This is a genomic window from Pseudomonas sp. TSRC2-2 (genome assembly GCF_049897785.1).
In the GTDB taxonomy this organism is placed as follows: Bacteria; Pseudomonadota; Gammaproteobacteria; order Pseudomonadales; family Pseudomonadaceae; genus Aquipseudomonas.
This window is the reverse complement of sequence record NZ_JAFCWZ010000003.1, coordinates 395,812-453,482: the sequence shown is the minus strand read 5'-3', so window position 1 is coordinate 453,482 and position 57,671 is coordinate 395,812. Positions and strand designations below refer to the sequence as shown.

The 57,671-nt window shown below is 61.0% G+C and carries 49 protein-coding genes (2 of these 49 only partly in view); 19 read left to right on the top strand and 30 right to left on the bottom strand.

Going from position 1 to position 57,671, the window contains the following annotated elements:
- Positions 1–279: the final stretch of a LysR family transcriptional regulator gene (locus ACP7D9_RS08070; protein ID WP_101160935.1), read on the top strand. Its footprint begins 636 nt before the window's first position; 279 of the gene's 915 nt are visible here — the last part of the coding sequence; its start codon lies off the left edge, out of view; its stop codon occupies positions 277–279.
- A gap of 228 nt (positions 280–507) precedes the next feature.
- Here the strand turns inward: ACP7D9_RS08070 and ACP7D9_RS08065 are convergent, their stop codons facing one another.
- The 10 genes from ACP7D9_RS08065 to bioB form a co-directional block, all read right to left on the bottom strand.
- Complete coding sequence (locus ACP7D9_RS08065; RefSeq protein WP_281879457.1) at positions 508–2,286, bottom strand: acyl-CoA dehydrogenase C-terminal domain-containing protein; 1,779 nt, start codon at positions 2,284–2,286, stop codon at positions 508–510.
- Positions 2,287–2,441: 155 nt separating this feature from the next.
- Complete coding sequence (locus ACP7D9_RS08060; protein WP_426156594.1) at positions 2,442–4,238, bottom strand: acyl-CoA dehydrogenase C-terminal domain-containing protein; 1,797 nt, start codon at positions 4,236–4,238, stop codon at positions 2,442–2,444.
- A 90-nt stretch (positions 4,239–4,328) separates the two neighbouring features.
- Complete coding sequence (locus tag ACP7D9_RS08055; protein WP_041476719.1) at positions 4,329–5,618, bottom strand: GGDEF domain-containing protein; 1,290 nt, start codon at positions 5,616–5,618, stop codon at positions 4,329–4,331.
- A 190-nt stretch (positions 5,619–5,808) separates the two neighbouring features.
- Positions 5,809–7,614, bottom strand: a complete 1,806-nt coding sequence (locus ACP7D9_RS08050; protein ID WP_101160943.1) for a phenylacyl-CoA dehydrogenase — start codon at positions 7,612–7,614, stop codon at positions 5,809–5,811.
- A gap of 274 nt (positions 7,615–7,888) precedes the next feature.
- Positions 7,889–8,185 (bottom strand): pyrroloquinoline quinone biosynthesis protein PqqE, encoded by a 297-nt coding sequence (locus ACP7D9_RS08045; protein ID WP_071173831.1) that lies wholly within the window; start codon positions 8,183–8,185, stop codon positions 7,889–7,891.
- A gap of 108 nt (positions 8,186–8,293) precedes the next feature.
- Complete coding sequence (bioD, locus tag ACP7D9_RS08040) at positions 8,294–8,974, bottom strand: dethiobiotin synthase (RefSeq protein WP_101160946.1); 681 nt, start codon at positions 8,972–8,974, stop codon at positions 8,294–8,296.
- On the bottom strand, positions 8,971–9,780 hold the full coding sequence (bioC, locus tag ACP7D9_RS08035; RefSeq protein WP_101161782.1) for a malonyl-ACP O-methyltransferase BioC: 810 nt from the start codon (positions 9,778–9,780) through the stop codon (positions 8,971–8,973). Before bioC ends, bioD begins: the two co-directional genes overlap by 4 nt.
- A complete protein-coding gene (locus ACP7D9_RS08030; protein ID WP_101160949.1) occupies positions 9,773–10,504 on the bottom strand; it encodes an alpha/beta fold hydrolase in 732 nt (243 codons plus the stop codon). The genes bioC and ACP7D9_RS08030 overlap by 8 nt, the downstream gene beginning before the upstream one ends.
- Positions 10,497–11,675, bottom strand: coding sequence for an 8-amino-7-oxononanoate synthase (gene bioF, locus ACP7D9_RS08025; protein WP_101160952.1), 1,179 nt, complete (start codon positions 11,673–11,675; stop codon positions 10,497–10,499). The genes ACP7D9_RS08030 and bioF overlap by 8 nt, the downstream gene beginning before the upstream one ends.
- A gap of 158 nt (positions 11,676–11,833) precedes the next feature.
- Entirely contained in the window at positions 11,834–12,889 is a 1,056-nt protein-coding gene (gene bioB / locus ACP7D9_RS08020; RefSeq protein WP_016772860.1) for a biotin synthase BioB, read from the bottom strand.
- Between the two features lie 90 nt (positions 12,890–12,979).
- On the opposite strand from bioB, the gene ACP7D9_RS08015 reads away from it, so the two are divergent.
- From ACP7D9_RS08015 to rarD, 5 genes are all read left to right on the top strand, one after another.
- A complete protein-coding gene (locus tag ACP7D9_RS08015; RefSeq protein WP_426156590.1) occupies positions 12,980–13,714 on the top strand; it encodes a ComF family protein in 735 nt (244 codons plus the stop codon).
- 173 nt (positions 13,715–13,887) lie between these two features.
- Entirely contained in the window at positions 13,888–14,652 is a 765-nt protein-coding gene (locus tag ACP7D9_RS08010; RefSeq protein ID WP_313005062.1) for a TOBE domain-containing protein, read from the top strand.
- Positions 14,653–14,722: 70 nt separating this feature from the next.
- On the top strand, positions 14,723–16,624 hold the full coding sequence (locus ACP7D9_RS08005; protein ID WP_426156588.1) for a PhoX family protein: 1,902 nt from the start codon (positions 14,723–14,725) through the stop codon (positions 16,622–16,624).
- Positions 16,625–16,831: 207 nt separating this feature from the next.
- Entirely contained in the window at positions 16,832–17,806 is a 975-nt protein-coding gene (locus ACP7D9_RS08000; protein WP_426156586.1) for a serine/threonine protein kinase, read from the top strand.
- A 160-nt stretch (positions 17,807–17,966) separates the two neighbouring features.
- On the top strand, positions 17,967–18,854 hold the full coding sequence (gene rarD / locus ACP7D9_RS07995) for an EamA family transporter RarD (RefSeq protein WP_426156584.1): 888 nt from the start codon (positions 17,967–17,969) through the stop codon (positions 18,852–18,854).
- 221 nt (positions 18,855–19,075) lie between these two features.
- Here the strand turns inward: rarD and ACP7D9_RS07990 are convergent, their stop codons facing one another.
- The gene (locus ACP7D9_RS07990) at positions 19,076–19,594 is read right to left on the bottom strand and encodes a glycine cleavage system protein R (RefSeq protein ID WP_426156582.1); all 519 of its coding nucleotides are present in this window, start codon (positions 19,592–19,594) and stop codon (positions 19,076–19,078) included.
- Between the two features lie 546 nt (positions 19,595–20,140).
- Here ACP7D9_RS07990 and ACP7D9_RS07985 point away from each other — a divergent pair.
- A complete protein-coding gene (locus tag ACP7D9_RS07985) occupies positions 20,141–22,318 on the top strand; it encodes a malate synthase G (protein WP_397504568.1) in 2,178 nt (725 codons plus the stop codon).
- 212 nt (positions 22,319–22,530) lie between these two features.
- Here the strand turns inward: ACP7D9_RS07985 and ACP7D9_RS07980 are convergent, their stop codons facing one another.
- Positions 22,531–22,977, bottom strand: a complete 447-nt coding sequence (locus ACP7D9_RS07980; RefSeq protein ID WP_101160970.1) for a response regulator — start codon at positions 22,975–22,977, stop codon at positions 22,531–22,533.
- 255 nt (positions 22,978–23,232) lie between these two features.
- Here ACP7D9_RS07980 and ACP7D9_RS07975 point away from each other — a divergent pair, with 255 nt between their 5' ends.
- The 8 genes from ACP7D9_RS07975 to ACP7D9_RS07940 all read left to right on the top strand — a co-directional run bounded on the left by ACP7D9_RS07975 (position 23,233) and on the right by ACP7D9_RS07940 (position 32,354).
- The gene (locus tag ACP7D9_RS07975; RefSeq protein WP_305881937.1) at positions 23,233–25,167 is read left to right on the top strand and encodes a putative nucleotidyltransferase substrate binding domain-containing protein; all 1,935 of its coding nucleotides are present in this window, start codon (positions 23,233–23,235) and stop codon (positions 25,165–25,167) included.
- Positions 25,164–25,871 (top strand): 3'-5' exonuclease, encoded by a 708-nt coding sequence (locus tag ACP7D9_RS07970; protein WP_426156579.1) that lies wholly within the window; start codon positions 25,164–25,166, stop codon positions 25,869–25,871. Before ACP7D9_RS07975 ends, ACP7D9_RS07970 begins: the two co-directional genes overlap by 4 nt.
- 242 nt (positions 25,872–26,113) lie before the next feature.
- The gene (locus ACP7D9_RS07965) at positions 26,114–26,590 is read left to right on the top strand and encodes an RNA polymerase sigma factor (protein WP_426156725.1); all 477 of its coding nucleotides are present in this window, start codon (positions 26,114–26,116) and stop codon (positions 26,588–26,590) included.
- Positions 26,587–27,561: a FecR domain-containing protein gene (locus ACP7D9_RS07960; protein WP_426156577.1), complete on the top strand. Its 975-nt coding sequence runs from the start codon at positions 26,587–26,589 to the stop codon at positions 27,559–27,561. Before ACP7D9_RS07965 ends, ACP7D9_RS07960 begins: the two co-directional genes overlap by 4 nt.
- 235 nt (positions 27,562–27,796) lie before the next feature.
- A complete protein-coding gene (locus ACP7D9_RS07955) occupies positions 27,797–30,220 on the top strand; it encodes a TonB-dependent siderophore receptor (RefSeq protein WP_426156575.1) in 2,424 nt (807 codons plus the stop codon).
- A gap of 74 nt (positions 30,221–30,294) precedes the next feature.
- Positions 30,295–31,425, top strand: a complete 1,131-nt coding sequence (locus ACP7D9_RS07950; RefSeq protein ID WP_426156573.1) for a PepSY-associated TM helix domain-containing protein — start codon at positions 30,295–30,297, stop codon at positions 31,423–31,425.
- Positions 31,422–31,601 (top strand): hypothetical protein, encoded by a 180-nt coding sequence (locus ACP7D9_RS07945; protein ID WP_101160989.1) that lies wholly within the window; start codon positions 31,422–31,424, stop codon positions 31,599–31,601. Before ACP7D9_RS07950 ends, ACP7D9_RS07945 begins: the two co-directional genes overlap by 4 nt.
- Before the next feature lie 123 nt (positions 31,602–31,724).
- On the top strand, positions 31,725–32,354 hold the full coding sequence (locus ACP7D9_RS07940; protein ID WP_101160993.1) for a glutathione S-transferase: 630 nt from the start codon (positions 31,725–31,727) through the stop codon (positions 32,352–32,354).
- Between the two features lie 208 nt (positions 32,355–32,562).
- Here the strand turns inward: ACP7D9_RS07940 and creD are convergent, their stop codons facing one another.
- From creD to ACP7D9_RS07920, 4 genes are all read right to left on the bottom strand, one after another.
- A complete protein-coding gene (gene creD, locus ACP7D9_RS07935) occupies positions 32,563–33,930 on the bottom strand; it encodes a cell envelope integrity protein CreD (RefSeq protein ID WP_101160998.1) in 1,368 nt (455 codons plus the stop codon).
- A 171-nt stretch (positions 33,931–34,101) separates the two neighbouring features.
- On the bottom strand, positions 34,102–35,520 hold the full coding sequence (creC, locus tag ACP7D9_RS07930; RefSeq protein WP_426156570.1) for a two-component system sensor histidine kinase CreC: 1,419 nt from the start codon (positions 35,518–35,520) through the stop codon (positions 34,102–34,104).
- Positions 35,520–36,200, bottom strand: a complete 681-nt coding sequence (gene creB / locus ACP7D9_RS07925; RefSeq protein ID WP_426156568.1) for a two-component system response regulator CreB — start codon at positions 36,198–36,200, stop codon at positions 35,520–35,522. Before creB ends, creC begins: the two co-directional genes overlap by 1 nt.
- A 69-nt stretch (positions 36,201–36,269) precedes the next feature.
- Positions 36,270–36,776, bottom strand: coding sequence for an ATP-dependent zinc protease family protein (locus tag ACP7D9_RS07920; protein ID WP_101161008.1), 507 nt, complete (start codon positions 36,774–36,776; stop codon positions 36,270–36,272).
- Between the two features lie 258 nt (positions 36,777–37,034).
- Between ACP7D9_RS07920 and ACP7D9_RS07915 the strand changes: the two genes are divergently transcribed.
- Entirely contained in the window at positions 37,035–37,922 is an 888-nt protein-coding gene (locus tag ACP7D9_RS07915) for an acyltransferase (RefSeq protein ID WP_426156566.1), read from the top strand.
- A 1-nt stretch (position 37,923) separates the two neighbouring features.
- Here the strand turns inward: ACP7D9_RS07915 and ACP7D9_RS07910 are convergent, their stop codons facing one another.
- The 9 genes from ACP7D9_RS07910 to ACP7D9_RS07870 all read right to left on the bottom strand — a co-directional run bounded on the left by ACP7D9_RS07910 (position 37,924) and on the right by ACP7D9_RS07870 (position 48,657).
- Complete coding sequence (locus tag ACP7D9_RS07910; RefSeq protein WP_426156564.1) at positions 37,924–38,487, bottom strand: DUF2780 domain-containing protein; 564 nt, start codon at positions 38,485–38,487, stop codon at positions 37,924–37,926.
- A 187-nt stretch (positions 38,488–38,674) separates the two neighbouring features.
- Positions 38,675–39,874 carry a formaldehyde dehydrogenase, glutathione-independent gene (gene fdhA / locus ACP7D9_RS07905; protein WP_101161018.1) on the bottom strand — a complete coding sequence of 400 codons (1,200 nt, stop codon included), beginning with the start codon at positions 39,872–39,874 and terminating at the stop codon, positions 38,675–38,677.
- 154 nt (positions 39,875–40,028) lie between these two features.
- A complete protein-coding gene (gene purU, locus ACP7D9_RS07900) occupies positions 40,029–40,886 on the bottom strand; it encodes a formyltetrahydrofolate deformylase (protein WP_039757644.1) in 858 nt (285 codons plus the stop codon).
- A 139-nt stretch (positions 40,887–41,025) separates the two neighbouring features.
- Positions 41,026–41,658, bottom strand: coding sequence for a sarcosine oxidase subunit gamma (locus ACP7D9_RS07895; protein WP_426156562.1), 633 nt, complete (start codon positions 41,656–41,658; stop codon positions 41,026–41,028).
- Positions 41,659–41,807: 149 nt separating this feature from the next.
- Positions 41,808–44,825, bottom strand: a complete 3,018-nt coding sequence (locus ACP7D9_RS07890) for a sarcosine oxidase subunit alpha (RefSeq protein ID WP_426156561.1) — start codon at positions 44,823–44,825, stop codon at positions 41,808–41,810.
- Complete coding sequence (locus tag ACP7D9_RS07885; RefSeq protein WP_041476749.1) at positions 44,822–45,151, bottom strand: sarcosine oxidase subunit delta; 330 nt, start codon at positions 45,149–45,151, stop codon at positions 44,822–44,824. The genes ACP7D9_RS07890 and ACP7D9_RS07885 overlap by 4 nt, the downstream gene beginning before the upstream one ends.
- Positions 45,152–45,165: 14 nt before the next feature.
- Positions 45,166–46,416 (bottom strand): sarcosine oxidase subunit beta, encoded by a 1,251-nt coding sequence (locus ACP7D9_RS07880; RefSeq protein ID WP_003177603.1) that lies wholly within the window; start codon positions 46,414–46,416, stop codon positions 45,166–45,168.
- 21 nt (positions 46,417–46,437) lie between these two features.
- Positions 46,438–47,691 (bottom strand): serine hydroxymethyltransferase, encoded by a 1,254-nt coding sequence (gene glyA / locus ACP7D9_RS07875; RefSeq protein ID WP_024014589.1) that lies wholly within the window; start codon positions 47,689–47,691, stop codon positions 46,438–46,440.
- A 255-nt stretch (positions 47,692–47,946) separates the two neighbouring features.
- Complete coding sequence (locus tag ACP7D9_RS07870; protein ID WP_426156558.1) at positions 47,947–48,657, bottom strand: TraX family protein; 711 nt, start codon at positions 48,655–48,657, stop codon at positions 47,947–47,949.
- Between the two features lie 126 nt (positions 48,658–48,783).
- Here ACP7D9_RS07870 and ACP7D9_RS07865 point away from each other — a divergent pair, with 126 nt between their 5' ends.
- Together ACP7D9_RS07865 and ACP7D9_RS07860 are read left to right on the top strand one after the other, a co-directional pair.
- Positions 48,784–49,824 carry a low specificity L-threonine aldolase gene (locus ACP7D9_RS07865; protein WP_090286977.1) on the top strand — a complete coding sequence of 347 codons (1,041 nt, stop codon included), beginning with the start codon at positions 48,784–48,786 and terminating at the stop codon, positions 49,822–49,824.
- A 311-nt stretch (positions 49,825–50,135) separates the two neighbouring features.
- On the top strand, positions 50,136–50,669 hold the full coding sequence (locus tag ACP7D9_RS07860) for an REP-associated tyrosine transposase (protein ID WP_426156556.1): 534 nt from the start codon (positions 50,136–50,138) through the stop codon (positions 50,667–50,669).
- 76 nt (positions 50,670–50,745) lie between these two features.
- On the opposite strand, the gene gbcB is transcribed toward ACP7D9_RS07860, so the two are convergent.
- On the bottom strand, positions 50,746–51,846 hold the full coding sequence (gene gbcB / locus ACP7D9_RS07855; RefSeq protein WP_426156554.1) for a glycine-betaine demethylase subunit GbcB: 1,101 nt from the start codon (positions 51,844–51,846) through the stop codon (positions 50,746–50,748).
- A gap of 296 nt (positions 51,847–52,142) precedes the next feature.
- Between gbcB and gbcA the strand changes: the two genes are divergently transcribed.
- Positions 52,143–53,438: a glycine-betaine demethylase subunit GbcA gene (gene gbcA, locus ACP7D9_RS07850; RefSeq protein ID WP_039757637.1), complete on the top strand. Its 1,296-nt coding sequence runs from the start codon at positions 52,143–52,145 to the stop codon at positions 53,436–53,438.
- Positions 53,439–54,191: 753 nt separating this feature from the next.
- On the opposite strand, the gene ACP7D9_RS07845 is transcribed toward gbcA, so the two are convergent.
- The 4 genes from ACP7D9_RS07845 to dgcB all read right to left on the bottom strand — a co-directional run.
- Entirely contained in the window at positions 54,192–54,758 is a 567-nt protein-coding gene (locus ACP7D9_RS07845; RefSeq protein ID WP_426156552.1) for a GNAT family N-acetyltransferase, read from the bottom strand.
- A 220-nt stretch (positions 54,759–54,978) separates the two neighbouring features.
- Entirely contained in the window at positions 54,979–55,749 is a 771-nt protein-coding gene (locus tag ACP7D9_RS07840; RefSeq protein ID WP_426156550.1) for an electron transfer flavoprotein subunit beta, read from the bottom strand.
- A 9-nt stretch (positions 55,750–55,758) separates the two neighbouring features.
- Positions 55,759–56,979, bottom strand: coding sequence for an electron transfer flavoprotein subunit alpha/FixB family protein (locus ACP7D9_RS07835; RefSeq protein ID WP_426156548.1), 1,221 nt, complete (start codon positions 56,977–56,979; stop codon positions 55,759–55,761).
- On the bottom strand, positions 56,979–57,671 hold the 3' end of the coding sequence (gene dgcB / locus ACP7D9_RS07830) for a dimethylglycine demethylation protein DgcB (RefSeq protein ID WP_426156546.1). Its footprint extends 1,257 nt past the window's final position; only the last 693 of its 1,950 coding nucleotides appear in the window; its start codon lies beyond the right edge, outside the window — the gene reads right to left on this strand; its stop codon occupies positions 56,979–56,981. The genes ACP7D9_RS07835 and dgcB overlap by 1 nt, the downstream gene beginning before the upstream one ends.

Sequence of the window (57,671 nt, the reverse complement as noted above, 5' to 3'; positions counted from 1 at the left end):
CGCCGTCCGCAGGTGCAGGCCGAGCTGAACAATATGCTGGGGATTCTCGACAGCCTGCCGCACACCAGGCTGGCGACGGTGCTACCGGGACGTTCGCAAAAGGAATACGACGATGTTGATTTGCTGTGGAAACCGCTCAGCGAGCCTCGCGTGCCACTTAAAGTCGGCCTGGTGTGCCGCGATGTGCAACGCCAGCAGGCCTCGTTGGCACTGCTGCAGACATTGCTTGAGGAGGTGATCGACCGCGAAGCAAAGGCACCGCTCGATCCTATCGCCTGATATTTTTCTTCAGGCAAAAGAAAACCCCGCCGAAGCGGGGCTTTGCAGACTGTTTCCCTGACATCCATTTCACTCCGCCACCCTGGCAGAATCCTACGTGTCCGTGTTGTTTACTTTGCGCTTCCTGCGCGACGTCCATGAAACGTAGATTAGCCGTGGATCCAATATATGCATATGGGAGAACAGCAGCGCGTCATGTAAGCGAATGCTTACAGAACGAGCACAGGATCAGAACTGCGCTGCATCCAGCAGAAACAGCGACTCACTGCCGGCCTTTACCGACGCGCTCAACGAGTGGATGCGCGGCAGCAGACGGGCGAAATAGAAGCGTGCGGTACCCAGCTTGCTCGCATAGAAGTCGTCTTGCGCTTCCTTGCCGAGCGAGGCTTTGGCCATCAACGCCCACATGTAGGCGTAAGCGGTGTAACCGAATGCTTGCAAATATTCGACCGAGGCTGCGCCGATTTCGTTCGGATTGTTTTTCGCCCGATCCAGCAACCACGCAGTCAGTTCGTCGAGAGTGTCGACGGCATCGTTCAACGGCTTGGTGAACTCGCCCAGGTCGGCGCTGGCGGTTGCGGTGAAATGACGGATCTCGTCAGCGAATAGCTGGTAAAACGCGCCGCCGCTGCCGACGATCTTGCGCCCGACCAGATCCAGCGCCTGAATGCCGTTGGTGCCCTCGTAGATCTGCGTGATGCGTACATCGCGCACCAGTTGCTCTTGGCCCCATTCGCGGATGTAGCCGTGGCCGCCGAAAATCTGCTGGCCGTGGACGGTGGTTTCCAGACCCAGGTCGGTCAGAAAGGCTTTCGCTACCGGCGTCAGCAATGCCACCAGATCTTCCGCGCGCTTGCGGGTGGTCGCATCTTCGCTGAACTTGGCGGTGTCCAATTGCATCGCGACGTAAGTGGAAAATGCCCGGCCGCCTTCGTTCGAGGCTTTCATGGTCAGCAACATGCGTCGCACGTCCGGGTGAACGATGATCGGATCAGCGACTTTGTCCTTGTTCTGCGCGCCGGTTGGCGAACGGCTCTGCAGGCGATCGCGCGCGTATTCAACAGCGTTCTGATAGGAGCGCTCGCCCGTGGCCAGGCCCTGAATTCCGACGCCCAGACGCTCGTAGTTCATCATGGTGAACATCGCGGCCAGGCCTTTGTTCGGCTCGCCAACCAGATAGCCGACCGCTTCGTCGAAGTTCATCACGCAGGTTGCCGAGGCCTGGATGCCCATTTTGTGTTCGATCGAACCGCAGTTGGCCGGGTTGCGTGCGCCGAGGCTGCCGTCCGCATTGACCATGAACTTCGGCACCAGGAACAGCGAAATGCCTTTCGGACCTGCTGGAGCATCCGGCAGCTTGGCCAGCACCAGGTGAATGATGTTTTCGGTGAGGTCGTGCTCACCACCGGTAATGAAAATCTTGGTGCCGCTGATCTTGTAGGAGCCGTCAGCCTGAGGTTCGGCTTTGGTCCGAATGATCCCCAGGTCGGTCCCGGCGTGCGGCTCGGTCAGACACATGGAACCGGCCCAGATCCCGGCGTACATGTTCGGCAGGTACGCAGCTTTCAATTCTTCGCTGGCGTGAGCGTTGATCGACAGGCAGGCGCCGGCAGTCAGCATCGGGTACAGACCGAAAGCCAGGCTGGCGGAGTTGACCATTTCTTCGACTTGCGCCGACACGGCTTTGGGCATGCCCATGCCGCCATAGGCCGGATCGCCGCCAACGCCGACCCAGCCGCCTTCGGCATAAGTCTGATAAGCCTGTGGGAAACCCGCCGGCGTGGTGACGGCACCGTCCGCCCAATGGCAACCTTCTTCGTCAGCGGCACGGCTCAGTGGCGCGATACTTTTGCTGGTGACCTTGCCGGCCTCTTCGAGAATCGCTTCAACGGTTTCGGCGTCGACGGTCTCGGCCAGCGCAGGCAGCTCGGCCCAGAGTTTGGCGACCTCGAACACTTCATTGAGGACGAAGCGCATATCGCGCAGCGGCGCTTTGTAGTCAGCCATGGCAAACCTCGCAAGATCTAAACAGGTGGTTCGTGGAATGATATTTTCTGAGCCCGAGTGTACCTCAACAACTTTTGCGACACATAGGGTCAACCGGTGACTGGTTTGTTATTTTTGGTCACTGGAAAAATATCGCAGTGATCTTTCTATCTGCCCTACAAAGCAAACGCCTGCGCCGACAGATTCATCAAACAATCACTCCCTGCTTCGATCGCCGCCCGATGCGCCGCTGTGCGCGGCAACAAGCGCTTGAAGTAAAACTCGCACGTTGCCAATTTGCCCTTCAGGAAATCAGCCTCGCCCTCGCCTGCGTCCAGTTGTGCCTGAGCAACCAACGCCATGCGCAGCCACAGGTAGCCAAGGATGATGTAACCGCTGTACATCAGGTAATCGACAGACGCCGCGCCGACTTCGTCCGGATTCTTCATCGCGGCCATGCCGACCTTCATGGTCAGATCGCCCCACTGTTGATTGAGCCCGTTGAGTTGCTCGACGAAGTTGCCCAACTGCGCGTGTCCGGCGTGCGCTGCGCAGAATTTGTGGACGATTTTGGTGAAGCCGCGCAGCAGCTTGCCCTGACTGCCCAGCACCTTGCGCCCGAGCAGGTCGAGCGCCTGAATGCCGTTGGTGCCCTCGTAAATCGGCGCAATCCGGCAGTCGCGCACCAGTTGCTCCATGCCCCACTCACGGATGAAGCCATGGCCGCCGAACACCTGCATCCCGTGGTTGGTCACTTCCAGCCCGGTGTCGGTCATGAACGCCTTGCAGATCGGCGTAAGGAATGCCAACAGGTCTTCGGCTTCCTGACGCGCCTGGGCATCGCTGTTCAGGTGCGCGACATCAAGCATCTGCGCGGTGAAATAGGTCAGCGCGCGATTGCCTTCATTGAAGGCTTTCATGGTCAGCAGCATGCGTCGCACGTCCGGGTGGACGATGATCGGGTCGGCAGGTTTTTCAGGGGCCTTGGCACCTGTCAGCGCGCGCATCTGCAGGCGGTCGTTGGCGTACTTGATCGCCCCCTGAAAACTCGCCTCGCCCAGACACAGCCCCTGCATGCCGGTGCCGAGCCGCGCGTGGTTCATCATGGTGAACATGCAGTTGAGGCCCTTGTTCGGCTCGCCGATCAGGTAACCGGTGGCGGCATCGAAGTTCAGCACACAGGTGGCCGAAGCCTTGATGCCCATCTTGTGCTCGATCGAGCCGCAGGAAACGCCGTTGCGCTCACCCGCTTCGCCTGCTGTATCGGCAAGAAATTTCGGCACGATAAACAGGGAAATGCCCTTGGTTCCAGCCGGTGCGTCCGGCAACTTGGCCAGTACCAGATGGATGATGTTGTCGCTCAGGTCATGCTCGCCGGCGGAAATGAAAATCTTGCTGCCGGTGATCGCGTAGCTGCCGTCGGCCCGAGGCACCGCGCGGGTCTTGATGATCCCCAGATCGGTACCGCAGTGGGCTTCGGTCAGGCACATGGTGCCGGTCCACTGGCCAGCGGTGAGTTTGCTCAGGTAGGTGTCTTTCTGTTCGGCGGTGCCGTGGGCGTGGATCGCCGACATCGCGCCGTGGGTCAGGCCCGGGTACATGCCCCAGGACGTGTTACTGGAGCCGACCATCTCGCTGATCACCAGCCCCAGCGAACTCGGTAGCCCCTGGCCACCGTAAGCTGGATCGGCCGCCAACCCGTGCCAGCCACCCTCGACGTATTGTGCGAAAGCCTGCTTGAAGCCTGTAGGCGTTGTCACCACACCATTGTCGAAATGGCAGCCCTCTTCGTCGCCGCTGCGATTGAGCGGTGCCAGAACGTTCTCGCAGAACTTTGCGCCCTCTTCGAGGATCGCGTTGATCATGTCCGGGCTGGCGTCATGCGCGCCGAGACTGGCGTAACTGGTGTGGAAGTCGAAGACGTGATCAATCAGAAAGCGCATGTCGCGCAGGGGAGCTTTGTACTCGGGCATGGTGGCTTCTCCGTCAGCAGATTTCACCAACCTACTGGCGGCCATCCCGCCCGACAATCATTGTGCGGGCGCTGAATGCGCCGTCATCACTCAACCCGCAGCAGTATCCATACGCACCGCGCCGCGACGGTTCTGCCCGAATGCCATGACGCAGTTACGCCCGGCACCCTTGGCGCTGTACAACGCCTGGTCGGCGGACTTGAGCACTTCTTCCGGAGTACGCTGTTCGACGCGTTCGGCGACACCGATACTCACCGTCACCGACACCGCCGACGCCCCGGAACCGCTACGGCGCTGGCGACCTTGCTGATCATCCTGCGGGCGGTTTTCCTGGTTGCGTAACTGAATGCTGTAGGACGCGATCGATTCACGGATCACTTCCAGGTGCGGCATGCATTCCTCAAGAGTTTTGCCTGCAAACACCAAGGCAAATTCCTCACCGCCGTAGCGATACGCCCTACCGCCACCGCTGATTTTCGACAGTTTGCTGGCGACCAGGCGCAGGACCTGATCACCGACATCGTGGCCGTGGGTGTCGTTGAATTTCTTGAAGTGATCGACGTCGCTCATCGCCAGCACATAGTTGCGCCCCAGGCGCTGCATCCGTTCGTTGAGCGCGCGACGACCGGGCAGGCCGGTGAGTTCGTCGCGAAAGGCCATTTGATAGGCTTCATGCGCAACTGCGGCTGCGATCATCAGCATCACCTGGCTGCACATGATGTTGAGGGTGAACGGCAGAATGAAGGTTTTCGGCAACATCCAGAACACACCGAGCAAGCCGACCAGTTGCGCCGCGTGCAACGGACGCGGGTTACGCCAGTATTGCCAGGCCAGTAAAAGGAAGGCCGAAATGAACACCGGGTAGGACAACTGGATCAGGCTCATCCACGCGCCGTGCAGCGCCGGCCAGCGGATTTCCGACAGCCACAACAGCAGCGCCTGCGGATAACTTTGCTCCAGCCCCAGCGCCACGCTGCCGAATGCCAGCAATACGGCGAACCGGGCGACCATGTCCTGAAACAGATGGGTGCGTTCCTGCCATGCGGCGAACAGCCCGAATAACAACGGTAGCAGCAGGCAAACCAGATGGAACACCACCGCAGCGTCTTCGCGAACCTTGCCGTTGTCACGGTAAAAGTCGGTCTGGGTATCGAGCAGGAAATAGGCGATGTACACCGTGAGCATCAGAAACAGTTCGCGCTGACGTCGGTACACCGCGCAATACGCCCCGCCGAGCAGCAGAACCAGGGTCGGCAAGACGTTGAACAGGGACGTGAAAAACACGCTGAGATCTTTGACATACGCAGCCGCCAGCCCCGCAAGCAATAACAGCAGTGAAGGCAGGAAATGACTGAAACGTACAGCGGAAGAACGCGGCAAGGGTAAGCTCCGACCCGTCATAGCAAAGAGATGGCATTGTGCCTGCAAAGTGCGGCCAAGCCCACACAATGTGATCCAGATCACACACGTTCTCTGTAACGGCCGAAAGCCCGACTATCTGAGCGATCCGCAAACAAAAAAACCGCTGCTCCCGAACGGGAGCAGCGGTTTCGTCAGACTGCGCTAAGGCTTAGTAGCCCAGTGCGAAGTCTTCTTCTTTCATGTCCATCAGGTTGCCAGCGCCCGACAGCATAGTGGCCACGTGTGTGCGAGTACGTGGCAGGATGCGCTGGAAGTAGAAGCGCGCGGTTTGCAGCTTGGCGGTGTAGAACGCCTCGTCGCTGGTGCCGGCAGCCAGTTTTTCCGCAGCCAGACGTGCCATGTCAGCCCAGAAGTAGGCCAGGCAGGCATAACCGGAGTACATCAGGTAGTCCACGGAGGCAGCGCCAACTTCTTCGCGATCCTTCATGGCCGCCATACCGACCTTCATGGTCAGCTCGCCCCACTCTTTATTCAGTGCAGCCAGCGGTGCGACGAATTCCTGAACGGCTTCGTTGCCTTCGTTAGTCTGACAGAACTTGTGGACGATCTTGGTGAAGCCCTTCAAAGCTTCGCCTTGAGTCATCAGCACTTTACGGCCGAGCAAGTCGAGGGCCTGGATACCGGTGGTGCCTTCGTACAGCATCGAAATGCGGCTGTCGCGAACGTTCTGCTCCATGCCCCACTCGGCGATGAAACCATGGCCGCCGTAGATCTGCACGCCGTGGTTGGCGGCTTCGAAACCGACTTCGGTCATGAACGCTTTGGCGATCGGAGTCATGAACGCCAGCAGTGCATCGGCCTTCTTCTTCTCTTCTTCATCGACACCATATTTGACGATGTCGACTTGTTTGGCGGTGAAGTAGACCATCGCGCGGTTGCCTTCGGCGAACGCCTTCATGGTCAACAGCATGCGGCGCACGTCTGGGTGAACGATGATCGGGTCAGCGGCTTTGTCCGGCGCTTTCGGGCCAGTCAGCGAGCGCATTTGCAGGCGATCGCGAGCGTACTTCAGGCCGCCCTGGAAGCCGATTTCAGCGTGAGCCAGACCTTGCAGTGCGGTGCCGAGACGAGCGGTGTTCATAAAGGTGAACATGCAGTTCAGGCCTTTGTTCGCCGGGCCGATCAGGTAACCGGTGGCGCCGTCGAAGTTCATCACGCAGGTGGCGTTGCCGTGGATGCCCATCTTGTGTTCCAGCGAACCGCAGCTCACGGCGTTGCGCGCACCAAGGGTGCCATCGGCGTTTGGCAGGAATTTCGGCACGATGAACAACGAGATGCCTTTGGTGCCAGCCGGTGCGTCCGGCAGGCGGGCCAGTACGATGTGGACGATGTTGTCGGCCATGTCGTGTTCACCGGCCGAGATGAAGATCTTGGTGCCGGACACTTTGTAGGAACCGTCGGCCTGAGGCTCGGCCTTGGTGCGCAGCATGCCCAGGTCGGTGCCGCAGTGCGGTTCGGTCAGGCACATGGTGCCGGTCCATTCGCCGGAGACCAGTTTGGTCAGATAGGCTTCCTGCTGCTCAGGGGTGCCGTGCTCGGAGATGGTGTTCATCGCACCGTGCGACAGGCCTGGGTACATGCCCCACGACCAGTTGGCTTCGCCAACCATTTCGCTGACTGCCAGACCCAACGACTCCGGCAGGCCTTGGCCGCCGTGCTCAACGTCGTGAGCCAGGCTTGGCCAGCCGCCTTCGACGAATTGCTTGTATGCCTCTTTGAAGCCAGTCGGGGTTTTCACGCCGGACTCGCTCCAGGTGCAACCTTCCAGATCGCCCACGCGGTTCAGCGGTGCCAGTACCTGCTCACAAAACTTGGCGCCTTCTTCGAGAATGGCGTCAACCATGTCCGGAGTTGCGTCTGCGCAAGCCGGAAGGCTCTGATAGTGCGCTTCGTAGCCGAGCAGCTCGTCACGAACGAAGCGAATATCACGCAAGGGGGCCTTGTAGTCAGGCATAGCGATAAACCTCTGCTGATGTAACCGGGAATGAACGACCGTGTTGAGTTGTTATGACGGTCAAACAGTTGTTTGAAACATACGTTTACGCCGAAATCTTGTCAAGCGCCGTTCTTTTGCCGTTCGTCATCGGCTTCATCAAATTGCGGACACGATAAATCGTCGTGACTGCGCGCAGGCCACGAGCTTTCTGAAAAAGATTGGTTGAGCAAGAAGGACTTAAACGAAAAACGCCGCGACATGCGCGGCGTTTCGATGTTTACAAAAAATCCAATCAGGCGAAGGTGTCGATAATCGTCCCAAGCACTTCGTCGGACGCCTTGGCCACCTTCACACCCAGCTCTGCCTGGATCTTGCCCTGCGACAGTTCGACGATATTGCTGGTCAGATCCGATTCCTGCGCGCGATCCACACCGCGCAGGCGATTGACCTGCACTTCGGACGACTGGCTGGTCACCGAGCGTTCGATGGTGTTGTTGGCGATCTGGCTGGCAGCCTGGTCGACGCGGTTCTGCCCGGACTGAATCGAACTCAGCCCTGCATAAAAAGCTGTGTTGCCGGAGATTTCCATAGTCGTGCTCGTCCTTGTAAAGGATCAATGGACGCCATTGAAGCAGACGCGCCGGCAAAACACCCGTCAAAAACACTAATGGCACAGTGCCTGTTCATAGCGAGAAACTTAATCGAGCAAATCCAGTTGCAAATGCTCGGCCACCGCTTCGGCGCTCAACGCCTTGAGTTTCGGCACTCGGCCCAGGCACGGCGCGGGAATGCGCTCGGCCAGTGTCGCAAGGTTTTCCTCCAATCGTGAAGTCTTTGGATCAATGATGTTGGCCACCCAACCCGCCAATTGCAGGCCATCTCGTGCAATCGCTTCGGCAGTCAGCAAGGCATGACTGATACAACCCAGCCTCACACCCACCACCAGAATCACCGGCAGCTTCAGCGCGATCGCCAAGTCCGACAGATTGTCCTGATCCGCTAACGGCACCCGCCAGCCGCCCGCGCCTTCAATCAGGGTGAAATCGGCGTTCATCGCCAGAATCCCGCGCATCGGCACCAGCAACGACTGCACGGTCAGCGCCACACCAGCTTCGCGCGCCGCCAGATGCGGAGCAATCGCGGGCTCGAATGCCACCGGGTTGACCTGTTGATAAGTCAGCGGCAGCGAACATTCGGCCAGCAGCGCCAAAGCGTCGCAATTGCGCAAGCCTTTGGGCGTGACGTCGCACCCGGAAGCCACCGGCTTGCCCGCCGCCGTGCTCAAGCCTGCCGACCGCGCCGCGTGGAGCAACCCGGCAGCGACGGTAGTCTTGCCGACATCGGTGTCGGTACCGGTAATGAAATAAGCTGCGCTCATAGGGGTTTCTCCAATACGGCGTACACCACCTGATACGTTGCCGGCAGCCCCGCCGGCTGACGGAACCGCTCATACGCATCGATCAGCCCGAGAATCCGCGCGCGTCCGGTCAAACCGCCCGGCCGGCCGGGATTCAGATTGTGCGCGCCCAACGCCTTCAGCTCATGAGTCAGGCTGCGCACATCCGGGTAATGCAACACATGCGGCTGATTCTCCAGAGCCAAGATGCGCATGCCTCTGCCAGCACATAACTGCTCATAGCGGACGAATTCACGGAAGCGATTGACGTGCACCAGCCCGTCGACCTGCTGCCAACTCTCACGCAACTCGAACAGCGTCCCTGTACACAGACTAGCAAACGCAAATATCCCGCCTGGCTTCAACACGCGGAAGGCTTCGCTCAGCACGGCATCGAAGTCGGCGCACCACTGCAACGCGAGACTGGAGAAAATCAGCTCTAGGCTCGCATCCTGCAACGGCAGCCTTTCGGCATCGCCGGCAATGAAATGCTCAGCTCCGCCCAACGGCCGAGCGTGATTGAGCATGCCCTCGGCAATGTCCAGCGCAACACCGCTACTCTGGGTAAAACGTGCGGCCAGCGCCCGGGTGAAATAGCCAGTGCCGCAACCAAGATCGAGCCAGCGCGACGGCATGGAACTCGCCGGCAACCGTTCAAGCAACTGCGTGCCGACCTCCCGCTGAAACTCGGCGACGCTGTCGTAACTGGCCGCTGCGCGGGAAAAAGACGCCGCTACCTGGCGCTTGTCGGGCAAGCCCCCGGGCAGCACAAAGGACAGATCAGTCATCAGCGCACTCATGTAGAAACGCCTGGATCGCACCCGCGACTCCGTGCGGATCTTCCAGCAGAAAAGCATGGCTGGCCTGTTCGATCAGGCCAATTTCGATATCCGGCAACAGCGCGAACAGTGCGCCGGCCGCTTGCGCCGGAACCAGCGCGTCCTGCCCGCCAAACAGATGAAGCTGCGGGCCGCGAAACGCCTGCAACGCCTGGCGTGTATCCAGCTGCGAGAGCAGCTCCAGACCCGCCATCAGGGCAGTCGGGGCGGTGGCGGGCGCGCCACTGAGCAGCAAGCGCGACAAGCCACGCGGGTCTGGCGAACCTTGCGCACATAGCAGAGCGAAGCGCTTGAGCGTGGTACGAGGATCGGCTTGGCAACCGGCAAGAAACGCATCGAAAGTCTCGCTGGGCATCGCGCTCGGCCACTGTTGATGCGCAACAAACGCAGGGTTGCTCGCCAGCGTCAGCACACCGCAGCACGCCTCGCCGCGCCGTGCCGCCAACTCGGAGGCGAGCATGCCGCCCAGCGACCAGCCACCGAGCCAGACTTCTTGCGCAATGCGCGCATCGAGTTCATCGAGCCATGCTTGGAGGTCAGCGCAATCCAGCTCCGGCAGCGGTTCGATCTCGACCTGCAAATATTCGTCGAGGCCACGCAAAGCCGCCGCCAGCGGTTCCAGCGGTGACACGCCAAGGCCCCAGCCGGGCAGCAAAATCAGACGATCACGCATGGCTTGGCTCCAACGACAGTCGAGCGAAACAATCTGCCAACCCTTCCAGCAACTGTTGCACCTGCGCCTCGCTGTGGGCGGCGGTCAGCGTCACGCGTAATCGCGCACTGCCGACCGGCACAGTAGGCGGGCGAATCGCAGTGACCATCAGCCCGCGCTCACGCAGCATCTGCGACAGCCGCACAGCGCGCCCGGCATCGCCGATCATGATCGGCTGGATCGGCGTGAAGCTGTCCATCAGCTCCAGCCCGATCTGCCCGGCGCCTTGGCGGAACCGGCGGATCAAGGTCTGCAAGTGTTCCCGGCGCCAGTGTTCGCTGCGCAACAGCTCGAGGCTTTTCAGCGTCGCGCAGGCCAGGGCTGGCGGCTGGCTGGTGGTGTAGATGTATGGGCGGGCGAACTGGATCAGGCTTTCGATCAACTCTTCGCTGCCGGCGACAAAGGCCCCGGCGGTGCCGAAAGCTTTCCCGAGGGTGCCGACCAGCACGGGCACATCGTCCTGACTCAGGCCGAAATGCTCGACGATGCCGCCACCGTTGGCGCCCAGTGGGCCGAAGCCATGCGCATCGTCAACCATCAGCCACGCGCCTTTGGCTCTGGCCTCGCGGGCCAGTGCCGGCAGGTCGGCAACATCACCGTCCATGCTGAATACGCCATCGGTAACCACCAGCGTGTTGCCGGTGGCTTTTTCCAGGCGTTTGCTCAGACTCTCGGCGTCGTTGTGCAAATAGCGGTTGAAACGCGCGCCGGACAACAGACCGGCGTCCAGTAAAGAGGCGTGATTGAGCCGGTCTTCCAGCACCGTATCGCCCTGCCCGACCAGCGCGGTGACCGCGCCGAGGTTGGCCATGTAGCCGGTGGTGAACAGCAGCGCACGTGGCCGTCCGGTCAGATCGGCGAGCGCTTCTTCCAGCGCGTGATGCGGGCTGCTGTGGCCGATGACCAGGTGCGAGGCGCCGCCACCAACGCCCCAGCGCTCAGCGCCGGCACGCCAGGCTTCAATCACCTGCGGATGGTTGGCCAGGCCCAGATAGTCGTTGTTGCAGAACGCGAGCAGCGGTTGGCCGTCCACCACCACTTCTGGCCCTTGCGGCGATTCAAGCAGCGGGCGCTGCCGGTAGAGGTTTTCGGCACGGCGGGCGGCAAGGCGTGCGGCGAGATCGAAAGACATGCAGGCCTCGATTTTTCAAATGACACAGATCCTCTGTGGGAGCGGGCTTGCTCGCGAATGCGGTCTAACATTCAACGGTATGTTGACTGGCCTGACGCTTTCGCGAGCAAGCCCGCTCCCACAGGGTGTTGCATTCCTTCAGATACATTCGCGCAGGATTAAACCGCTGCGTTATAGAATTGCTCGCTGCTCTTCTGCTCCACCAGTGCCTGCTCGATCGCAGCCTGATGAACCTCATCGGAATGCTCTTCACGGGCCTCCGGCTGGATACCGAGGCGAGCGAACAACTGCATGTCCTTGTCCGCCTGCGGGTTGGCGGTGGTGAGCAATTTGTCGCCGTAGAAAATCGAGTTGGCACCAGCGAAGAAAGCCAGAGCCTGCATCTGCTCGTTCATCGCTTCGCGGCCAGCGGACAGGCGCACGTGGGATTGCGGCATGAGGATGCGCGCCACGGCGAGCATGCGGATGAAGTCGAACGGGTCGATGTCCTCGGCGTTTTCCAGCGGCGTGCCGGCGACTTTCACCAGCATGTTGATCGGCACCGATTCCGGATGCTCGGGCAGGTTGGCCAACTGGATCAGCAGGTTGGCGCGATCGTCCAGCGATTCGCCCATGCCGAGAATGCCGCCGGAGCAGATTTTCATCCCCGACTCGCGCACATAGGCCAGCGTCTGCAGGCGCTCGCTGTAAGTGCGGGTGGTGATGATGCTGCCGTAGAACTCTGGCGAGGTGTCGAGGTTGTGGTTGTAGTAGTCGAGGCCGGCCTTGGCCAGCGCCTCGGTCTGCTCCTGATCGAGACGGCCAAGTGTCATGCAGGTTTCCAGACCCAGGGCTTTCACCCCTTCAACCATCTTCAACACATACGGCATGTCTTTGGCCGATGGATGTTTCCACGCCGCGCCCATGCAGAATCGCGTCGAACCAATGGCTTTCGCTCGGGCCGCTTCTTCGAGGACCTTCTGCACTTCCATCAGTTTTTCTTTTTCCAGGCCGGTGTTGTAGTGCCCGGACTGCGGGCAGTACTTGCAATCTTCCGGGCAGGCACCGGTCTTGATCGACAGCAGCGTCGAGACCTGCACGCGGTTGGCGTTGAAATGTGCGCGGTGCACCGTTTGCGCCTGGAACAGCAGGTCGTTGAATGGCTGTACGAAGAGTGCTTTGACTTCGGCCAGAGACCAATCGTGACGCAGGGTGGCGGTGGTGCTCGCGCTCATGGGCAATTCCTTGGTTATGCTTGGCTGGCGCCGGGGAAACGGAATACCCACAGGCGCTACACGGATGTTCGGCATATTTAAGGAAGAGCGATGCACTGTCAACCGCAATACCAAGGACAGGTTTACATCTGTTTAAAAAACGTACAGATCTGTTTGCTGTGCGATGAGCCCGCAGAAGCACAAACGCCAATGTGCGAGGCCTGCGAAACTGAACTGCCCTGGCTCGGTAGCCATTGCCGGAGCTGCGCTTTGCCACTGACTGGACATGGCTTGACCTGCGGCGAGTGTCTGCTAGAGCCGCCGGCTTTCGAACAGGTCGTCGCGCCCTGGGTGTATGGCTTCCCGGTGGACAGTCTGATTACGCGCTTTAAACACAACGCAAAATGGCCGTTTGGTCACCTGCTCGCCGACGTTCTCGGCCAATACCTGCAACATCGTTTTGACGAGGACTTGCCGAGACCCGATGTGCTGCTGCCGGTGCCGCTGGCGAATAAACGTCTGCGTCAGAGGGGCTTCAATCAGGCTGCGATGCTTGCACGCTGGTTGAGTGTTTCGCTGGATTTGCCCTGTGAAGCACAGCTTCTGCGGCGGATCATGGACACCGACGCCCAGCAGGATCTGGATGCCAAGGCGCGCAAACGCAATTTGCGCAATGCCTTCGCGCTGGCGCCTGAAGCGCAGGTAAGCGGTCGCCATTTCGCACTGATTGACGATGTCCTGACCACCGGCGCGACCGCCCGGGCGCTGGCGCGGTTGTTGATGAATGCAGGTGCGGCGCGGGTGGATGTGTACTGCCTGGCTCGTACGCCGAAACCAGGCTCTTGAAGACGAGACATAGCCCTGCAGGAGCTGCGGCACGCTGCGATCTTTTGATTGTAAAAAACAGGATCAAAAGATCGCAGCGCGCCGCAGCTCCTACAGAAAACCGTGTTCGGCTTGACTCATGCGCTGCAAGTGGCCAACGTCCCTCTCATCGCCCGAGCCAGAAGCGTTCTGCCATGTCCACGCCCACCCTGCTGTCCCAACACATCGTCCGCCGCCCGCAGCGCATCGCCCTGCTGCAACACATCGCCGAGCAGGGTTCGATAACCCGTGCGGCGAAGAGTGCAGGGCTCAGCTACAAGGCGGCGTGGGATGCGATCGATGAGCTGAACAACCTGGCGCAGAACCCCTTGGTCGAGCGCGTGGTGGGCGGCAAGGGGGGTGGCGGCGCGAGACTGTCCAGCGAGGGTGAGCGGGTGCTGCGCCTGTATCAGAAATTGCAGGCGTTGCAGGCGCAGGTGCTGGAGGCGGCGGAAGACGCCAGCGATCTGGATTTGCTCGGGCGGCTGATGCTCAGGACCAGCGCACGCAATCAACTGCATGGCACGGTGGCAGCGATTCAGGCACAGGGGCGCAATGATCTGGTCCGCCTCGACCTGGCCGGACACATAGCCTTGGATGCGCAGATCACCCACGACAGCACCGTGCATCTGCAATTGCAGATCGGCACAGAAGTGATGGCGCTGATCAAGGCTGGCTGGCTTGAACTGTTCGGCACCGATCAGCCCGCAACGCCCGGGCACAATGTCCTGCGCGGCACCATCGAGGCGATTCTCGAGGCCGAGGACGGCCCCAGCGAAGTGCGCATTTCGCTGCCCAACGGCCAGACCCTTTGCGCCCTGGCCGAACCGCTGCACTTGCACCGCCAAAGCCTGGGCGTCGGCGATCAGGTGCAGGTGCAATGCGCGCCGTCCAATGTGCTGATCGGCACGCCGCTCTGATCGGCCCTTGCCACAAAAGCGTCATCGACCCGCATTAAGGTGTTGCCCATAACCAAGCAGGGAGCCTGATGTGAGCCTATTAGAAGAAAACCAATCCACTGATCTGGAAAAAATGGTCGGCCTCAGCCGTCGCGGTTTCATCAGCGCCGGTGCGTTGTGTGGCGCGGCGATGTTCCTCGGCGGCAACCTGTTGAGCCGCAGCGTCATGGCCGCCAGCGTCAGCGCCGGCAACAGCCGCCTGCTCGGTTTCGAGAGCATCCCGGCGGCGACCACCGACGCCATCAGCCTGCCCAAGGGCTACAAGTCTTCGGTGCTGATCAGCTGGGGCCAGCCGTTGCACAAGAACGGCCCGGCCTTTGACCCGAGCGGCAATGGCACCGCCGCCGCACAGGAAGTGCAGTTCGGCGACAACAACGACGGCATGAGCCTGTTCGCCTTCCCCGACGACAAAAACCGCGCGTTGATGGCGATCAACAACGAATACACCAACTACCGCTATCTGTATCCGCACGGCGGCATGCCGCAATCGGCCGAAGACGTGCGCAAGGCCTTGGCCTGCGAAGGCGTGTCGGTGATCGAAGTGCAGCGCAAGAACGGCCAGTGGCAATTCGTCCAGGGCTCGCGCTATAACCGGCGGATTCACGGTAACTCGCCGCTGCGCATCAGTGGTCCGGCCCGCGGCCACGACTTGATGAAAACCGCCGCCGACAAGCACGGCAAAAAAGTCCTCGGCACCTTCCAGAACTGCGCTAACGGCAAGACGCCGTGGGGCACTTATCTGACGTGCGAAGAAAACTTCACCGATTGCTTCGGCAGCAGCAACGCCCAGCAACAGTTCGATGCCGCGCAAAAGCGCTATGGCGTTGTTGCGAGCAGCAAAGACATCAACTGGCACCCGCACGACCCGCGCTTCGACATGGCCAAGAACCCGAACGAGCTCAACCGTCACGGCTGGGTGGTCGAGATCGATCCGTTCGATCCGCAATCGACTCCGGTCAAACGCACTGCTCTGGGCCGCTTCAAACATGAAAACGCCGCGCTGGCCGAGACCGACGACGGTCGCGCCGTGGTGTACATGGGCGACGACGAGCGTGGCGAGTTCATCTACAAATTCGTCAGCCGCGATCGCATCAATCACCGTAACCAGAAAGCCAACCGCGACATCCTCGATCACGGCACTTTGTATGTAGCCAGATTCGATGCCGGCGACGGCAACCCCGATCACCCGAAAGGCCGCGGCCAGTGGATCGAACTGAGCCACGGCAAAAACGGCATCGACGCCAGCAGCGGGTTTGCCGATCAGGCGCAAGTGCTGATCCACGCGCGCCTCGCCGCCAGCGTCGTCGGCGCGACGCGCATGGACCGCCCGGAGTGGATCGTCGTCAGCCCCAAGGACGGTCAGGTTTATTGCACCCTGACCAACAACGCCAAGCGCGGCGAAGACGGTCAGCCGGTGGGCGGGCCGAACCCACGCGAGAAGAACGTTTACGGGCAGATTCTGCGCTGGCGTACCGACCGCGATGACCATGCCTCGAAGACGTTTGCCTGGGATCTGTTTGTGGTCGCCGGCAACCCGGGCGTGCATGCCGGAACGCCGAAGGGCGGCTCATCGAACATCACCCCGCAGAACATGTTCAACAGCCCCGACGGCCTGGGTTTCGACAAGGCCGGACGCCTGTGGATTCTCACCGATGGCGATTCCAGCAACGCTGGCGACTTCGCCGGGATGGGCAACAACCAGATGCTCTGCGCCGATCCTGCGACCGGAGAGATTCGCCGCTTCATGGTCGGGCCGGTGGGTTGCGAGGTGACCGGAATCAGCTTTTCGCCGGATCAGAAAACCCTGTTTGTCGGGATTCAGCATCCGGGCGAGAACGGCGGCTCGACCTTTCCCGAGCATCTGCCCAACGGCAAGCCAAGGTCTTCGGTGATGGCGATTACTCGCGAAGACGGCGGGATCGTCGGCGCCTGATCAACCGCTTTCGCGAGCAAGCCCGCTCCTACATTTGATCGCCTGTGTGAATGAGAGGATTGGCACACTGCAGATCCATTGTGGGAGGGGGCTTGCTCGCGAAGAAGCGCTTACAGGCGTCCATATCCAAGGCAAAACCCTCAACCGCTACAGTCTGCGCTACCATGCCGAGCCGGACGCAGCAGCCTGCTGCGCGCAGGAGTCAGCATGGCCCACCCGTTTGAAACCCTCACCCCCGATCTCGTCCTGGATGCCGTCGAAAGCATCGGTTTTCTCAGCGATGCGCGCATTTTGGCGCTCAACAGCTATGAAAACCGTGTCTATCAGGTCGGCATCGAAGACGCCGAGCCGCTGATCGCCAAGTTCTACCGTCCGCAGCGCTGGACCAACGAAGCCATCCTTGAGGAGCACCAGTTCACCTTCGAACTGGCCGACATCGACATCCCCGTAGTGGCGCCGCTGATCCACAACGGCGAAACCCTGCACGAGCATGCCGGTTTCCGCTTCACGCTTTTCCCGCGCCGGGGGGGCCGTGCACCGGAGCCGGGCAATCTTGATCAGCTGTATCGCCTCGGCCAGTTGCTCGGGCGCATGCATGCAGTGGGCGGCACCAAGCCGTTCGAGCACCGCGAAGCCCTGGCCGTGCAGAACTTCGGTCATGCCTCGCTGAAGACATTGCTCGAAGGCAATTTCATTCCCAAGAGCCTGCTGCCGGCTTACGAATCCGTCGCCCGCGACCTGCTCAAGCGCGTCGAAGATGCCTACGCCGCCACGCCGCACCAGAACATCCGCATGCACGGCGACTGCCACCCCGGCAACATGATGTGCCGCGACGAGATGTTCCACATTGTCGACCTCGACGATTGCCGAATGGGCCCGGCGGTGCAGGACATCTGGATGATGCTCGCTGGCGATCGCCAGGAGTGTCTGGGGCAGCTGTCGGAATTGATGGACGGCTACAACGAATTCCATGATTTCGACCCGCGCGAACTGGCACTGATCGAACCGCTGCGCGCCCTGCGCCTGATGCACTACAGCGCCTGGCTGGCACGGCGCTGGGACGATCCGGCGTTCCCGCACAGCTTTCCGTGGTTCGGCACCGAACGTTATTGGGGCGATCAGGTGCTGGCGTTGCGTGAGCAGTTGGCGGCGCTGAATGAAGAGCCGCTGAAACTCTTCTGATCAAAGATCAAAAGATCGCAGCCTTCGGCAGCTCCTACCTTGGAACGCATATCCCTGTAGGAGCTGCCGAAGGCTGCGATCTTTTTGCTTTCTGACACGACACATCTATACAACCTCCTTACAATCCTTTCTTTGTCAGTTGCCTGAGCAAGGATCCTGCATGCAAGCCGCCAACCCGCGTCGCGGGTACATTCTGGGCCTGAGCGCCTACATCATCTGGGGCCTGTTCCCGATCTATTTCAAAGCCATCGCCGAAGTCCCGGCCGTCGAGATCATCATCCACCGGGTGCTGTGGTCGGCGCTGTTCGGTGCGTTGCTGCTGATGGTATGGAAACACCCGGGCTGGCTGCGCGAGCTGCTCGACAACCCCAAACGTCTGGCGATTCTGGCCCTGAGCGGCACGCTGATCGCGGCCAACTGGCTGACCTATGTCTGGTCGGTGAACAACGGCCGCATGCTCGAAGCGAGTCTGGGTTACTACATCAATCCGTTGGTCAACGTGCTGCTGGGCATGGTGATCCTTGGCGAACGGCTGCGGCGCATGCAGTGGGTGGCCGTTGGCTTTGCTGCGGTGGGCGTGGCGCAGCAGGTGTGGCAGGTCGGCAGTTTGCCTTGGGTGTCGCTGGCGCTGGCGCTGACTTTCGGTTTCTACGGTCTGATCCGCAAGCAGGCGCCGGTCAAGGCGTTGCCGGGGCTGGTGGTGGAAACCTGGATGCTGGTGCCGATCGCGATCGCGTGGTTGCTGTTCAACCAGACTGCCACCAGTGTGCAGCCGGCCTTCTGGACCACCTCCGAAGCCTGGTGGCTGGTCGCCGCCGGTCCAGTGACATTGGTGCCGCTGGTGTGTTTCAACGCCGCCACGCGCCATCTGCCCTACACCACCATTGGCTTCCTGCAATACATCGCGCCGACCCTGGTGCTGCTGCAAGCCGTGCTGCTGTTTGGTGAGCATTTGTCTTCGAGCACGCTGGTCGCGTTCATGTTTATCTGGGCCGGTCTGGCGATCTACAGCGTCGACGCGTGGATAAGTTTGCGTCGGCGCGCCTGATCAAAAAACGCACAAACCTTCACAGGCCACGTTTTTCGTGGCCTGCATCGTTCCTTCCCAAGCTTATCCACAGCGTGATCCCCGCCGTTTGTGTGCAAGTCACTGAATGTTGGCGTTTTTTTGATCATTCGCAGCAAAGCCACGGCGGGCGTGGCGTGGCGCTCGGTCTCTACAGGTTATCCACAGGCAGGTGCACGTTTAAACTGGATAACCCGCACGGCTCAAACCTCTGTGCGTAACACCAGTTCGACCATCAGATCATCGGCCAGGGTTTCCAGCCGAGCCTGCAATACCTCCAGCGACAAGGTCAGCGGCACCGCCAGAATCGCCTCGGCGTGAAACAGCGGCTCACTGCTCATCGGCGCCGGACGCACTTCAGTGACCAGCCGTTCCAGGTTCACACCCTGCTCGCTCAACAGCCGAGTGATATCGCGGACGATGCCTGGCCGGTCATTGCCGACCAATTCCATGGCGATCGGTTTCCACGTGCAGGACTGCTCCACTCCGCTTTCGGCAATCAATACGCGAATGCCATGGGCCGACAGCGCTTGCAGGGCATCGACCAGTTCATCGTAAGCCTCCGCCGGCACGCCCACGCGCAGGATCCCGGCGAACTGCCCGGCCATGCGCGACATGCGACTTTCCAGCCAGTTGCCGCCGTGCTCGGCGATGCATTGGGCGATGCGCTCGACCTGCCCGGGCTTGTCCGGCGCAAAAACGGTGAGTACGAGATGGTCCATGGCGCAGCCCTCTGTTCATGACTTTTGTTATCGAAGGGCAAGTATAGGCAAGGGCTTGTTTTGCGTTGGATGGACCGGCGCTTTCGCGAGCAGGCTCGCTCCCACATTGGCAATGCGATCGTCCCGTGGGAACGAGCCTGCGCGCGAATAGCCGCACCAGCGAGATATCTGACCGAACAAATCGTGTACAACTTTCGATATTTAGCTGGAACAATCCAACACTTTTTTGAGAACATCCGGTTCCGCGACGTGACCGCAATGCGTCATGAGGTCGCAGAACGACGTAATTAGTCTGATTTTCACAAGCGCAACTCATCATGTAGTATGCCGCAGCGCGCACTACATAACGCTGGATCGATGTCTGCCCAAGGCCCTTCGCAACCCTGAAAGCCCCGTCAGCAAGGCCTCCAAGCCGTTGATTGGTCCTAGCCCAGCCGCCAGCAATGGCATGTACTGGTCGGCAGGTTTGTGGTTTAAATGGCCAGAAGCTTCATTGTTAAATTGACGAGCTGAAAAGCGAAATAGCTGAGCAGAGTGAGGCAAGCAATGACTGAACACGTTCAAGTCGGTGGCCTGCAGGTCGCCAAAGTCCTGTTCGACTTCGTGAACAACGAAGCCATTCCCGGTACCGGCCTCACCGCCGAACAATTCTGGGAAGGTGCCGACAAGGTCATCCACGACCTGGCGCCGAAGAACAAAGCCCTACTCGCCAAACGCGATGACTTCCAGGCGCGCATCGATGCCTGGCATCAGCAGCATGCCGGCCGGTCGCACGACGCCGTGGCTTACAAAGCTTTCCTGCAAGAAATCGGTTACCTGCTGCCAGAAGCGGCTGATTTCCAGGCGACGACGCAAAACGTCGATGATGAAATTGCCCGCACCGCCGGCCCGCAACTTGTCGTGCCGGTGATGAACGCGCGCTTTGCGCTCAACGCTTCGAACGCCCGCTGGGGTTCGCTGTACGACGCCCTCTACGGCACCGACGCGATCAGCGAAGACGGCGGCGCGGAAAAAGGCAAAGGCTACAACAAGGTGCGTGGCGACAAAGTCATCGCCTTCGCCCGTGCCTTCCTCGACGAAGCCGCGCCACTGGCCGCCGGCTCCCACGTCGATTCGACCGGCTACAAAATCGCTGACGGCAAACTGGTGGTGACGCTCAAGGGCGGCAGCAACAGCGGCCTTCGCGATGACGCTCAGTTGATCGGTTTCCAGGGCGACGCCAACGCGCCGATCGCGGTGCTGCTCAAGCACAACGGGCTGCACTTCGAAATCCAGATCGACGCCAGCACCCCGGTCGGCCAGACCGATGCCGCCGGCGTAAAAGACATTCTCATGGAAGCGGCGCTGACCACGATCATGGACTGCGAAGACTCCGTCGCCGCCGTCGATGCCGACGACAAAGTGGTGATCTACCGCAACTGGCTCGGCCTGATGAAGGGTGACCTCGCAGAATCCGTGTCCAAGGGCGGCCAGACCTTCACCCGCACCATGAACCCGGATCGCACCTACACCGCGCCCAATGGCGGTGAAGTGACCCTGCACGGTCGTTCGCTGTTGTTCGTGCGCAACGTCGGCCATCTGATGACCATCGACGCCATCCTCGACAGCCAAGGCAACGAAGTCCCGGAAGGTATCCTCGACGGTCTGGTGACTTGTCTTGCGGCAATGCACAACCTCAACGGCAATACGTCGCGCCGCAACACCCGCACCGGTTCGGTGTATATCGTCAAACCGAAGATGCACGGCCCGGAAGAAGCGGCGTTCACCAACGAGCTGTTCGGGCGTATCGAAGACGTCCTGCGCCTGCCGCGCAATACCCTCAAAGTCGGGATCATGGACGAGGAGCGCCGCACCACGGTCAACCTCAAGGCCTGCATCAAAGCGGCCAGCGAGCGCGTGGTGTTCATCAACACCGGTTTCCTCGACCGCACCGGCGACGAAATCCACACCTCCATGGAAGCCGGCCCGGTGGTGCGCAAGGCCGACATGAAGGCCGAGAAGTGGATCGGCGCCTACGAAAACTGGAACGTCGATATCGGTCTGAGCACCGGCCTGCAAGGCCGTGCGCAAATCGGTAAAGGCATGTGGGCGATGCCGGACCTGATGGCCGCCATGCTTGAGCAGAAGATCGCTCACCCGCTGGCCGGTGCCAACACTGCGTGGGTACCGTCGCCAACCGCGGCTGCGTTGCACGCGCTGCATTACCACAAGGTTGACGTGTTTGCGCGTCAGGCCGAACTGGCCAAACGTGCGCGTGCCTCGGTGGATGACATCCTGACCATTCCGCTGGCGGTGAACCCGAACTGGACCCCAGAGCAGATCAAGAACGAACTGGACAACAACGCCCAGGGCATTCTCGGTTACGTGGTGCGCTGGATCGACCAGGGCGTCGGCTGCTCGAAAGTGCCGGACATCAATGACGTCGGCCTGATGGAAGACCGTGCGACGCTGCGTATCTCCAGCCAGCACATCGCCAACTGGCTGCGCCACGGCATCGTCAGCCAAGAGCAAGTGATGGAAAGCCTCAAGCGCATGGCGCCGGTGGTCGACCGGCAGAACGCCAACGATCCGCTGTATCGCCCGCTGGCACCGGACTTCGACAGCAACATTGCCTTCCAGGCAGCGGTTGAACTGGTGATTGAAGGCACCAAACAGCCGAACGGCTACACCGAGCCGGTGCTGCACCGTCGTCGTCGCGAGTTCAAGGCCAGGAATGGTCTGTAACTGGCGCTGATGGCTGGAATACAAAAGGCCCTGATCGAGAGATCAGGGCCTTTTTTTGTGAGGTGGATTGAATGCTTTGATCGTTCCAACGCTCCCGCGTGGGAATGCAGCCCGGGACGCTCCGCGTCCCACAACAGCGAACGCGGAGCGTCCATTGGTGCATTCCCACGCAGAGCGTTGGAACGATCATCTCCTGGGCAACGGGATGTGTCTTAGGGCTCAATGCCCAATTCGTGTTTCACCAACCCCAGCAACTTGCCCGTATCAATTGGCTTGAGCAGAAAATCCACTACGCTCAAATGCATCGCTTCGATCGCGTCCTTCACGTCGGCATCGCCGGAGACGATGATGATCGGCATCGCTGCCCGCACCGATTCGCGCACCTGGCGAATCAGGTCGAGGCCATCGACATTGCCCATGCGCAGGTCGGTAATGACCAGGCCGATCGAAGGTTTTTCCTCAAGCATTTTCAGCGCGGTTTCACCGCTGGCTGCGGTCATGCAATGAATGCCATCGAGCGCGAGAATCTCCGACAACAGCTCGCGGGCGTCCTTGTCGTCGTCGACGATCAAGACACGCTGCGGCGGCAGATCGGGTTCGAGCATCACTGCGCTGAGCGCTTCACGCTCGGCGTCGCTCAAAATATCGTGGTCGGACATGGCGCTCTCTAAATGTTCAATCAATCCCTGGCAAGTCGTCAGACATCGCCGGACAGCGCTTCAATGTGCACTTCGTCGGAATTTTTTCCAAGTGGCTAGCCCAAGCTTTTCCGAGCTTTTGCGTAGGTTATTTCCGAAAATCGGCCAATGGTGGCAAAACCTAGACTTACGTCCAATGGGCACCCTGCCCGCCGGGGTCGACCATGGCCGCAACGATCCGACAACAACAATTCGAAAAAGACTGCGGTAATGGTTATGAGCAAAGCGGACGCCTTCACCCAGGCAGGGAAAACCGCGGTTTTGCAGAACATTCAGGGCACCCTGCAATTTCTCCAGCGCTTCCCGCCCTTCAATCAGATGGAACATGCCCACCTCGCCTATCTGGTGGAGCAATGTCAGCTGCGTTTTTTTGCCCAGGGCGAGAGCATCATCAAACCGGCCGACGGGCCGGTGGAACATTTTCATATCGTCAAACAGGGCCGGGTGGTCGGCGAACGCCAGCACATCACCAAACCCGGCACCGAAACCACGTTCGAAATCACCACCGGCGAATGCTTTCCGCTGGCCGCCCTGCTCGGTGAGCGCGCCACCCGCACCGAACATCTGGCAGGCGAAGACACCTTCTGCCTGCAACTGAACAAACTGGCGTTCATCAAACTCTTCGCCCTTTCCAGCACCTTCCGCGACTTCGCCCTGCGCGGGGTCAGCAGCCTGCTCGATCAGGTCAACCAGCAAGTGCAGCAAAAAGCCGTGGAGACCCTCGGCACCCAATATTCGCTGAATACCCGTCTCGGTGAGCTTGCGATGCGCCATCCAGTGACCTGCAGCGCCACTACGCCGCTGCGTGAAGCGGTAAAGCTGATGCACGAGCAACAGGTCGGCAGCATCGTCGCGGTGGATGAGCACAAGGCGCCGCTGGGGATCTTCACCCTGCGCGATTTGCGCCACGTGGTCGCCGAAGGTGTCGGCGATTTCAGCGACGCCATCGAGCAGCACATGACTCGATCACCTTTTTATCTGTCGCCGGATCACAGCGCATTCGATGCAGCGATCGCGATGACCGAGCGGCACATCGCCCACGTCTGTCTGGTCAAGGATCAGCGCCTGTGCGGCGTGGTGTCCGAGCGCGATCTGTTCTCCCTGCAACGGGTCGATCTGGTGCATCTGGCCCGGACCATCCGCAGCGCGCAACGTGTCGAGCAACTGGTGACCCTGCGCGGCGAAATCGGCCAACTGGTCGAACGCATGCTCGCCCACGGCGCGTCGTCGACGCAGATCACCCACATCATCACCCTGCTCAACGATCACACGGTGTGCCGGGTCATCGAACTGACCCTCGCCGAAAAAGGCGACCCGGGCGTGCCGTTCAGTTGGCTGTGTTTTGGCAGCGAGGGCCGGCGCGAGCAGACGCTGCACACCGATCAGGACAACGGCATTTTGTTCGATGCCCGCGACGCAGCGCACGCGGCGGAGATCCGCGGCAAGCTGCTGCCGATTGCCCAGCAGATCAACCAGAGCCTGGCGCAGTGCGGCTTTACTCTGTGCAAGGGCAACATCATGGCCGGCAATCCCGAGCTGTGTCTGTCGCGGGCCGAATGGGCGCGGCGCTTTGCGGCGTTTATCCGCGAAGCCACGCCGGAGAACCTCCTGGGCTCGAGCATTTATTTCGACCTGCGCGTGGTCTGGGGCGATGAGCCAGGCTGCGAGCAATTGCGCCGGGGCATTCTCGACCAGGTCGCTGACAACCGTTTGTTCCAGCGCATGCTCGCCGAAAATGCACTGCGCAACCGCCCACCGGTGGGGCGCTTCCGTGACTTTGTGCTGGCCCGCAAGAACGGTGAGAAGGCCACGCTGGATCTGAAAATCCAGGGCCTGACGCCGTTCGTGGACGGCGCCCGTCTGCTGGCGCTGGCCAACGGCATCGAGGCCAACAACACCCTGGAGCGCTTTCGCCAGCTGGTCGATAAAGAAGTCATCGAACCACTCGACGGCGCGGCCTATGAAGAGGCGTATCACTTCATTCAGCAAACGCGCATGCAGCAGCATCAGCTGCAGACCCGGGAAAATCAGCCGTACTCCAATCGAGTCGATCCCGACAGCCTCAATCACCTCGACCGGCGCATCCTGCGTGAATCCCTGCGCCAGGCGCAGCGCCTGCAAAGCAGCCTGACGTTGCGGTATCAGCTATGAGCCTGTTTTCCTGGCTGCGCCCGGCCAGTCCTGTCGTGCCGGTGGATTTGCAGCAGCGGCTGGCGAAGCTGACGGCGCTTGCCGAGCTGAGCGATTGCAGCCTGCGCGAGCAGCGCTGGGTGGTGCTGGATCTGGAAACCACCGGTCTCAACATCAACAAGGATCGCGTGTTGTCGATCGGCGCGGTGGTGATCGAGGACGGCGCGATCGATTTCCGCCAGCAGTTCGAAAAGACCCTGCAATGTCGGGAAGTGAAGCTCAGCCCCAGCGTACTGATTCACGGCCTCGGGCCGAATGCGATCGCCGCAGGCAGCGACCCGGCCGAGGCATTGCTGGAGCTGCTGGAGTTCATCGCTGACAGCCCGGTGCTGGCGTTTCATGCGCCGTTCGATCAGCACATGCTCGGGCGGGCGCTGAAGGAGCATCTGGGGCACAAGCTGCAGCATGTGTTTCTGGATGTGGCGGAAATAGCGCCGCTGTTATGCCCGCAGGCGCAGATTCGCGAGGCCGGGCTGGATGAATGGATCGAGTGGTTTCGCCTTGAAGTGTTTGAACGGCATAACGCGAGTGCCGATGCGCTGGCAACGGCAGAGTTGGCGTTGATTCTGTTCAGCCGGGCGCGGGCGCTGCAGATTGGCAGTCCATTGCAGCTGCAGCAGCGGTTGAGTCAGTGGAAGCGGCGGCAGCAAACTCACTCTTTCTAGCACTACCCCTGCAGGAGCTGCCGCAGGCTGCGATCTTTTGATTTTATAAACAGCAAGATCAAAAGATCGCAGCCTGCGGCAGCTCCTACAGGGGCATGCGTCCATGTCACCTGATCAGTGGCCAATTGCTAACCATTCCCACCTCTGCCAGAATCGCGAACTGTTCTCGTTAGTTAACATTTCCCAATCGGTGATGTCCGGTGTCGTCAGTGCCCAACCCCCACAGTGAGCTCGTCGGTGCGATGTATCGCGACCATCGCGGTTGGCTGCTGGCGTGGTTGCGGCGCAATGTGGCATGTCCGCAGCGTGCCGAAGACCTGAGCCAGGACACGTTTGTGCGGCTGCTCAACCGCGACGAACTGCTGACGCCGCGCGAACCTCGGGCCTTTCTGGTGGCGATCGCCAAGGGCCTGTTGTTCGACTACTTCCGCCGCGCCGCGCTGGAACAGGCCTACCTCACCGAACTGATGCTGATTCCCGAGGGCGAACAACCGTCGGTGGAAGAACAGCAAATGATCCTCGATGACCTCAAAGCCATCGATCGCCTGCTCGGCAAACTGTCGACCAAGGCTCGTGCAGCCTTTCTGTATAACCGCCTCGACGGCCTCAGCCACGCCGAGATCGCTGCCAGACTCGGCGTCTCGGTGCCGCGCGTGCGCCAGTATCTGGCGCAAGGCCTGCGCCAGTGCTACATCGCCCTTTACGGTGAGCCGACATGACCGCGGCCAGTTCGCGCCCGGTACCGGCGCATGTACTCGACGCGGCGATTGCCTGGCAATTGACCCTTGATTCGGGCACCGCGCTGGAACGCGAAGAGTTCGCCAAATGGCATGCGGCCCATGAAGAACATGCTCGCGCCTGGCGCCAGTTGGGCATGCTCGATCAGCGCTTCAACGTCGCCAAGGGCCCGGCCCGCAGTGCGTTGCTGCAATCGCGCGAAGGCATTCGCCGGCGCGTGCGCAAACTCGGCGGCGGGCTGGCCAGTGTCGTGGTGATCATCGGTCTGGGGCTGTTTGTCAGTGAGCGCTATCTGCCACTCGATTACTGGCTCGCCGATCAGCGCACCGCCACCGGTGAACAGCGCACTGTGCGCCTGTCCGACGGCACCCTGCTCAACCTCAATACCCACAGTGCGGTCGACGTGCGCTTCGATGACGAGCGCCGCCTGGTCGTGCTGCAGGAAGGCGAAATCCTCGTCGAAACCGGGCATGGCGATGCGCGGCCATTTATCGTCGAAACCCGCGAAGGCAGCATGCGTGCACTGGGCACGCGTTTTCTGGTCAAGCGCGAGGACGATGGCACGCGCCTGAGCGTGTTGCAGTCGGCGGTCGCGGCCCATGCGCAGGCGAACCCGGAGGAACAGATCCTGCGCGAAGGCCAGCAAGTGCTGCTGCGCAGTGACGGGTTGGGCTCGATTGCCGCCCTCGCCCCCGGCGCCGATGCCTGGACGCGCGGCATGCTGGTGGTGGACAACGCACGGCTGGGCGATCTGGTGCACGAGCTCGGGCGCTACCGGCGCGGCCATCTCGGCGTGGCGCCGGAAGTGGCCGAGCTGCGCATTACCGGCAGCTTTCCGCTGCATGACACCGATAAAGCGCTGAGTGCATTGCTGCCGACCCTGCCCGTGCAGATCGAGCGGCATACGCCGTATTGGGTCACCGTGGCCAAGGCTGAGCCCTCCTCCCCTTGACCTGATCGTTCCCACGCTCTGCGTGGGAATGCAGCCCGGGACGCTCTGCGTCCCTGCCGAAGCGGACGCAGAGCGTCCATTGAGGCATTCCTTTGCTGCGCATGGCAACGATCAATCCCGCAGAAATGTGGCTGTTTTTCAGTTAATAGAAATAATTTTCATCTGGCCCTATCACTTTTCCAATCTCGTCCGGCACACAGGCAATTGAGAAATATTTCCATTCAGGAGCCGCCGTATGTCCCGTTCGCCAGACACCTTGTTGCGCCCCAGTCTGCTGGCTTTTGCCATCGCTTTGGGCACACCACTGATCAGCACTCCGTTGCTCGCCGCTGAGCAAGCGTCCAGCGTGCGCGCCTACCACCTGCCAGCAGCGCCGCTGTCGACCACGCTGAACCAGATCGCCAGCCAGGGCGGCCTCGCCCTTTCACTCAATCCAGCGCTGGCCGCAGGCAAGACTTCGGCGCCGGTCGACGGCCAGTACGACGCCGCCGGTGCCCTGCGCGCAGCCTTGCGCGGCACCGGTCTGCAACTGGAACAAAGCAGCGCCGGCACTTACACCCTGGTGGCCGTGCCTGAGGGCACGCTGGCCCTGCCGGAAACTTCGGTCATTGGCGTGGAAAACTTCGAAAGCGCCTGGGGCCCGGTCGAAGGCTACACCGCAACGCGCACCGCCGCCGGCACCAAGACCGACACCGCACTGGTCGAAGCACCGCGTTCGATCTCGGTGGCGACCCGCCAGCAGATGGACGACCGCAGCGTGCACAGCCTCGACGATGCCGTGCGCTACATGCCCGGCATCACCGCCAGCAGCTACGGCAGCGACACCCGTGCCGACTGGCTGCGCGTGCGCGGTTTCGAGCCGACCCAGTTCCTCGATGGCCTGCCGCTGCCCAAAGGCGTGTACGCCAACCCGAAACAGGAAACCTGGAACCTCGACCGCCTCGCCCTGCTGCGTGGCCCGGCCTCGTCGGTTTACGGCCAGACTCCGCCGGGCGGCCTGGTCGACATGGTCAGCCGCCGCCCGAGCGCCGAGGCCAGCAGCGCAATACAGCTGCAATACGGCAGCGACAACCACCGCCAGATCAACTTCGCCAGCACCGGCAAGATCGATGACGCCGGGCAGTTTCTCTATGGCCTCAGCGGCGTGGTGCGCGACAGCGGCACGCAGGTCGATCACATCGACAACAAGCGCTACAACATCGCACCGAGCCTGACCTGGAACATCGACGACGACACCCGGTTCACCCTGCTGAGCCAGTTCACCCGCGACGACACCGGCATCACCAGCCAGTTTCTGCCGATCCAGGGCACCAAGATCAAATCGCCGCTCGGTGATATCTCTCACCACAAGAATCTCGGCGATCCGGACTGGGAATACTACGACCGCACCTATTACGCGCTGGGCTATGCCTTCGAACATCGGCTCAATGACGTCTGGCAGTTCAAGCAGAATTTGCGCTACACCAAGTCGGACCTGTCGTTCCAGGCTCTGACCGTCGGCGCCTATGAATTCAACCCGGTTGATGCCGAGGGCAACGTTGGCCGAACCAGCACTTCTGTCGATGAAGACATCAGTCAGTTTGCTGTGGACAATAATCTGCAAGCCGATTTCTCGACTGGAGACGTTCGCCACACGCTGTTACTGGGGTTGGATCACCAGCGTAACAACAGCAACTTTCTTTCGATCTATGGTGATGGTCTGAAGACCAACGTCAACAACCCGATCTATGGGCAACCTATCGTCCGGCCGGATCGTTCGGCGGCCTATCTGGATTACAACCAGAAGATCAACCAGACCGGCCTCTACGTGCAGGATCAGATGGCTCTCGACCAGTGGCGCCTGACGCTCGGTGGTCGCGAAGACTGGGTTCACACCGCTACCCGCTTCAACAAAACCGATGCGACGAACACCGATCGCGAGAAACATTTCAGCGGCAACGCAGCGATCAGCTATGTGTTCGACTCGGGCTTCGTGCCCTACCTGTCTTACGCTGAATCCTTCCAGACCACTGCAGGCGCAGACGCCAGCGCTACCGGGTCGCTCAAGCCGACCGAAGGCAAACAGTGGGAACTGGGCGTTAAATTCCAGCCGCCGGGCAGTAAAACCCTGTTGACCGCAGCGGTCTACGACCTGACCCAGAAAAACGTTGCCGTGACGACTACCGTTGGCAACACGCCGATCACCAGCCAGACTGGCGAAGTGAAAGTCAAGGGTCTGGAGCTGGAAGCCACGTCCGACCTCACTGAAAACCTGAAAGTGATCGCTGCTTACACGCTGGCGAAATCCGAAGTGCAAAAAGGCGACTTCAAAGGCAACCGCCTTCAACTGATGCCCAATCAGCAAGCATCGTTGTGGACCGACTACACCTGGCATAGCGGCGTACTCGACGGCTTCGGCATCGGATTCGGTGCCCGTTACACTGGCAACACCTACGGCGATCAAGCCAACACCTGGCTGGGCAAAGCCGATGCCTACACCGTGTTCGACGCTTCGGCACATTACGATCTCGGTCGTCTGGACGAAACCCTCAAAGGTGCGTCGCTGGCGCTCAACGCGACCAACCTGTTTGACAAGGACTACCTTTCCACCTGCGACAGCTACAACTGCTACTACGGCGACCAGCGCAGTGTCGTCGCCAGCGCCACTTACAAGTGGTAAGCCAGTGAGCTGAAACAGGCCCTGTTCCCAGGCCGCCCGCAGCGGGCGGCTTTGGTGTTTTTGAAGGTCATGCAATGAAAAGTAAAACCATCCGCCGCTGGTCGTTCATCCACACCTGGACCAGCCTGATCTGCACAGTCTTTCTGCTGATGCTGGCGCTGACCGGTCTGCCGCTGATTTTCAGCCACGAGATCGATCATTTGCTCGGCAACGCCCCCGAGCTGCGCGAGATGCCGGCCGACACGCCGCAACTCAACCTGCAGCAACTGGTCGACGCTGCGCAGCAGCATCGCCCGGGCGAAGTCATGCAGTACTTCGGTTATGACGACGAAGAGCCGAACGCGGCGTTCGCGATCATGGCCAAAACCGCCGACACCGAGCCGAACTCTTCGCACACCTTCATGCTCGATGCGCGCACGGGTGAAGCGCTGGAAACCCCTTCGGCCAACGGCGGCCTGATGCTGTTCATCCTGCGCCTGCATGTGGACATGTTCGCCGGGCTGCCGGGCAAGTTGCTGCTGGCGTTCATGGGGCTGCTGTTTGTCGTGGCGATCGTCTCCGGCACGGTGTTGTACCTGCCGTTCATGCGCCGCTTGAAATTCGGCACCGTGCGCCAGGACAAGTCGACAAGACTGCGCTGGCTCGATCTGCACAATTTGATTGGCGTCGTCACCCTGACCTGGTGCCTGGTGGTGGGCGTGACGGGAGTGATCAGCGCCTGCGCCGACCTGCTCATCGCCGCGTGGCGCAACGACGCGCTGACCACCCTGATCGCGCCGTATCGCGATGCGCCGCCGCTGACCCAACTGGCCCCGGCCACGCGCTTGCTCGACATCGCCGAGGAAGTAGCCCCGGGGATGAAGCCGGACTTCATTGCCTTCCCCGGCACCCGTTTTTCCAGCGAGCACCATTACTCGGTGTTCATGAAGGGTGGCACGCATCTGACCTCGCATCTGCTGACGCCGGTACTGATCGATGCAACGACCTTGCAAGTGACAGCTGTGGCGGAACGGCCGTGGTACATGGACGCCATGGGCATGTCGCAGCCGCTGCATTTTGGTGACTACGGCGGCATGCCGATGAAGATTCTCTGGGCGACGCTGGACGTGCTGACGATCATCGTGCTGGCCAGTGGTGTGTATTTGTGGGTGGTGCGGCGCAAGGCGGCCAAGCCTGTATTGGAAACGGCGGAGGCCTCGGCATGAAGCCACGTCAGTCGAGTTTCTGGAAAGTCTTCAGCACACCGATCGTGATCGCCCTGCTCAGTGCGGCGGGGCTGTTTGCCGCATTGCTGGGGGATGGAATCTGGGATGCGTTGAGCTGGGTCGGGCTTGGCGTGCCGGCATTTCTGGCGATAACAGGATTAATGCGGCGAAGCTGAGATCCTTGTAGGAGCTGCGGAACGCTGCGATCTTTTGCTGTTGACAGCAAAATCAAAAGATCGCAGCGTTCCGCAGCTCCTACGGCTAATCTCCTGCTCTTCGCCGACCACCGAGGTTCACCCATGTCCGCCCCCAGCATGACCCTGTACCACAACACCCTGTCGCCCTTCGTCCGCAAGGTCATGGTGCTGCTTCACGAGACCGGTCAGCAGGATCGCGTCGCGCTGCAAGACTGCGTGCTCAGCCCGGTCAGCCCGAACCCGGCGCTGATCGCCGACAACCCGTTGAGCAAGATCCCTGCCCTGCGCCTGGCCGACGGCAATGTCATCCATGACAGCCGCGTCATCCTTGAGTACCTCGATCAGCAGCACGTCGGCAATCCGCTGATCCCCCGCGAAGGCGCGGCGCGCTGGCGGCGCCTGACGCTGGCGTCGATGGCCGACGGAATCATGGATGCTTCAGTGATGGTGCGTTATGAAACCGTGCTGCGCCCGGCGGAAAAACATTGGGACGAATGGCTCGATGCCCAGCGCGACAAGATCCGCCGCGCCCTCGCGGTGCTTGAGAGCGAGGCGATTGCCGAGCTGACCAGCCATTTCGATGTCGCGGCGATCAGCGTGGCGTGCGCGTTGGGTTATCTGGACCTGCGCTTCCCGGACATGGACTGGCGGGATGCCAACCCGCAACTGGCCAACTGGTTCGTTGAGGTGAGTCAGCGACCGTCCATGATCGCCACGATGCCCAAGCCTTAAGCCGGCGGCGCCTGTTCCGGCCTTTTCGCGAGCAAGCCCGCTCCCACAGTTGATTTGTGTTGTTCATGCCATGGTTGCAGCAACAAAAATCCAATGTGGGAGCGGGCTTGCTCGCGAATGCACCACCTCGGTTCCGATGGCAGCGCTGCAAAAATCAGCGTCACCAAAACCTCCAGCTCCCGCCGATCTTCACGCAATCCCACCCGGCTCATTGCATCACCTCCACATCAAACTCCAACGGCTTGGCCGATTTCTGCCCGATCCCGTACCAGTCCAGTTTGCGCGTCAGCACCATGAACACCCCGAGCAGACCGAACAGCATCAGCGAGCCCATCAGCAGCGCGTAATCCTCAGCGCTCAGCAATCCATAAAGCAGGCCATACAACGCCGCCAGCCCGGCCGAAAAACTCAGGCCATGCCGCGCGCTGCGCAGGACGTGGCTGACATAAAACCCGATCAACAACACACAGCCACTCGCCGATAGCAGATACGCCAGAGCAAAACCGATGTGTTCCGACAGCGACAACAGCAGCAGGTAAAAGAACGCCAGCGCGACACCGACCAAGGCATATTGCACCGGGTGCACCGCCAGGCTCTTGAGCACTTCGAAGAGGAAGAAACCGGCGAACGTGAGAACGATGAACAGCAGCGCGTATTTGATCGCCCGGTCGCTCTTGAGGTACTGATCCACCGGGTCGATGAAGCTCACACCAAAGCTGCGCCCGTTGAGTGCGTCACAATCGCCGGCGACACAGCGCTCCATTGCCTCTTGCAGGTTGGTTGAGAAAAACGAGGTCTGCCAATCGGCGCTGAAGCCCTGATTGTTGATCTCGCGTTTGGCCGGCAGGAAGTTGCCGACGAAGCTGGGGTGCGGCCAGTTGGCGGCGAGGCTGACGCTGCTGGTCTTGCCCACCGGCACCACGCGCAGCGAACCGGTGCCTTGCAGGCGCAGGTCGAAGCCGAAGGTCAGCTGCGTGGCTTTGCTGGCGTCGAGTGCCGGTAGCGTCACGTGTACGCCCTCACCAATCCACGCCACTTCGCTGCCGGGTACGAAGTCCAGTTGCTGGCCGCCGAGCTCGAGTTTCAGCGCGTTTTCGATACCGCGAATATCGCTGATACCCACGGCGAGGAACGGTGCGTCGAACTGGTAATCGGCAAAGTTTTCCTTGATGCCCAACTGCGCCGGCAGGGAAAAATGCCCGTCGATGCGGTTGTCGGCGTGAAACAGTCGCGCCTCGTAAATGCCGCGTTTGCGCAGCTCGGTCTGGACTTGGCCGTCGAGTTCGAAATGCTCGGGGAGAAAGTACAAGCGCCCGCGGGCTTCGCTGATGTCCTCGTAGCGTTTGTTGGTTTTTTCGTTGGTTTTCCAGGTTCGCACGACCTTGCGATACGGCACCACCATGACCGGCCCGGTCAGTTGCTGGCTGTAACTGGAGCTGCGCGCGATGTCTTCGAGCACGCCGTCGCGCAATTGCTGACGCTCATCGATGATGCCGTCGATCAGCAGCAGCGGGATCAGCAACAGCAGGATCAGCAAGGCGATGGCGCCGAGCTTGATGGTCAGATTCTTGTTCATGGGACTCTCCCTGTTTGGATGCGGGGAGTCTGGTGATGCGGTGTGGAGGGAATGTGCGGGGAATATGGAGATTGTGTGGAAAGATCAAAAGATCGCAGCCTTCGGCAGCTCCTACAGTTGTACCGTATTCCAAATGTAGGAGCTGCCGAAGGCTGCGATCTTTTGGCTATCTCAAGGCAGGCGCAATACCACCTCGACCCCGCCCTCGACATTGCCAATGCGCATCCCGCCACCATGCAACTTGACCACTTCTTCGACAAAATTGAGCCCCAACCCGGTGCTCTTGCGTCCGCTGTCCGGGCGCGGCAGTGAGTAGAAACGCTCGGTCAGGCGCGGCAAGGCGTAATCGGGGATCGGCGTGGTCTGGTTGAACAGGCGGAACTCGATCTGCTCGCCAACCCGCTCGGCACTCAAGCGCAACAACCCTTGCGCCGGGGTGAAATCCAGTGCGTTTTCCAGCAGATTGCCCAGCGCCTGACGCAGCAGAAACGGCTCACCAAGCAACAGCAGATCCTCACCGATCGCTTGCTCGACACGCAGTCGCTTGGCCTCGATCCGTGCTGCCTGCGCCTTGAGCAGTTCTGCGACCAACAGCGCCAGCGGCACTGCCACCCGTTCTTCCAGGCCTTGGCGTTGCTCGACCTGCGCCAGATTGAGCAGGCGCTCGATCAACTGCTGCATCCGTGCGCTTTCGCTGTCGATATTGCTGACAAAGCGCAAACGCTGCACGGCCGGCATTTCACTTTGCAGTAACTCCGCCGCACCACGAATCGCCGCCAGCGGACTCTTCAATTCATGGGTCAAGGTGTGCACATAGCGCTCGACGTAGGCCTTGCCTTCGAGCTGCGTGCGCATCTGCTCGACCGCCGTCGCCAGTTGCTCCAGTTCGCCGCCACGATAATGCGGCACTTCCACGCGTCGGCCTTCGCTGACCGCTTGGGCATAGCCGGTCAAGCGGTGCAGCGCACGACTCAGCCACCACGACAACAACGCGCCGAACAACAGACCGAGGCCGATCAGCCCGGCGCCGTAAAACAGTAAACGCCGCTCGGTGCGATCGACATAGGGTTGCAGCGAGCTATTGGGCTTGGCCACGGTGACCGCGCCGATGATCTTGCCGTTGTCACGAATCGGCGCGCCGACGTGCATCACCGAGGAGTTCGGATCGTCAGGATCGCTGCGGCTGGAGCGCGCGCCATACTCGCCGCGCAGGGTCAGGTAGACATCGTTCCAGCGCGAATAATCCTGGCCGACCGCCACGCCGCTGGAGTCGAGCACAACAATGCCCTTGGCGTCGGTGACGTAGATGCGATGGTTGACCTGGTTCTTCGGCAAGCCCCAGATCGTCGCTTGCGGCTGGCGCTCGCCATAGGCACGGAGCAACTGCGGCCAGCGGTTCTCGCTGAGGGTGCCGGCCTTGAAATCGTCGCGCAGGATTTCTGCCATCAGGTTGGCGGTATCCACCAGCGTCTCTTCGGTGGACTGACGCACGCCAGGGCGAATTTCTTCCATCACCGTGTTGAGGACGAAATAACCGGTCAGGCCGACAAACAGCACATACACCAGAAAGATCCGCAGACCCAACGACATCAGCTGTGCCCCGGGCTGTAACTGTAACCCAGGCCGCGATGGGTCTGGATCGGCTCGGCTTCGGCGCGCACCAGGCGCAACTTGGCGCGCACGCTCTTGATGTGACTGTCGATGCTGCGCTCGTAGCCGGCATCGGCGGCTACGCCGAGGGCATCAAGCAGTTGCTCGCGACTGAATACCCGCTCGGGTTGCTCAAGCAGGCATTGCAACAGACGAAATTCATGGCGGGTCAGGCTCAGCGGCTGGCCGCGATAGCCGATCTGCACGCGTTCAGCATCGATGCGAAACAGTGTTGAGCCTGTTTCCAGGGTTGCGCGCGGCGCCATGCGCTTGAGGATGGCTTTGACCCGCGCCGCCACTTCACGCGGGCTGAACGGCTTGACCACGTAATCGTCGGCACCGATCTCCAGGCCCACCACGCGGTCGATCTCGGCGTCGCGGGCGCTGAGAAACAGCACTGGCACTTCAGTGAAGCGCCGCAGCTGCTTGCAGGTTTCGAAGCCACTGATGTCGGGCAGGCCGATATCGAGAATGATCAGGTCGGCCGGGGTTTGCCGCTGATGCTCCAGCGCCGCCGCGCCGAGGTTCAGCCACGTGGTGCTGAACCCCTCGCCCTGCAAGGCAAAAATCAGTGTATCGGCAATCGCCGCTTCGTCTTCGACAATCAGGATATGCGGCATGGCGTCCGAGCCCGTGGCAGTTAGTGCGCGAACGGTGCCCCAAGCCCGGGGTTACGTCAATCAGACCACTTAACAGTCAGGCTTGTCGGCGGTGTAACGCCGCGCCGGATTGACCGCCGCGCCGAACTCGCGCAAAGCCTTGGCACCGATCAGCAGCGGGTAGTTGAAGTGGCTGCGGTCGGTCAGATTGACCTCGACGGTGCGCTTGACGTTGCCCAGGCACAATTCCAGATCCACCACCGGGCGCTTGGCGACCTCGCTGGTGTCGCGCTCTTCGTCATCTTCATCGGAGCGGCTCTTGATCTTGCTGATGCGCGCGACCTTATGTTCGAAGACCTTGTTGCTGGCATTTTTGGTGGCGAGGCGGAAACGCACCCAGTCTTCGCCATCGCGGGTGAAGGTTTCGATGTCCTTGGCCGACAGCGAGGCGGTCAGCGCGCCGGTGTCCATCTTGGCCTTGAGCACTTCGCCACCGATTTCCGGCAGCGCGATGTATTCGTAGCGACCGTACAGCGTCGGCTCGGCGGCCATGACCGGCAGCGCGACAAGGGCAAACAGAGCAAGGAGGGATTTCACGTAAGGGGCTTCCTTGGGAGGTTGGGCAACGGGATTTTAGACCGCCGCGCGGTTGATCGTTCCCACGCTCTGCGTGGGAATGCATCCTGTGACGCTCTGCGTCACAGGGGGCGCGGAGCGTCCTGGGCGGCGTTACCACGCAGAGCGTGGGAACGATCAGGTTAACGGGACTGAAGTGAAACATTCGTCAGCGCCGATTTGGCCTGCCGCGCGAAGCTGCTTATCATGGCCCGCCCCCGACATTTAATAGAGTTGCTTATGCGCCGCCTGCTCACCGGCTGTTTCGTCACCCTGCTGCTGTTGCTCAACACCCTGATCCTGATCGGGCCACTGATGGTGTTCGCCCTGCTCAAACTGGTCGTACCCGGGCGCTGGCGTGACTGTGCATCCGGGGCGGTGATGTGGATTGCCGAGACCTGGGCCGAAATCGACAAGCTGATCTTTCAGCTGTGTATCCCGACGCAGTGGGACATACGCGGCGGCGACGATCTGCGCCGCGACACGTCCTATCTGGTGGTCAGCAACCATCAGTCGTGGGTCGACATTCCGGCGCTGATCCAGACCCTCAACCGGCGCACGCCGTTCTTCAAATTCTTTCTGAAAAAAGAGCTGATCTGGGTGCCGTTCCTGGGCCTGGCGTGGTGGGCGCTGGATTACCCGTTCATGAAGCGCTACACCAAAGCCTTTCTGGCGAAGAACCCGGAACTGGCGGGCAAGGATCTGGAGATCACCAAAGCGGCGTGCGAGCTGTTCAAGCGCCAGCCCGTGACAGTGGTCAATTATCTGGAGGGCACCCGCTACACCCTGGCGAAAAGCACGCAGCAGGCATCGCCGTTCAACCACCTGCTCAAACCCAAGGCCGGTGGCGTGGCGTTTGTGCTGGCGGCAATGGGCGAACAGCTCGACGCGATGCTCGATGTGACGGTGGTGTATCCGCAGGAGAAAATTCCGGGCTTCTGGGACCTGATCAGCGGCAACGTGCCACGCGTGATCATCGACATCCGCACCCGCGAACTCGACCCCTCGCTGTGGCAGGGCGATTACGAGAAGGATCCGGCGTTTCGTCTGCGCGTCCAGAACTGGGTCAACCAGCTCTGGACCGAGAAGGATCAGCGCATCGTCGCGTTGCGCAACGAGCGCCGCTGACTCAGCTGCCGGTGCCGGTGCCGGTGCCCCAGATGTTGCCCAGGCTGCTCAACAGCGAACCGCCGACGCCCTGCTGACCCAAGTACTGCAACAGCACCGGGGCAAACTGGCCGATCATCCCAGTGTCCATGCCCAGCGCGCTGAACGCGTTGTTGAGGTCGTTGCTGTCTTTGACATTGCCCAACGCATTCTCAAGGCCAGCAGACTTGCCGGACGAACCGAGCAACGCCCCGAGCGCCGCCAGATTGCCGCTGCCACCGGACAACTTGTCGATGCCCGGCACTTCCTTGGCCAGTTGCGAGTAGTCGGTGCTGCTCAATTGATTCTTCGCCAGACCCAGCATCGCGCTGGTGCCGCCAACGGCCTGCTCCGGCGTGACATCCAGCGCACTGAGGGCACTGAGCAAACCGGCGGTTTCCGAGGTCGGCGCAGCCGCCGCGGCCTTGTCACCACCCTGCATGCCCGATACCGCACCGGCCACGTCATTCAGGCTGAAACCGGCAAATACCGGCCCCGCTGCCAGGGTCAGGAGCGATGCCAGGGCAAAACCGCGTGAAATCTTCATTCAGACATCCTCTTGGGGAAAAGCTGCCACCGGGTAACGGCGACGAAACTGGCGCTTTGACCGGGGATCGGGTGGCATGTTCCGGGTTGCAGATCCATTTTCAGCTACGATCCGTCGAGAAAATGTGAAAAGCACGACAATAAAAAACGGCGACCCTCGGGTCGCCGTCTTCTGTTGCGGTAAGACCTTAAGCCGCACTGAACAACTTGTGCGGGTCGATCACAAACTTCTTCGGCACACCGGCATCGAACTCGCCGTAGCCTTCCGGCGCCTGATCGAGGCTGATGACCTGCACGCCGACCACTTCGGCGATGTTGATGCGATCCCACATGATCGCCTGCATCAACTGGCGGTTGTATTTCATCACTGGCGTTTGCCCAGTGTGGAAGCTGTGGGATTTGGCCCAGCCCAGACCGAAGCGAATGCTCAGACTGCCCATTTTCGCGGCGGCGTCGACGGCGCCCGGATCTTCGGTGACGTAAAGGCCGGGGATACCGATCTTGCCGGCCACGCGTACCACGCCCATCAGCGAGTTGAGCACCGTGGCCGGGGCTTCGGCCTTGACGCCGTCGTGGCCGTGGCCGCGTGCTTCGAAACCGACGCAGTCCACCGCGCAGTCGACTTCCGGTTCGCCCAGCAGTGCAGCGATCTGTTCGTGCAGCGGAGTGTCCTTGGACAGGTCGACGATTTCAAAACCCTGGGCTTTGGCGTGAGCCAGGCGGATGGTGTTGACGTCGCCGACGATCACTACCGCCGCGCCGAGCAGACGTGCCGAAGCGGCAGCAGCCAGACCGACCGGACCGGCGCCGGCGATGTACACGGAGCTGCCCGGGCCAACGCCAGCAGTGACGGCGCCGTGGTAACCGGTCGGGAGGATGTCGGAGAGGCAGGTCAGGTCGCGGATTTTCTCCATGGCCTTGTCGCGGTCTGGCAGTTTCAGCAGGTTGAAGTCGGCGTACGGCACCAGCACGTATTCGGCCTGGCCGCCGGTCCAGTCGCCCATGTCGACGTAACCGTAAGCGCCACCGGCACGGGCCGGGTTGACGGTCAGACAGACGCCGGTGTGTTGCTCCTTGCAGGAACGGCAGCGCCCGCAAGCCACGTTGAACGGCACGGAAACCAGATCGCCGATTTTCAGGTTTTCGACGTCAGAGCCCTTTTCGATCACCTCACCGGTGATCTCGTGGCCCAGCACCAGACCGGTCTGCGCCGTGGTCCGGCCGCGCACCATGTGCTGGTCGGAGCCGCAAATGTTGGTGGAAACCACTTTGAGGATGACCCCGTGTTCGATCTTGCGACCGCGCGGATCCTGCATTTTCGGATAGTCGATTTTCTGTACTTCGACCTTGCCAGCGCCGAGATACACCACACCACGATTGCCAGACATGCTTTCACCTCGCTGTTGTTTTTATGGAACTGCGTTGCCCCGGTTGGGCAGCGCGTTGAGTGCTCGGTAAATCAAAAGATCGCAGCCTTCGGCAGCTCCTACATGGATCGCATCCCCCTGTAGGAGCTGCCGAAGGCTGCGATCTTTTGGCGATCTAGAGAACGACGGTTCTGTTGGCGTTCAAAAACACCCGTCTTTCGATGTGATACCCAACCGCCCGCGCCAGCGTCAGGCCTTCGATATCGCGCCCCTTGGCGATCAGATCCTCGGGGTAATGACTGTGATCCACCGCCTCGACGCCCTGAGCAATGATCGGCCCTTCATCCAGATCGTTATTGATGTAATGCGCCGTCGCGCCGACCAGTTTCACGCCTTTGTTGTAAGCCTGGTGATACGGTTTGGCGCCCTTGAAGCCCGGCAGCAGCGAGTGATGAATGTTGATCGCCTTGCCATCGAGCTTGCGGCACAGCTCCGGCGACAGCACCTGCATGTAGCGAGCGAGGATCACCAGTTCGGCACCGGCTTCTTCGATCACCTGCCAGACCTGACGCTCCTGCGCCGGTTTGTCGTTGGGGTCGAGAGGGAAATGGTAGTAGGGAATCTGGTGCCAGTCGGCCAGCGGCTTGAGATCCGGATGGTTGGACACCACCGCCGCCACGTCCATCGACAACTGGCCGATGCGCTGGCGGTAGAGCAAGTCGTTGAGGCAGTGATCAGCCTTGGAGACCATGATCACCACTTTCGGCCGGTAGTTCGGTGCGGTCAGCTCAAACAGCATGCCGAACGCTTGCCCGCGCTCGGCCAGGCCGGCGCGGAAGGATTGCTCGTCGAAGCCGTCCGGCTGGCGGAATTCGACGCGAATGAAGAAGCGCCCCGAGAGGCGGTCATCGAACGAGTGATGCTCGGTGACATAACAGCCCTGCTCGAACAGAAAACGCGTGACCGCGTCCACCGTGCCGAGGACGCTGGGGCAGTCGGCGGTCAGAATCCATGTGTCTGGGGCGCGGCTCATATTTTTTTCTCTGATCGTTCCTGCGCTCTGCGCGGGAATGCCGCCATGGACGCTCTGCGTCCGCTCTTGAGACGCGGAGCGTCCCGGGATGTAATTCCACGCAGACGATTCGACGCCTCGACGTGGGAACGACCATCCATCAAGCCTGAACGCTAAGCCCGTACTCGGCCGAAGCATCCTGCAACCACAACCACCAGTAATCCGAGAAGCTGCGACGGATCAGCAACTCCCAAGTGTCTTCGGCCGTGTGTCGAATCATCAGCTGCGACTTGGCGAACACCGTGCCCACCGCTTTACCGACCGGGAAGTTGTTCGGGTGGACGTCATAGCTGGTGGATTTCATCAGCACCTGGCGCACGTTCGGTCCGCTCAGTTCGAGGATCTGCTGGCCGCCGCTGACGTTCACGACAGCAATGTGCAGATCACCCAGCGCTTCGCGCAGTTTCTGCTCGGCGGCGAATTCTTCGCCGCTTGGCACGATCAGCAGCCACTCGTCCGGGCCCATCCATTGCAGGCTGGTTTCGCCTTTGACGATGACGCTCAGCGCGCCGGGCAATTCAATGCCAAGCGCTTTGTGCACACCGGCCGCGAACGCCGCGTCGTGGCCATCGCCACGAATGGTCAAGTGGCCGAGGAGTTTTTTCTCACGCACGATCACGCCGGCGTTTTTGCGGCCCTTGCCGACCAGGCTGGCGAGGTCGGCATGGTGCAGCGACGACTCGGCACGGGCACCGGTAGTCGGGCGTTGTTGGTAAACATTGGCTGTGGTCATAAAGCACCTTCTGAATTCTGTTGGTTCCGGCCCTTGTGGTGGCGGTACCGCCGCCTTCGCGAGCAAGCCCGCTCCCACATTTGACCGCATTCCCCTGTGGGAGCGGGCTTGCTCGCGAATAGCCGCCCGCCCACCGCTCCCGGGGGCTGTCAGATGTTCTGCCGCTCACCCTTCGGATCGAAGAACACCGAAGAAACGATTTCCGCCTCGATCACGCTGCCATCGGCCAGCGGAGCGAACACCCGCTCGCCCATGCGCTTGAGACCACCCTTGACCACACCCATGGCAAATGAATAACCGAGGGAGTTGTGCGCGTAACTCGAGGTCACGTGGCCGACCATGCTCATCGGGATCGCCTGCTTGGTGTTGAACACCAGTTGCGCACCTTCCGGCAGCCATTTGGTCGGATCGATCGGTTTCAGCCCCACCAGTTGCTTACGCTGATCACGCACGCAATCTTCACGGTTCATGCCGCGCTGGCCGATCCACGAGAACGGTTTGGTGCGACCGACACACCAACCCATGTTCAGGTCGTCCGGGGTCATCGAGCCGTCGGTGTCCTGGCCGACGATGATGAAGCCCTTCTCGGCCCGCAGCACGTGCATGGTTTCGGTGCCGTACGGCGTCAGGTTGTACTGCTTGCCGGCCTCGACGATTTTCTCCAGCACGCCCATCGCGTAATCGGCCTGCACGTTGACTTCGTACGACAGCTCACCGGTGAACGAGATACGGAACACCCGCGCCGGCACATCGCCGACCAGACCTTCTTTCCAGGTCATGAACGGGAACGCTTCGTTGCTCAGATCGATGTCGGTCACGGCGCTGAGCAGCTTGCGGCTGTTCGGCCCCGACAGGGTCATGGTCGCCCAGTGGTCGGTGACCGAGGTGAAGTACACCTTCAGGTCCGGCCATTCAGTCTGGTGGTACAGCTCCAGCCACTGCAATACACGCGCGGCGCCGCCGGTGGTGGTGGTCATGACGAAATGGTTGTCGGCCAGACACGCCGTCACACCGTCGTCGAAGACCATGCCGTCTTCCTTGCACATCAGACCGTAGCGGGCCTTGCCCACGTCGAGCTTGGTCCAGGCGTTGGTGTACACGCGGTTGAGGAATTCGCGGGCATCGGGGCCTTGAATGTCGATCTTGCCGAGGGTCGAGGCATCAAGCAGGCCGACGCTGTCGCGCACGGCTTTGCATTCGCGTTTGACCGCCGCGTGCAGGTCTTCACCGTTTTTCGGGAAGTACCATGGACGCTTCCACTGACCGACGTCTTCGAACTCGGCGCCGTTCTTCACGTGCCAGGCATGCAGGGCGGTGTAGCGCACCGGTTCGAAGATGTGCCCGCAATGCCGACCGGCCACGGCGCCGAAGGTCACCGGCGTGTAGTTCGGACGGAACATGGTGGTGCCCATCTGCGGGATCGTCACGTTCAAGGAACGTGCGGCAATCGCCAGACCGTTGACGTTGCCGAGCTTGCCCTGATCGGTGCCGAAGCCCAGCGCGGTATAGCGTTTGACGTGCTCGACCGACTCGAAACCTTCGCGGGTCGCCAGTTCAATGCCGCCGGCAGTGACGTCGTTCTGGAAGTCGACAAATTGCTTCGGGGCACGCGCCGAATTCTTCTCGTGCGGCACCTGAAACAGCGCCAGGGTCGGCTCTTCAAGACGGCTGAGCGCTTTCGGCAACACGCCTTCAACCGTCTGGAAACCGGCTTCGGCAGCAGCGCGCACGCCACCTTCAAAACCGTCGGCCAGCGAATCGCCAAGCGCGTAAGCGCCATTGACGCCACCGACGCACACGCGCTTCTGCGGTGCTTCGCCCGGTACGAAACCGAGAATGTCTTCACGCCAGACCGGTTTGCCACCGAGGTGCGACGCCAGGTGAACCACCGGGCTGTAACCGCCCGAGCTGGCCACCAGATCGCAATCGAGCCATTCGCCCGGACTGGTCACGGCGTGGGCCTTTACGTCAATCGCGGCGACGCGGGCGGCGGTCACGCGCTTGCTGCCGCGCACTTCGATGACGGCGCTGCCGGTGAGGATGCGAATGCCTTTGGCACGCGCTTCTTCCACCAGCGCACCACGCGGGTTGCTGCGCGCATCGGCGATGGCGACCACTTGCAGACTGGCATCGAGCCAATCCAGAGCGACGCGATAGGCGTGATCGTTGTTGGTCGACAGCACCAGTTTTTTGCCCGGCGCTACGCCATAGCGACGCACGTAAGTCGACACCGCACCAGCGAGCATGTTGCCCGGCACATCGTTGTTGCCATAAACAAGAGGACGCTCATGCGCACCGGTCGCCAGCACCACACGCTTGGCGCGCACGCGGTGGATGCGCTGACGCACCTGGCCGATCGGCGCACGGTCACCGAGGTGATCGGTGAGGCGCTCGTGAATGGTCAGGAAGTTATGGTCGTGGTAACCATTGACCGTGGCGCGCGGCAAGAGCAGCACGTCCGGGGTGTTCTTCAGCTCGGCGAGGACGCTGGCGACCCACTCCATCGCCGGTTTGCCGTCGAGGCTTTCGCGCGAGTCGAGCAGGCTGCCGCCGAACTCTTCCTGCTCATCGGCCAGAATCACCCGGGCACCGCTGCGCGCAGCGGCCAGGGCAGCGGCGAGACCGGCCGGGCCGGCACCGACGATCAGCACGTCGCAGTGCTGGTTCATGTAGTCGTAGGTGTCCGGATCGTTCTCGGTCGGCGAACGGCCGAGGCCGGCAGCCTTGCGGATGTACTTCTCGTAGGTCATCCAGAACGATTGCGGGTACATGAAGGTTTTGTAGTAGAAACCCGGCGGCATCAGCTTGCCGCCGACCTTGCCGAGAATCCCCATCATGTCGTTGTTGACGCTCGGCCAGCCGTTGGTGCTGGTCGCGACCAGACCTTGGTACAACGCCTGTTGCGTGGCGCGCACGTTGGGAATCTGCGTGGCTTCGGTGGCGCCGATCTGCAGCACGGCGTTCGGCTCTTCGGAACCGGCGGCGAAGATGCCGCGAGGACGCGAATACTTGAAGCTGCGGCCGATGATATCGACGCCGTTGGCAATCAGTGCGGCGGCCAGCGAGTCGCCTTCATAGCCTTTGTAGGTCTGGCCGTTGAAGGTGAAGCTCAGCACTTTGTTGCGGTCGATCCGTCCACCGTTGGACAGGCGATTGGTCTGGCTCATACCTTCTCTCCCAGCGCCGTCGTGGCTGTTTTTGCAGCGCCAGCCTTGTCGGTGAATTGCGGCTTCTCGCCGATCTTGTAGCTCTCGAGAATCTCGTAGGTCACGGTATCGCGAGTGACGTTGAAGTACTGGCGGCAACCGGCGACGTGATCCCACAGTTCGTGGTGCAGACCGCGCGGGTTATCGCGGAAGAACATGTAGTCGCCCCACTCTTCATCGGTGCAGGCGTTCGGATCCAGCGGCCGCGGGATGTGCGCCTGACCGGATGCATGGAATTCCTCTTCGGAGCGCAGTTCGCCGCAGTGAGGACAGAAGATGTGCAACATAGGGATTTCTCCTGTTAGTGGGCGACGGCAGCAGCGCCGTGTTCGTCGATCAGTGCGCCGTTGTGGAAACGGTCGATGGAAAACGGTGCGGCCAGCGGGTGCATTTCACCCTTGGCCAGACTCGCGGCAAACACGTTGCCCGAGCCGGGTGTAGCCTTGAAGCCACCGGTGCCCCAACCGCAGTTGAAGAACATGTTCGGTACCGGAGTTTTCGAAATGATCGGGCAGGCGTCCGGGGTGGTGTCGACGATGCCGCCCCACTGGCGGTTCATGCGCACGCGGGACAGCACCGGGAACATCTCGACGATCGCTTGCACGGTGTGCTCGATCACCGGGTACGAACCGCGCTGGCCGTAACCGTTGTAGCCGTCGATACCGGCGCCGATCACCAGGTCGCCCTTGTCGGACTGGCTGATGTAACCGTGCACGGCGTTGGACATGATCACGCTGTCGATAATCGGCTTGATCGGCTCGGACACCAGCGCTTGCAGCGGGTGGGATTCGATCGGCAGACGGAAACCGGCGAGCTTGGCCATGTGCCCGGAGTTACCGGCAGTGACCACGCCGACGCGCTTGGCGCCGATGAAGCCCTTGTTGGTTTCGACGCCGATGCACACGCCGTTTTCCTTGCGGAAACCGATCACTTCGGTCTGCTGGATCAGGTCCACGCCCAAGGCATCGGCGGCACGGGCAAAGCCCCAGGCCACGGCATCGTGACGGGCGACGCCGCCGCGACGCTGCACCGTGGCGCCCATCACTGGGTAACGGGTGTTTTTCGAGCAGTCGAGGTAGGGGATTTCGTCCGCGACTTGCTTCGCGTTGAGCAGTTCACCATCAACGCCGTTGAGGCGGTTGGCGCTGACCCGACGCTCGGAATCACGGATGTCCTGCAGGGTGTGGCACAGGTTGTAGACGCCACGCTGGGAGAACATCACGTTGTAGTTGAGGTCCTGCGACAGGCCTTCCCACAATTTCATCGCGTGTTCGTAAAGGTGCGCCGACTCGTCCCACAGGTAGTTGGAGCGGACGATGGTGGTGTTGCGCGCGGTGTTACCGCCGCCCAGCCAGCCTTTCTCGACCACTGCAACGTTGGTGATGCCGTGTTCCTTCGCCAGGTAATAGGCGGTCGCCAGACCGTGCCCGCCACCGCCGACGATGACCACGTCGTAGACTTTTTTCGGGGTGGGCGTGCGCCACATGCGCTGCCAGTTTTCGTGGTGGCTGAGCGAGTGTTTGAACAGGCCGAAGCCGGAATAGCGTTGCATAGTCATTACTCCAAAACCGACTCAGCGATAAACCGGGAAGTCTGCGCACAGCGCCGAAACCTGTTGCGCGACATTGGCCTCGACATCGGCGTCACCGAGGTTGTCGAGGATGTCGCAGATCCAGCCGGCGAGGGTTTCGCACTGGCTGACCTTGAAGCCGCGCGTGGTCACCGCCGGGGTGCCGATGCGCAGGCCCGAGGTCACGAACGGCGACTGCGGGTCGTTCGGCACGGCGTTCTTGTTCACGGTGATGTGAGCACGGCCCAGCGCAGCGTCGGCGTCTTTGCCGGTCAGGCCCTGACGGATCAGGCTGACCAGGAACAGATGGTTGTCGGTGCCGCCGGAGACGACGTCGTAGCCACGCTTGATGAACACGCTGGCCATCGCCTGAGCGTTGTCGATCACTTGTTGCTGATAGGCCTTGAAACCCGGCTCCAGCGCTTCCTTGAAGCACACCGCCTTACCGGCGATGACGTGCATCAGCGGGCCACCCTGGGCGCCGGGGAACACTGCAGCGTTGAGCTTCTTTTCAATTTCTTCGTTGGACTTGGCCAGGATCAGCCCGCCACGCGGACCGCGCAGGGTTTTGTGGGTGGTGGTGGTGACCACGTCGGCGTACGGCAGCGGGTTCGGGTACAGGCCGGCAGCCACCAGACCGGCGACGTGAGCCATGTCGACGAACAGCAGCGCGCCAACCTTGTCCGCGATCTGACGGAAGCGCGGGAAGTCCAGGGTCTTCGAGTAAGCGGAGAACCCGGCGACGATCATTTTCGGTTTGCACTCAACGGCCAGACGCTCGACTTCGTCGTAGTCGATCAGCCCGGTGTCGGTGTTGATGCCGTACTGCACGGCGTTGTAGAGCTTGCCCGAAGACGACACTTTCGCGCCGTGGGTCAGGTGACCGCCGTGGGCCAGGCTCATGCCGAGAATGGTGTCGCCCGGCTGGATCAGCGCCAGGTACACCGCGCTGTTGGCCGAAGAACCGGAGTGCGGCTGGACGTTGGCGTAATCGGCGCCGAACAGTTGCTTGGCGCGTTCGATCGCCAGCGCTTCGACTTTGTCCACGTGCTCGCAGCCGCCGTAGTAGCGCTTGCCCGGATAGCCTTCGGCGTATTTGTTGGTCAGGCCACTGCCTTGCGCCTGCATGACGCGCTTGCTGGTGTAGTTCTCCGACGCGATCAGCTCGATGTGATCTTCCTGACGTTGCTCCTCGGCATTCATCGCCGCCAGCAGTGCATCGTCGTAACCCTGGATCTGGTCTTGCTTGCTGAACATCGCGTCTCTCCCAGCGGCATCTGTGCGCCATTCGTCTCGGTAAGGCACCGGCAATCGCAGCGGTGCCCTTTGATGCGATGGTATGGCCGGCTTCGAGTGGTCAAATGCCTGCGGGCGCCACGCAAAGGTGCGTTTACGACATGGCTGGAAATGACTGGACAATGCGTTCCCCTGTAGGAGCTGCCGAAGGCTGCGATCTTTTGACTTTGACTTTGAAGATCAAAAGATCGCAGCCTTCGGCAGCTCCTACAGGGGTTATGCGATCAACTGGCGGGCGGCGAGCAGCAGGAGGAAATGCGCCGGATAAAGCGCATACGCCCAGCGCCGCATCGCTGGCGGCTGAAGGTGTCGCAGATGTCGCAACAGGAACATTCCCAGCACTGGCGCAAACAGACACGTCGCCAGACCGAGAATCGCCACGCAGTTGCCGAACCGCGCCGATTCGAGCAACACCTGCCATTGGTTCGCCGCCAGACAGACCAGCCCCGGCAACAGACTGAAATACAACGGCCGCCGAAATATCAGCAGCATCGCCAACGGCAGCAGCACGCCGAAGAAACCGAACATCAGCCGATCTGAAAAAAACGCCCCAGCTACCAGCGCGGCCAATGCGAGCAACCGCGAAATCGATGCCGAATCCTGCCAACCCCGCGCCACCAGCAGCCCCAACGCCAGAGTCGGCATCACGTTCAACGTGTCAGGCTCGGGAATGTACAAGCGGTAAGGAATTTCACTGATGGCACTGAACAGCAACAGCCAGCCCAGATATCGCCACTCCATCTTCCGCGAACCGTCGCGCGCCAGATTCGCCGCCATCGCCAGGCAAAACCATGGAAACGCCAAGCGACCTGGCACAAACAGCCAGTCGACGGAGAAGCCGACATATCGCAGATGATCGAGCAACATGCTCAGCAGCGCCAACCACTTGAGCAGGTCCAGCGCACCGTCGCGTTGGCTCAGGTGCATAATCGGCCCATAAACTGGTAATTTTCCCCACCCGACATTGCATGTGCTCCCCGGAAGATCTTCGGTAAAGTGCGCATCCTCATTGACCACGAGCCTTCACAAGAGTCTCGATTACGGAAGCCGGCCATGACCGACAAGAGCCAACAATTCGCCAGCGACAACTATTCCGGTATCTGCCCTGAAGCCTGGGCAGCCATGGAACAGGCCAACCACGGCCACCAGCGCGCTTACGGCGACGATGAATGGACCGCCCGTGCGGCCGATCATTTCCGCAACCTGTTCGAAACCGACTGCGAGGTGTTCTTCGCCTTCAACGGCACCGCCGCCAACTCGCTGGCCCTGTCGTCGCTGTGCCAGAGTTACCACAGCGTGATCTGCTCGGAAACCGCCCACGTCGAAACCGACGAATGCGGCGCCCCGGAATTTTTTTCCAACGGCTCGAAGCTGCTGATCGCCGGCACCGAAAACGGCAAGATCACCCCGCAATCGATCCGCGAAGTCGCGCTCAAACGCCAGGACATTCACTACCCGAAACCGCGTGTAGTCACCCTGACCCAGGCCACCGAAGTCGGCAGCGTCTACACCCCGGAAGAAGTCCGCGCCATCAGCGCCACCTGCAAGGAGCTGGGCCTGCACCTGCACATGGACGGCGCGCGTTTTTCCAACGCCTGCGCATTCCTCGGTTGCTCACCCGCCGATCTGACCTGGAAGGCGGGCGTCGATGTGCTGTGCTTCGGCGGCACCAAAAACGGCATGGCGGTGGGCGAGGCGATCCTGTTCTTCAACCACAAACTGGCCGAAGACTTCGATTACCGCTGCAAACAGGCCGGGCAACTGGCGTCGAAAATGCGCTTTCTCTCGGCGCCATGGGTCGGCATTCTGGAAAACGGCGCCTGGCTCAAATACGCCCGCCACGCCAACCACTGCGCGCAACTGCTGGCGGAACTGGTCAGCGACATTCCCGGCGTCGAACTGATGTTCCCGGTCCAGGCCAACGGCGTGTTCCTGCAACTGTCGGAGCCGGCCATTGCCGCGCTGACTGCGAAGAACTGGCGTTTCTACACCTTCATCGGCAAGGGCGGCGCACGGTTCATGTGCTCATGGGACACCGAAGAAGAACGCGTGCGCGAACTGGCGCGCGACATTCGCGAAGTCATGTCGGCCTGATTCCTCTCCAGGGACGCATTCCCATGCTCAGCGAGGGAATGCATCCCGGGACGCTCCGCGTTCCAGCACCACCATTATCGACACGGTCAAGACCGCTATGACGCAGAGCGTCAGTGGCTGCATTCCCACGCAGAGCGTGGGAATGATCTTTGGAGCGGAATGACTTTTCCCACCGTGATACCAGAAGCCTCTTCTAGCACAATCATTTCGCCCGCCTCATCCTGATCGTTCCCACGCTCCGCGTGGGAACGCCTCCCGGGACGCTCCGCGTTCCATCTCCGTCGCACCGCAAGATTCAAGGATCGAATCCCATGGGCCGCAGCCGCTATACGATTACCGAAACCGACAAGCCGCATTTCCTCACTTGCACAGTTATGGAGTGGTTGCCGTTATTCATTCGTCCATACATCGTTGAGCACCTGCTCAACTGCTGGCGTTATCAACAGACCCACCATGACTTGAAACTGTACGGCTACGTGATTCTGGAAAACCACCTGCACTTCGTCGCCCACGCACCCGATCTGGGCAAATGCCTCAGTCAGTTCAAATCATTCACCGCGCGACAGATCATCAACGACTTGCAAACCAAAGGCGCCGACAAAGCCTTGCAGCGTCTGCGCTTCAGCAAGCGTGCGCACAAACATGACCGGGTGTATCAGCTGTGGCAGGAAGGCGCGCACGCGGAGATGGTCTACAGCGAATCAGTGATGCGTCAGAAGCTTGAATACATCCACAACAATCCGGTGAAACGCGGGTATGTGGATCTACCGGAGCATTGGCGTTACTCGAGTGCCAGGGACTACGCGGGAATCGAGGGTATGATCGAGGTTCAGCGCTGGTATTGAAAGGGAACGCGGAGCGTCCCGGGCGGCATTCCCACGCAGAGCGTGGGAACGATCAGCTAGCCAAGTTCAAGCCTGTTTAAAACTCAATCCGCACATCCCCCTTCGGCACGCTGCAGCACGACAGGATGAACCCCTCGGCCTCGTCTTCCTCGGTAATCCCGCCGTTGTGTTCCATCTCCACTTCGCCGCCCAGTTTCATCACCTTGCATGTTCCGCAAATGCCCATGCCGCAGGCTTTGGGGATCATCAGGCCGAGTTTGGCGGCGGCTGCGTGCACGGTTTCGCCCGGGCCGACACGGATGCTCTTGCCAGAAGCGGTGAATTCGACCTGGTGCAGATCCGCCGCGTCGATTTCCGGCGCATCGGCGGCTTGCTCGGCCTGCTCCACCGCGTCGGCACGCGCCTCGGGTGGCGTGGCGCCGAAAGATTCTTCGTGATAGCGCGACATGTCGTAGCCGGCCGCTTCCAGCAAGCGCTTGACTGCGGTCATGTACGGCGTCGGGCCGCAGCAGAACACTTCGCGTTCGAGGAAATCCGGCACCATCAGTTCGAGCATCTTGTGATTCAGATAACCGCGATAACCGGCCCATGGCTCACCGAGGCCGTGCTTCTCACAGATCAGGTGCAGGCTGAAGTTGTCGATCCGCGACGCCATGTGCTCGAGCTCGCGGTGGTAAATGATGTCTTTCGGCGAGCGCGCGCTGTGCACGAAGGTCATGTCGACGTTGGCGTTGGTGTCGTAGAACCAGCGCGCCATCGACATGCACGGGGTGATGCCGACGCCGCCGCTCAAATACAGAACCTTCGGGCTCGGAAAGTCGATCGCGTTGAACAGCCCGACCGGGCCGTGCACCGCCAGCTCCTGACCTTCATGCAGGGTGTCGTGCAACCAGTTCGAGACCTTGCCGCCCGGCACGCGTTTGATTGTCACAGAGAAGCTGTACGGCACCGACGGCGAGCTGGAAATCGTGTACGAGCGCATGATCGGCTGGCCTTCGATTTCCAGCTCCAGGGTGACGAACTGCCCCGGCTTGAAGAAGAACAGGATCGGCTGGTCGGCCATAAAGCAGAAGGTGCGCACATCCCAGGTTTCCTGGATGACTTTGACGCAACGGACAATGTGTCGGCCATTGGCCCAGGTCTGGGTGGTGACCGGATTCAGGAAGCTGTTGGACATGCTGTTCTCCACGGCCGACTGTCGGCCTCTTGTCGGCGATTCTGCGTATAGCGCAGACCGTGCGTTTACCTATCCGCGACATTGACATACTTATCGCGACCAGCCCTTGAACACCGGGGCTTGCGCGTCGGGAACAGATTGCACCATGTCGCCCATGGATAAGGTTCGGGGCAGCGCCGGCCCCACACTCGCCCCAACACAAGACGATTTCTTTACACCTTGCGTAGCAACCGTTTTGCAGCACACCTGATCAGCCACTTTCGCCGGCCACGCAGAGGGCCATGAGGATTACATCGATGGACGTCACCGCAAAAATCAGCCTGGGCGATCCGCTGGAACCCGCACGCAAGGCCACCGCACAAATGCTCCAGGAACGCGAGCGGACCTTTTCCCTGCCGCAGCCGTTCTACAGCGACGAGCGCCTGTTCGATATCGACATGCAGGAGATCTTTCAGAAAGAGTGGTTGATCGCCGGCATGACCTGCGAAATCCCGGCCAAGGGCAACTACCTGACTTTGCAGATCGGCAAGAACCCGATCATCGTCATTCGCGGCGCCGAAGGTGTGGTGCATGCCTTCCACAACGTCTGCCGCCACCGTGGCTCGCGCCTGTGCACCAGTGAAAAAGGCAAGGTCGCGAAACTGGTCTGCCACTACCACCAGTGGACGTATGAACTGGACGGGCGCCTGCTGTTCGCCGGCACCGAGATGGGCGCCGACTTCGACATGAAGCAGTACGGCCTCAAACCGGTGAACGTGAAAACCGCCGGTGGCTACATCTTCATCAGCCTGGCGGAAAACCCGCCGGCCATCGATGATTTCCTGTCGACGCTCAACCACTACATGGAACCGTACGACATGGAGAACACCAAGGTGGCGATCACCACCACCTTGATGGAAAAGGCCAACTGGAAACTGGTGCTGGAAAACAACCGCGAGTGCTACCACTGCAACGCGTCGCACCCGGAGCTGCTGAAGACCCTGCTGGAGTGGGACGACGTCACCGACCCGCGCGCCGATCAGGCGTTCAAGGATCACGTCGCCGCCTCCGCTGCGGCTTGGGAAGCCGAGAAGATTCCGTACGCCCACGCCAGCTTCGGCCTGCGCAACCGCATCGTGCGCATGCCGCTGCTCAAAGGCACCGTGTCGATGACCCTCGATGGCAAGCAGGGCTGCGCCAAATTGATGGGCCGGATCAAGAACCCGGATCTGGGCTCGATGCGCATCCTGCACCTGCCGCATTCGTGGAACCACTGCATGGGCGACCACATCATCGTCTTCACCGTGTGGCCGATCAGCGCCCAGGAAACCATGGTTACCACCAAGTGGCTGGTGCACAAAGACGCGGTGGAAGGTGTCGATTACGACGTTGAGCGCATGCGTCAGGTGTGGGACGCGACCAACGATCAGGACCGGCGTCTGGCTGAAGAAAACCAGCGCGGGATCAACTCCACGGCCTACCAGCCAGGGCCTTACTCGAAGACTTACGAGTTTGGCGTGGTCAACTTCGTCGATTGGTACAGCGAGCGGATGCTGAACAACCTCGGGGCCGAGCCTGCGCCTTATCTCAAAGGCGTACCGGTTCAGGGCTGATCAAGAGCAAAAGATCGCAGCCTTCGGCAGCTCCTACAGCTGGAATGCATTCCAGCTGTAGGAGCTGGCTTGCTCGCGAAGGCGTCCTGCCAAATACCACACCCCAAAAGCAGATTGCACAATTTCTGATCAACCACCCCCCACCCATACCCACCAAGCCCTCCAGCCGTCCGTGAACAAGTTATCCACATGCCCACCCACAGCAAATGGGGGTAACTGTGTGTGAGTCGGAAATTATCCTGCTGATTTGCAAAGAAAAACCGTGACTTTTGCAAAAGCACGGATCGCCCAAACGACTGATTGTTTTTTGATCAGCTCACTGTAAGCCACGCAGAATAAGGCCCGTAGCGGGTAGCGAACACCTTATCCACAGAAGCGCCAACAGAGAACGGGGGTAACTTTGTCTCGTCTGTGGAAAAGCGCATGAAACTCGGGAAAAACCCGCGCTCAAGAGTATTTCGTTGCAGCAGAGCTTCATTTGAGCAAAATATGAGCAATTCTTTGGAGGCCTCGATTTATAAGGCTCTTGGCAGACGACGAACATCTTATCCACAGAGGCGCCAACAGAGATTGGGGGCAACTCGAAGCGTTATCGCGTGGAAAACTCTGTAAAAACCGCCACTTAGATTGATTGTTTTTTGATCTGAGGCCTGTAAGCCGCGGCGGATATGGCTTGCAGTGAGGGACGAACACGTTATCCACAGACTGACCAACAGCGATTGTGTGTAACCCCTCAGGAGTGGATAACCTGATTCATGCTCGGTACATCAAATGGGCTTCGCCCGTTACCCGTATCATCGGATGGGGAACAACTTGGCAGGTTTTGACAATGCCGAAGCCATGACGCTCATAAAAGCGGCGCGCGCCAGTGTTGGCCGCATAGTCGATCAGGCTCAGACCATTCAGTCCGAACTGCTCGGCGCGCTTCTTGGCATGCCGAAGAAACTGCACACCCAACCCTTGGTTGCGCCAGCCTTCGTGCAGCGCCAGGCTGGAGATGTACAACGAATCCAGCACTTCCATATCCGCATACGGCGCCAGTACCGGATCGGTGGGCGGCGTCGGTTCAGGATCTTCGCGCATGGCGTAACTGTGCATCATGCCAACGACGCCCCCTTCCGCCTCGGCGATGAGACAGTTCTGCCAGGAAAAATCCACATCGTCGCGGGCATAACGTCGCTCCCCGACGTCCAGCAGCGCCTCTCCGGGCGCCGCCAACTGGCTCCAGATGTAATCCGAAGCGCCCTCCGACGAAATCTGAAACAAACGTGCGATATCGCGCGCATCCGTGCGACGGGCAGGTCGAAACTCAACAGCCATTCACTTGACTCCTCGCGTTCGAGTTGGGGGTTTTAACCTGTGGTTGAAGCTGATCGCAAAGGAATGCGGAGGTTTTTCCATGTCAACAAATGACAGCCTGCCGAACACGCACCTGTGGGAGCGGGCTCGCTCGCGAAGAGGCCGAGTCAGTCAACATCAATGTCGCCCGACACACTGCTATCGCGAGCAAGCCCGCTCCCACAAGGAATTGGGTGCAGTGTCAGCGGACAACACCTTCTTCGATGAGGAGTTTGAGAATCGCTTCGGCACCCGCCTGCGCAGTGACGCCTTTGAGCACCTGCCCCCCGCCGCCACTGGCTTTTGCAGTAGCGGCTTTCATCCGGTCGGCGCCGCTCTTGGCCTTGATCACCTTCAAACGCTTGGGCCGTGGCTTGGCCGGCTGCAGGATGGCGACGGCCAACAATGGGTCCTCGACCACTTCAACGTCATCGGCGGCCAATTCGCCCCGCCGTGCCGGGCCATAAGCACTTTGCCGAGGCTTCGGCGCGGCGTTATCCACAGTCGCCAGAAACGGCAGTTTCACCTTCAAGCGCCGCCGCTGCCCGCGCGGCAACGCTTGCAGAACCAACGCCGAGCCGTCATTGATCGATTCGACCTGCGCCAGGCCCACCACCAGTGGCCAGCCCAGACTTTCAGCCAGCAGGAACGGCAACATCCCCGAGCCTTCCCCGGTTTCCGCCTGGCTGCCGGTCAGCACCACCTGCGCGCCGGCATCGCGCAGGTATGCGGTCAGCGCCGGCAACGCATCAGCGCCAGCCGGTTGTTCAAGCACGTGCATCTGCTCCAGGCCCATGCCCAAATACGCACGCAATGCCGGTTCGGCAACATCACCGGCGTGCAGCACTTGCAGGTTATCCCCAGCCAGTTGCAGGCCCAGTTCCACCGCGCGCGCATCCTGATCGGCGCGCCGTGGCCGACCCGAGGTCGGGTGAGCGCCGATTGAAACCAGACTGATAACGTTCGTGTTCATAGGGTTTCCTTAAGCCGCATCGCGCTTGGCGTCGTTGCGGTAAGCCGCGACCGCTTCGATCAACGCTTGCAGAATCGCTGCGCTTTCGCCGATCACTGAAAGATCGGCGCGTTTGATCATGTCGCAACCCGGATCGAGGTTGATCGCCACCACCTTGTCGCAGGCGCCAATGCCTTGCAGATGCTGGATCGCTCCGGAGATACCCACGGCGACATACACCCGAGCGGTGACCCAGGTGCCAGACGCACCGACCTGGCGATCACGGGCCATGAAACCATCGTCCACGGCGACCCGCGACGCGCCCTCGGTGGCGCCGAGTGCAGCGGCGGTTTCGTGGAACAGCGACCAGTCCTTCACGCCGTTGCCACCGGAGAAAATGAATTCGGCTTCGGCCATCGGAATCGCGCCCGGGTCCACCGCTACGGCGCCGAGATCTTCGATTCGCGACAGGCTGCGCGCCACGCTTGTGGATAACTCCACTGGCAACGCTTCGTGACGGGTTTCGCTGACCGGCTCGGCGCATTCGGCAGCGGCCAGAATCAACCGCGCCACCGGACGAGCGAGGTCTTGCAGCCCGGCGCCAGCGCGGCCGATGCACTGCTGATCCTTGACTTGCCAGACCCGCGTTGCCGGGCGTTCGCCCAGTGCCGCAGCAAAGCGCCGGCCGAGTTCGCCGCCACCGCTGCGACTGTCCGGCAGCAGCCAGTGGCGCGGACTGAACTGGTTATCCACAGCCCGCAGCCCTTGCACCCGTTGTTCCGGTGCATAACCGCTGAACTCGTCGCCCTCGAGTACCAGCAAGCGGTCGACGCCGGCGGTTTCGAAAGCGGATTCCTTGTGCTCACCAAACACCACCGCCAACACCGCACCGTCCGTGCCGGCCAGTTGATGGGCAAGACCAAGCAAGTCGCGATCGTGGCTGCTCAGGCGGCCGCCGACCATGTCGGGCACCACGCTGATGTAAAACGCCGGCGCTGGCACCTGATGCAACGGCAACTGGACTTCAACCGTGGCCGAACGCTTGACCGCCCCGCCCTGCTGCGCGCCGCTGCGGTCAATGCGTTTGATGCCGTTAGGGCCGATAAAACCCATGCCGTGCAGATTCTTGCGGATGACGCCATTGGGCCCCATCCAGCTGTGTTGCGCCGGTTGCATCGCCGCGTGCAGCGGGTGCAGACGGTTGCGCGCGATCCATTCGGCGCGCGGGTCGCGGCGGATAATGTCGCTCATCAATGCACCTCCGCAGGTTCACGTTTGGCCGGTGTCGCCGGTTTGCTAGGCGCGGCGTCTTCGAGCAGCGCGTCGGCGACCAGCTCGGCAATGTCCTTGATCAGCGGACGCGGTTCGACCACGCCTTCGAGCATCGCCGTGCACTGTGGACAACCCACGGCCACCAGTTCGGCGCCGGTCTCGCGGATGTCGTCCATGCGCATATCGGGAATGCGCTGTTTGCCCGGAATGTCCGTGATCGGCGCGCCACCGCCACCGCCACAGCAGCGCGAGCGGAAACCGGAGCGCTGCATCTCTTTGACTTCGATGCCGAGCGCGCGCAGCACTTCGCGCGGCGCTTCGTACTCGCCGTTGTAGCGGCCCAGGTAGCACGGGTCGTGATAGGTCACGCTGTTGCCTTTGTGCTGCCCGAGGTTGAGCGCGCCGGCCTGAATGATCTCGGCCATGTAGGTGCTGTGGTGCTGCACCAGATAGTTGCCGTCGAAGGCGCAGTACTCGTTTTTCAGCACGTGGAAACTGTGTGGATCGCAGGTGACGATGCGGTTGAAGCTGTATTTGGCCAGGGTCTGGATGTTGCGCTTGGCCAGCAACTGGAACGTGGCTTCATCGCCGAGACGCCGTGCCACATCACCGCTGTCGCGTTCTTCGAGGCCGAGCACGGCAAAGTCGATTTTCGCCGCCTTCAGCACCTT

Bases quoted from the DNA above. Each gene is read 5' to 3' on its own strand.
- ACP7D9_RS08050 (WP_101160943.1), bottom strand. From the start codon at position 7,614: ATGCCTGACTACAAGGCCCCCTTGCGTGATATTCGCTTCGTTCGTGAC.
- bioB (WP_016772860.1), bottom strand. From the start codon at position 12,889: ATGAGCGCGAGCACCACCGCCACCCTGCGTCACGATTGGTCTCTGGCC.
- ACP7D9_RS07910 (WP_426156564.1), bottom strand. From the start codon at position 38,487: ATGAAGATTTCACGCGGTTTTGCCCTGGCATCGCTCCTGACCCTGGCA.
- ACP7D9_RS08015 (WP_426156590.1), top strand. From the start codon at position 12,980: ATGCACTGTCAACCGCAATACCAAGGACAGGTTTACATCTGTTTAAAA.
- rarD (WP_426156584.1), top strand. From the start codon at position 17,967: ATGCAAGCCGCCAACCCGCGTCGCGGGTACATTCTGGGCCTGAGCGCC.
- ACP7D9_RS07895 (WP_426156562.1), bottom strand. From the start codon at position 41,658: ATGACCACAGCCAATGTTTACCAACAACGCCCGACTACCGGTGCCCGT.
- ACP7D9_RS07915 (WP_426156566.1), top strand. From the start codon at position 37,035: ATGCGCCGCCTGCTCACCGGCTGTTTCGTCACCCTGCTGCTGTTGCTC.
- ACP7D9_RS07840 (WP_426156550.1), bottom strand. From the start codon at position 55,749: ATGAACACGAACGTTATCAGTCTGGTTTCAATCGGCGCTCACCCGACC.
- fdhA (WP_101161018.1), bottom strand. From the start codon at position 39,874: ATGTCTGGCAATCGTGGTGTGGTGTATCTCGGCGCTGGCAAGGTCGAA.
- ACP7D9_RS07860 (WP_426156556.1), top strand. From the start codon at position 50,136: ATGGGCCGCAGCCGCTATACGATTACCGAAACCGACAAGCCGCATTTC.
- purU (WP_039757644.1), bottom strand. From the start codon at position 40,886: ATGAGCCGCGCCCCAGACACATGGATTCTGACCGCCGACTGCCCCAGC.
- ACP7D9_RS08045 (WP_071173831.1), bottom strand. From the start codon at position 8,185: ATGGAAATCTCCGGCAACACAGCTTTTTATGCAGGGCTGAGTTCGATT.
- ACP7D9_RS07985 (WP_397504568.1), top strand. From the start codon at position 20,141: ATGACTGAACACGTTCAAGTCGGTGGCCTGCAGGTCGCCAAAGTCCTG.
- ACP7D9_RS08010 (WP_313005062.1), top strand. From the start codon at position 13,888: ATGTCCACGCCCACCCTGCTGTCCCAACACATCGTCCGCCGCCCGCAG.
- creD (WP_101160998.1), bottom strand. From the start codon at position 33,930: ATGAACAAGAATCTGACCATCAAGCTCGGCGCCATCGCCTTGCTGATC.
- bioC (WP_101161782.1), bottom strand. From the start codon at position 9,780: ATGACTGATCTGTCCTTTGTGCTGCCCGGGGGCTTGCCCGACAAGCGC.
- ACP7D9_RS07945 (WP_101160989.1), top strand. From the start codon at position 31,422: ATGAAGCCACGTCAGTCGAGTTTCTGGAAAGTCTTCAGCACACCGATC.
- glyA (WP_024014589.1), bottom strand. From the start codon at position 47,691: ATGTTCAGCAAGCAAGACCAGATCCAGGGTTACGACGATGCACTGCTG.
- ACP7D9_RS07880 (WP_003177603.1), bottom strand. From the start codon at position 46,416: ATGCAACGCTATTCCGGCTTCGGCCTGTTCAAACACTCGCTCAGCCAC.
- ACP7D9_RS07975 (WP_305881937.1), top strand. From the start codon at position 23,233: ATGAGCAAAGCGGACGCCTTCACCCAGGCAGGGAAAACCGCGGTTTTG.
- ACP7D9_RS07870 (WP_426156558.1), bottom strand. From the start codon at position 48,657: ATGCACCTGAGCCAACGCGACGGTGCGCTGGACCTGCTCAAGTGGTTG.
- ACP7D9_RS08060 (WP_426156594.1), bottom strand. From the start codon at position 4,238: ATGCCCGAGTACAAAGCTCCCCTGCGCGACATGCGCTTTCTGATTGAT.
- bioF (WP_101160952.1), bottom strand. From the start codon at position 11,675: ATGTCTTTCGATCTCGCCGCACGCCTTGCCGCCCGCCGTGCCGAAAAC.
- gbcB (WP_426156554.1), bottom strand. From the start codon at position 51,846: ATGTCCAACAGCTTCCTGAATCCGGTCACCACCCAGACCTGGGCCAAT.
- ACP7D9_RS07940 (WP_101160993.1), top strand. From the start codon at position 31,725: ATGTCCGCCCCCAGCATGACCCTGTACCACAACACCCTGTCGCCCTTC.
- gbcA (WP_039757637.1), top strand. From the start codon at position 52,143: ATGGACGTCACCGCAAAAATCAGCCTGGGCGATCCGCTGGAACCCGCA.
- ACP7D9_RS07835 (WP_426156548.1), bottom strand. From the start codon at position 56,979: ATGAGCGACATTATCCGCCGCGACCCGCGCGCCGAATGGATCGCGCGC.
- ACP7D9_RS07950 (WP_426156573.1), top strand. From the start codon at position 30,295: ATGAAAAGTAAAACCATCCGCCGCTGGTCGTTCATCCACACCTGGACC.
- ACP7D9_RS07865 (WP_090286977.1), top strand. From the start codon at position 48,784: ATGACCGACAAGAGCCAACAATTCGCCAGCGACAACTATTCCGGTATC.
- creB (WP_426156568.1), bottom strand. From the start codon at position 36,200: ATGCCGCATATCCTGATTGTCGAAGACGAAGCGGCGATTGCCGATACA.
- ACP7D9_RS07965 (WP_426156725.1), top strand. From the start codon at position 26,114: ATGTATCGCGACCATCGCGGTTGGCTGCTGGCGTGGTTGCGGCGCAAT.
- creC (WP_426156570.1), bottom strand. From the start codon at position 35,520: ATGTCGTTGGGTCTGCGGATCTTTCTGGTGTATGTGCTGTTTGTCGGC.
- ACP7D9_RS07955 (WP_426156575.1), top strand. From the start codon at position 27,797: ATGTCCCGTTCGCCAGACACCTTGTTGCGCCCCAGTCTGCTGGCTTTT.
- ACP7D9_RS08030 (WP_101160949.1), bottom strand. From the start codon at position 10,504: ATGCGTGATCGTCTGATTTTGCTGCCCGGCTGGGGCCTTGGCGTGTCA.
- ACP7D9_RS07980 (WP_101160970.1), bottom strand. From the start codon at position 22,977: ATGTCCGACCACGATATTTTGAGCGACGCCGAGCGTGAAGCGCTCAGC.
- ACP7D9_RS07960 (WP_426156577.1), top strand. From the start codon at position 26,587: ATGACCGCGGCCAGTTCGCGCCCGGTACCGGCGCATGTACTCGACGCG.
- ACP7D9_RS07890 (WP_426156561.1), bottom strand. From the start codon at position 44,825: ATGAGCCAGACCAATCGCCTGTCCAACGGTGGACGGATCGACCGCAAC.
- ACP7D9_RS07970 (WP_426156579.1), top strand. From the start codon at position 25,164: ATGAGCCTGTTTTCCTGGCTGCGCCCGGCCAGTCCTGTCGTGCCGGTG.
- bioD (WP_101160946.1), bottom strand. From the start codon at position 8,974: ATGAGCGCAGCTTATTTCATTACCGGTACCGACACCGATGTCGGCAAG.
- ACP7D9_RS08000 (WP_426156586.1), top strand. From the start codon at position 16,832: ATGGCCCACCCGTTTGAAACCCTCACCCCCGATCTCGTCCTGGATGCC.
- ACP7D9_RS07885 (WP_041476749.1), bottom strand. From the start codon at position 45,151: ATGTTGCACATCTTCTGTCCTCACTGCGGCGAACTGCGCTCCGAAGAG.
- ACP7D9_RS08065 (WP_281879457.1), bottom strand. From the start codon at position 2,286: ATGGCTGACTACAAAGCGCCGCTGCGCGATATGCGCTTCGTCCTCAAT.
- ACP7D9_RS07845 (WP_426156552.1), bottom strand. From the start codon at position 54,758: ATGGCTGTTGAGTTTCGACCTGCCCGTCGCACGGATGCGCGCGATATC.
- ACP7D9_RS07990 (WP_426156582.1), bottom strand. From the start codon at position 19,594: ATGGACCATCTCGTACTCACCGTTTTTGCGCCGGACAAGCCCGGGCAG.